The sequence below is a fragment of the Streptomyces sp. PsTaAH-124 genome, from assembly GCF_000373685.1.
GTDB classification, from domain to species: domain Bacteria; phylum Actinomycetota; class Actinomycetes; order Streptomycetales; family Streptomycetaceae; genus Streptomyces; species Streptomyces andamanensis.
In genome coordinates, this window is sequence record NZ_KB892179.1 from 1 (window position 1) to 55,108 (window position 55,108).

Genomic DNA, 55,108 nt, shown 5'->3' on the forward strand with positions numbered 1-55,108 from the left:
GACAGGTCCTAGCCGAGCAGACCGCCCACCAGTCCGGGCTGGCCCGTGGAGGACGAGCTGCCGCCGCCCGAGCCGGAGGGCTGGGTGTCGCCGCCGCCGGAGCCGCCGGATCCGGTGCCGCCGGAGGCCGAGCCGCCGGAGGTGGGGCCTGCGCTGGTGCTGGGCGCCTGCTGGACGGGGGCGGAGTGGCGCGGCGGGACGTGGCCGGTGGTGCCCTGGGTCTGGCTGGGCGCGCCGCCGGTGGTGGCTCCGCTGCCGCGGGTGGCGCCCGGGGTGGCCGCGGGGCCGCCGGTCGGCCCGGCGGACGTGCCGCGGTGGCTGGGCGAGGTGGAGGCCGACGGGGAGCCGCTGTGCCCGGTGCCCGCGCCGGTGCCGGGCCTGCTCGGCAGCGGCGAGCCGGGCAGTTCGTTGCGCGGGGACTCGCCGGGGCCGGGCACGACGACCCGGTCGGCGTCGCGGACCGCACCGCCGAGCAGCGCGCCCACGAGCAGGGTGAGCCCGGCGACGACCACGGTGATCAGGGCGCCACGGCGCAGTACGTACCGGCGCAGGTCCCACAGGTCGGCGCGGGGGCCGAGGCGGCGCCAGGCGGACGCGGCGAGCCGGCCGTCCACGGAGTAGACGGGGGCACCGGCGATGATCAGCGGGGACCAGGCGGCCAGGAAGATGATGTCCGGGGTGTCGTAGACGGCGACGGTGCGCCAGCTGACGGTGACGACGATCGCGGCGGAGAGCAGCGCGCCGACCACCCCGGCGACCCGCTGCCAGCAGCCCAGGACCGTCAGGACACCGACGATGACCTGGAGGAAGGCGATGGAGAGGCCGGAGCCCACCGGGTGCTGGAGGGCGAACTGGCGCAGCGGCTCGGCGACTTCCCAGGGGTGCAGGGAGGTGAGCCACTTGACCATGGAGCCGCGCTTGCCGCCGTCGAAGTAGAGCGGGTCGCACAGCTTGCCCATGCCGGCGTAGAGGGAGACGAACCCGAGGAAGATGCGCAGCGGCAGGAGGACCACGCCGAGGTTCATCCGGCGGCCCGGGTAGTAGGCGTGGCGGGCCGGGTCGTCGCCGTGCCGCCTACCGCGGCGGCGGGTGCCGGGCGCGGGGGCGTCGCGGGTGGCGTCCTCGTCGTAGCCGTAGCCGCCGGTGTCGGCGGCGAGGCCGCCGCCGGGGTGGCCGTAGGGCGGTCCGGCGGCGCCCGCGGCGGGGCGGGTGTCGTACGCGGGCTCGCCATACTGCTCCTCGTAGGCGCTGCCCGAGCTGCGCATCTGCGGGAGCAGCCGGGTCTCGCCGGGCTCCGGGGAGCGCTGGGCGCCGACGACGGGGGTCTCGACGGTGCGGTCGAGGTCGTCGTAGCCGCCGTAGCCGGGGGCGGCGTCGACGCGCGGGATGACCTGGGTGGCTCCGGCGTCGGCGGACGGGTCCTCGGTGTAGCGGACGCTGCCGCTGCGCACGGCCTGGAGCAGCCGGTGGGCGCCGGTGTCGTCGGGGGCGGAGCGGCCGCTCCACACGAGCGGCCGGCGCGGGGCGGCCCGGCCCGCCGCCCCGGCGGCGGGCACGCGCACGGCGGGGTCGGTGACGCTCGGGTGCCGGGCGAGGCGGGGGGACAGGGTGCGCCGCGACGCGGCGCCCAGCTGCACGCGGAAGCTCGCGTGAGTGACGATGACCTGCGCCGGATCGCTCGGCACCTTCACCATGCTCAGCGCGGGAGCGTCGTCGTAGCCCGACGAGCGGTCCCCCGTGGGTGTGCGGGGTGTTCTGGTGTCCACACTCATCTAACCGAGTGATGGGGTGTTAGGACACTGCCTTGACCCGTCGGATCTGTCCGGACCGCGTCAAGCTTGCCCCGAACGGACGGATATGCCCGGCCGGGTGAACACACGCACGCGCGTACGAGAACAGGCCGGGCCGGGTCCGCGTGCGGACCGCGTCCCGGCCGGGCCCCGCGCTCAGGCGCGCCTGCGGGCCGCCTCGTAGAGGACGATCCCGGCCGCGACGCCCGCGTTCAGCGACTCGGCGCCGCCCGGCATCGGGATCCGCACCCGGATGTCGCAGGTCTCGCCGACGAGCCGGGACAGGCCCTTGCCCTCGCTGCCGACGACGATGACGACGGGACCGCCCAGGGCCTCCAGGTCACCGAGTTCGGCCTCGCCGTCCGCGGCCAGGCCGACGACCGTGATGCCCGCCTTCTGGTACGCCTCCAGGGCGCGGGTGAGGTTGGTGGCGCGGGCCACCGGAGTCCGGGCGGCGGTGCCCGCGGACGTCTTCCAGGCACCGGCGGTCATCCCGGCCGCGCGCCGCTCGGGGACGACCACGCCGTGCCCGGCGAAGGCCGAGACGGAGCGGACGACCGCGCCGAGGTTGCGCGGGTCGGTGACGCCGTCGAGGGCGACGATCAGCGGGTCCTCGCCCGCGTCCGCCGCGGCCGCGGCCAGATCCTCGGGGTGGGCGTACTCGTACGGCGGGACCTGGAGGACCAGGCCCTGGTGGTTGAGCCCGTTGGTCATGCGGTCCAGCTCGGGGCGGGGCGCCTCCATGAGGTTGAGCCCGCCGCGCTCGGCCGCGAGCTGGAGCGCCTCGCGGACCCGCTCGTCGTTGTCGATGAACTGCTGGACGTACAGCGTGGTCGCGGGCACGCCCTCGCGCAGCGCCTCGACGACCGGGTTGCGGCCGACGACCAGCTCCGAGGCGGAACGGCCGCCGCGGCGCTGCGGCGGGCGGCCCTGGCTGCGGCGCACCTTCGCCTGGGCGGCGCGCTGCTTGGCGTGTCCCTTGCGCATCTCGGCGGGGGGCGTGGGGCCCTTGCCCTCCAGGCCGCGGCGCCGCTGGCCGCCGCTGCCGACCTGCGCGCCCTTCTTGCCGGACATGCGGCGGTTGTGAGCGGCCATGACCTACCTGTCTGTCGAAAGCGTCGTGCGTACGCCTGCCGCGTACGTCTCCTACGTCTATGAAGTGTGCCGCCCGGACGGCCGGACGGCACAACGGGGTCCCCGGCGGCCGGCGCGCGGCCGGGCGTACCGGGGCGCGGGTCAGCGCGGGCCGAGGCTCCAGCGCGGGCCCTGCGGGCTGTCCTCGATGACCAGTCCGGACTGGCCGAGCTGGTCGCGCAGGGCGTCGGCGGTGGCCCAGTCCTTGCGGGCGCGGGCCGCCTCGCGCTGGTCGAGGACCATCCGGACCAGGGTGTCGACGACGCCGTGCAGGTCCTCGCCGCTCTCGCCGTCACCGGCCGCCCAGTGCTCGTCCAGCGGGTCGAGGCCGAGGACGCCGAGCATGGCCCGCACCTCGGCGAGCCGGGCCACCGCGGCCTCCTTGTCGTCCGCGGCGAGCGCGCTGTTGCCCTGCCGGACCGTGGTGTGCACCACGGCCAGCGCCTGCGGGACGCCGAGGTCGTCGTCCATCGCCTCGGCGAAGGCGGGCGGCACCTCGGCGGACGGCTCCACCGGGCCCGTCTTCTCCACCACGCGCTGGATGAAGCCCTCGATCCGCGCGAACGCCGACTCGGCCTCGCGCAGGGCCTCCTCGCTGTACTCGATGGTCGAGCGGTAGTGCGGGGTGCCCAGGTAGTAGCGCAGGACGATCGGGCGCCACCGGCGGACCATCTCCGAGACCAGCACGGAGTTGCCCAGTGACTTGGACATCTTCTCGCCCGCCATGGTCACCCAGGCGTTGTGCACCCAGTACCGCGCGAATTCGTCGCCGTACGCCTTGGACTGGGCGATCTCGTTCTCGTGGTGCGGGAAGATCAGGTCCAGGCCGCCGCCGTGGATGTCGAAGGCGCTGCCCAGGTACTTGTGCGCCATGGCCGAGCACTCCAGGTGCCAGCCCGGACGGCCCTCGCCCCACGGCGTGGGCCAGGTCGGCTCGCCCGGCTTGGCCGCCTTCCAGAGCGCGAAGTCCCGCGGGTCGCGCTTGCCGGTCTCGCTGTCGGCGGCCGGCTGGCGCAGATTGTCCAGCTCCTGCCGGGACAGCTGGAGGTAGCCGGGGAAGGAGCGCACGTCGAAGTAGACGTTCCCGTCGGCCGCGTAGGCGTGGCCGCGGTCGATGAGCGTGCGCATCATCTCGGTCATCTCCGGCACATGGCCGGTGGCGCGGGGCTCGTAGGTGGGCGGCAGGCAGCCCAGCGCGGTGTAACCGTCGTTGAACGCGCGCTCGTTGGCGTACCCGATGGACCACCAGGGGCGGTCCTGCTCCCGCGCCTTGGCGATGATCTTGTCGTCGATGTCCGTGACGTTGCGGATGAACGTCACCTCGTAGCCGCGGTGGGCGAACCAGCGGCGCATGATGTCGAAGTTCAGACCCGACCGGATGTGCCCGATGTGCGGGGCCGCCTGCACGGTGGCACCACACAGGTAGATCGAGACACAACCCGGCTTGAGCGGGGTGAAGTCACGGATCTGCCGGGCGCTGGTGTCGTACAGGCGAATGGTCACCACTCCAGGGTAGTGGGCGAAGGGCAGTGCCTCGCGCCCGTTTCCCGCAAGGTCCGTGCTTTTGTGACCGAGGGGAGCGGTGACCCGGTCCGCGGGAGCGGCCCGTCAGATACCGCCGACGACCTTGCGGGGCCGGATCCGGACGACCAGGCGCTCGGCGTCCTGGGCCGCGGACGGATTGAACTCCGCGTACTTCTTGCCGGTGTACTTCACCGACAGCTCGTCGATGAGGTCCTGGCCGCCCTCGGTGCTGATCTCGGCGGTGCCGCGGATCTCGGCGTACTCGTACGGCGAGGCGGGGTCCTGGACGACGACGCTGACGCGGGCGTCGCGCCGCATGTTCCGCGCCTTGCGGCGGTCGGCGGTGGTGGAGATGACGACGTCGTCGCCGTCCCGCTTCGCCCAGACCGGCGACAGCTGCGGGCTGCCGTCGGGCTGGACGGTGCCGACGACGACGAAGACGGTGCCGTCGAGGAGGTTCTTGAGACGGGGGGACAGTTCGGCGGACATGGGGCACCCTCCGGGAGGCGGACCTTCGGTCACCGCCGGCGCCGCACGGCCGGGCGGTGACTCTCCGGATACCCTCGCACGCGCTCAGCTCACCCGCACCACGAGCGCCGTGGCCACCGCCGCCAGTCCCTCGCCGCGGCCCGGGAAGCCGAGCCCGTCGGTGGTGGCCCCGGAGACGGAGACCGGGGCTCCGGCCGCCTCAGAGAGGATCCGCTGCGCCTCCGCGCGCCGCTTGCCGATCTTCGGACGGGGGCCGACGACCTGCACGGCCACGTTCCCGATCCGGAAACCGGCGGCGCGGACGATGCGTGCCGCCTCCGTCAGCAGGGTGACACCGGACGCGCCCGACCATTCCGGCCGCCCGGTGCCGAAGTGCTGGCCGAGGTCGCCGAGCCCGGCGGCCGAGAACAGCGCGTTGCACGCGGCGTGCGCGACGACGTCCGCGTCGGAGTGCCCGGCCAGGCCCGGTCCCTCGCCCTCCCACTTCAGACCTGCGCACCACAGCTCGCGGCCGTCCTCGAAGGCGTGGATGTCGGTGCCGATGCCGACCTGGGGCAGCGGGGGGAGCGCGCCGTCCGCGGGGGCCGCGGGAGCGGCCGGGGCGGTTGCCTCCCGGGGGGCCGCGCCGGTGTCCGCGCCGGTGTCCGCGCCTGCGGCCGGGTCGGTGGCCGGGGCGGTGTCCGGGAAGCCCGGGGCGATCTCGGGGGTGGTCTCAGAAGCCATCGGTGAGCCTCCTGCGGGCCAGGACCGCCTCGGCGAGCACGAGGTCGAGCGGGCGGGTGACCTTGAAGGCCTCCTCGTGTCCCGGGACGGCCACGACCGGCTCGCCGAGCTGCTCGACCATGCTCGCGTCGTCGGTCACGTCGTCGGTGACGGTCTCATGGGCCCGCACCAGCGTCGCCCGGTCGAAGCCCTGCGGGGTCTGCACGGCCCGCAGCCGCGAGCGGTCCGGGGTCGCGAGGACCGGTTCGGGCGCGCCCGAACCGGCGGCCGGTTCGACCTCCTTGACGGTGTCCGCGAGCGGCAGGGCCGGTACGACGGCGGCGGCGCCCTCGCGTACGGCCTCGATCACCGCGTCCACCGTCTCCACGGGGACCAGCGGGCGGGCCGCGTCGTGCACGAGGACGACGTCGTGGCCGGGCGGCACCGCGTCGAGCCCGAGCCGGACGGACTCCTGGCGGGACTCGCCGCCGGGCACCACGAGGAAGCGGGTCCGCTCGGGGAGCGCATGGGCGTCGAGCAGCGAGGTGACCTCGCCCGCGCCGTCGGGCGGAGCGACCACGACGACGAGGGAGACGGCGCGGGAGGCCGCCATGGCGCGCACCGCGTGGACGAGCATCGGGGTGCCGTTCAGCGTGCGCAGCGCCTTGGGGGCGCCCGGACCGAGACGCACGCCCCGGCCGGCGGCCGGGATCACGACGGCGACGGGGGCCCCTGGCCGGGCGCCCGCGGGCGAAGGACGCGAATCGTCAGACATCGGTTCCTGTCAGGTTTGTGTTCCGGCTCGGCGTGGGTATGGCCTCACCGTGCCGGGCGCGGCACGGCGGCCGGACCCTTCCGTGACCCCGGCCGAGCCGACTGCATGGGCCCGGCACAGAGTATCGGGGGGATCTTCCTCTCGCAGGGCCGTCCGGGTTCCGGGCGGAGCGCGTCGCCCTGGGCGTCGGCGCAGGCCGGCACCGCGCGCCGTCGCCGTGGACGGGCGCGAGACGCGGGTGCGGATGCGCGCGGGACGCGGGTGCGGGTTCGGGTGCGGCGGGACGCGGACATGACGAAGCCGCAGCGCCCGGCGACCTCGGTCGCCTGATCGGACACTGCGGCATGTCATTGATGCCACTGCACTTCACTGTTGCCGCACACCGTGCTGAACTGCTGAACCGAACAGTCGCGCAGCTATGGGCGTCCGCCTGTGTCGGGGTGCCCCGCTCCGGTGATCCGGTTCCGGTCGTCGGTCGGGAAGCCCCGCGTCAGGACGCGAGAACCTCGTCGAGCAGAGCCTCTGCCTTGTCCTCGTTCGTGTTCTCCGCGAGCGCCAGCTCGCTCACCAGGATCTGGCGGGCCTTGGCGAGCATGCGCTTCTCACCGGCGGAGAGACCGCGCTCGCGCTCCCGGCGCCACAGGTCGCGCACGACCTCCGCGACCTTGATGACATCACCGGAGGCGAGCTTCTCCAGGTTTGCCTTGTAACGACGCGACCAGTTCGTGGGCTCCTCGGCGTACGGAGCGCGCAGCACCTCGAAGACCCGGTCCAGCCCGTCCTGACCGACCACATCACGCACGCCGACGAACTCCGCATTGTCCGCTGGCACACGTACCGTCAGGTCACCCTGGGCGACCTTCAGCACCAAGTAGGTCTTGTCCACGCCTTTGATCTGGCGAGTTTCGATAGCCTCGATCAGCGCGGCCCCGTGATGGGGATAGACCACGGTGTCGCCAACCTTGAACGTCATGTGACAGGTACCCCTTCCGTGGCTATCCAGGGTAACACGGATACGGCGTCTTCTGAATGGCGTTTTCGCAGGTCAGGGCATATCTCGGGGCTTGACAACAGCAACCGGAACGTGCTTCGGAAGGGGTGCGCGGGCCGGTGGCGGGCAGGTATGCGCAGGTCGGAGGGGCTCTCCGCACGGGGCGAAACGCGTACGTTACACACTTCCGACCGTCCGTCCGAACGGTCGAACGTCCCGTTTTGTCGGGTTCCAGATGCGCGACTTCCGCTACTCCGTTCGGTGCGGGCGGGGCGCGGGAGGCACGAATCCGGAATTGATCACGGCCGGTGGGCGACACCCGCGGCGGCCGGTGATCAATTTCGGCCGCGGCCGCGCATTACGGCACCGGAAAATCCAGGAAGATCGGGTACGGCGGATCGGCACCGCTAAGACCGCGCGTAAGACGACGCGTAAGAGAGGCGCTTAGAGGGCGCTAACCACGGTCTAAGCAGGCTCTAAGCAGGGGGTGTGCGCGAGGTATCGCGGGCGGGTAAGCGGGCGGGCGTATCGCGATGTGTATGACGGCCCGTATGACCGCGCCTATGGCTCTTTGGAGCCACGTATGGCGGTGCGCGTATGGCGGGCGGGTATGGCGGACGTCACTTATGTGAATGGCGGGCGGCGCTGCGGCCGACACGGAGGGCGAGGCCGGGGCCGACACGGAGGGCGGGGCCGGGGGCGGAGGGCGCGGCAGGGGCCCGGACGGGGTGTGACAAGGCTCCCTCCGGGCGCCCCCGGCGGCCGTGCGGGAGCGGTGTCCGGGTGCCTCGGGAGGCACAGGGGGCGGGTCGGGTGCGGGGCCGTGGGAACGGCTCGGTAACCTAAGGCCGCTGACAGACGCTTAGGACGGCTTTATAAGGAAGTCGCCCTGTACCGCCCACGTTCAAGGAGTTGCCGCCGCCGTGAGCAGCAGCCTTCGACGCGGCGCCCTCGCCGCCGCCGCCATCGCGTTCTCGATCGCCTCGCTCGCCGCCTGCGGCGCCGGCAACAACGCCCAGACACTTGAGGTCAAGCCGGACAACGCGGCCACCAAGGTCGGGGACATCGAGGTCCAGAACGCGGTGATCATCACGCAGCCCGGCTCCCAGTCCAAGGGTCCGGCCGTCGTCTCGATGACCCTCTTCAACAGCGGCACCACCCCGCAGACGCTGGACGCGATCCGCGTCGACGGCGGCGGCACCGCGCAGATCACCCCGGCCAAGGGCTCGGGCAAGCTGACCGTCCCGGCCCAGGGCTCGGTCGTCGTCGGCGGCAAGGGCAACGCCTCCGCCGCGCTGACCAACCCCGGCCCGGTGGTCAAGGACGGCAACGCGCAGAAGATCACCTTCACCTTCAGCAAGTCCGGTGACGTGAGCCTGCGCGCCTTCGTGGTCCCGGCCACGAGCTACTTCGACAAGTGGGGCCCGAGCAACATCCCGGCCGCGCCGGGCGCCCCGGCCACGGGCACCACGGGCAAGCCGTCGTCCTCGGGGTCCGCGAACTCCTCGAAGAACCCGAAGTCCTCCGAGTCCCCGAAGTCCTCGGGCTCCTCGGACTCCTCGGGCAAGGGCGACAAGACCACGGGCTCGGGCTCGGACTCGGCCGACGGGTCGGGCGTGGGCACGGGCGAGGCGGGCACGCCGGACGGCTCGGCCTCGTAGGCGGCAGTACGACGTACGCCGAAGGGCGGCACCCTCTCCGTGAGGGTGCCGCCCTTCGGCGTACCGGCCTGACTGCCGTCTGCGGCGCCGCGGCCTGCGAACCGCGGCCCACGGCTTTCGGACCGCGGCCTGCGGCCTGCGGCCTATGGCCTATGGCCTACGGCTCGAACTTGTAGCCGAGGCCGCGGACCGTCACCAGGTAGCGCGGGGCGCCCGGGTCCGGCTCGATCTTGGCGCGCAGCCGCTTGACGTGCACGTCGAGCGTCTTGGTGTCGCCCACGTAGTCGGCGCCCCAGACCCGGTCGATGAGCTGCATCCGGGTCAGCACCCGGCCGGCGTTGCGCAGCAGCATCTCCAGCAGGTCGAACTCCTTGAGCGGCAGGTCGACCTTGGAGCCGGAGACGGTGACGACGTGCCGGTCCACGTCCATGCGGACCGGGCCCGCCTCCAGGGCCGCCGGGGTGACCTCCTCCGGCTCGCCGCGCCGGCGCAGCACCGCGCGGATCCGGGCGACCAGCTCCCGGGAGGAGAAGGGCTTGGTCACGTAGTCGTCGGCCCCTATCTCCAGGCCGACGACCTTGTCGATCTCGCTGTCCTTGGCGGTCACCATGATCACCGGGACGTTGGAGCGGCCGCGCAGCTGGCGGCACACCTCCGTGCCGGGCAGCCCCGGCAGCATCAGGTCGAGGAGGACGAGGTCGGCGCCGTTGCGCTCGAACTCGTCGAGCCCGTCGGGCCCGGTGGCCGCCACGGCGACCTCGAAGCCCTCTTTGCGGAGCATGTACGACAGGGCGTCGGAGAAGGACTCCTCGTCCTCGACGACGAGCACTCGGGTCACGGAAGGACCTCCGGGGCGGGAAGCGGTTCGTACGGTGATGTCTGGGACGACGACGCCTGCGTCCGCGATGACGGAGGCGCCGGGGGTGAGGCCGGGGGTGAGGCCGGGGACGAGGCCCGGGACGAGGTGGTGTCGGTGCCGGTCCGGAACCCGGGACGGGGCTCGGACTCGGACGCGGCCGCGAGGTCGGTGCCGGGGCCGTCTTCGGGCCCGGTCTCCTCGTCGAGGTCGGGGTGCTGGTGCGCGCGGTCCCGGTCGCGGGCCTCACGGGCCGCTGCCGCCTCGGGCAGCCGCAGGGTGAAGGTGGAGCCCTGTCCCTCGGCGCTCCACACGGTGACCTCCCCGCCGTGCGAGGCGACCACGTGCTTCACGATGGCGAGGCCGAGTCCGGTACCGCCGGTGGCACGCGAGCGGGCCGGGTCCACGCGGTAGAAACGCTCGAAGATGCGCTCCTTGTCCTTGTCGGAGATGCCGATGCCCTGGTCGGTGACGGCGATCTCGATGAGGTCCCCGCCCGGCACGGTGATCCGGCGGGCGGCGATGCCCACGCGGGTGCGGGCCGGGGAGTAGTTGACGGCGTTCTCGACGAGGTTGCCGAGCGCCGCGGCGAGCTGGCCGCGGTTGCCCCAGACCCTGAGGTCGCCGGTCCCGCCGGTGGCCATGGTGATCTGCTTGGTGCCGGCCTGGTGGCGGCACCGGTCGATGGCCTCGGCGACGAGCTCGTCGACGCGCACCGGCTCGGCGTCCTCCAGCGGGTCGTCGTTCTGTACCCGGGAGAGGTCGATCAGCTCCTGCACCAGGTTGGTCAGCCGGGTCGCCTCGATCTGCATGCGTCCGGCGAAGCGCTCCACCGCCTCGGGGTCGTCCGAGGCGTCCATGACGGCCTCGGAGAGCAGGGAGAGAGCGCCGACGGGTGTCTTCAGCTCATGGCTGACGTTCGCCACGAAGTCACGCCGTACGGCTTCGATCCGGCGCGCCTCGGTGAGGTCCTCGACGAGCAGCAGCACCAGCCGCGAGCCCAGCGGCGCGACGCGCGCGGAGACCGCCAGGGCCTCGCCGCGTCCGGTGCCGCGTCGCGGCAGGTCCAGCTCGACCTGCCGTATCTCCCCGTCCCGGCGGGTGTCCCGGGCCATCTGGAGCATGGGCTCCACGGCGAGCTTGCCGCCGCGGACCAGCCCGAGGGCGTACGCGGCGGAGCTGGCCTTGACGACGGCGTCGGCCTCGTCGAGGACGACGGCGGAGGAGCGCAGCACGGAGAGGACCGTGTCCACACCGGGCGGCAGCACCGCGTCGGTGTGCAGCGAGGTACGCGTCGGACGCTTCTGCTCCCGTTCACTGAAGCGGAACGCCAGCACGGCGATGACGCCGGTGAGCACTCCGGCGATCGCTGATGCTGCGGCGACCGCCGCGTTCACGTCCATGCGACCAGGTTAGGCATGGCGGACGACGTGCCCCCACCCGTCCGGGTGCGACCTCGAACACTCGTCGCCCAGAGTTCACCTTGGAGCCAGCGACGGTTCACTTGAGGTGACGGAAACGGACGCGTACGGGCCGGACCGTGGGAGCGTGGGGTTCGCACCGCCGGTCGTCACACGGGACGGGCCGGGCGCCGTCGGCCGGACGCCGGCGGCGGACCGCCGCCCCTGCACCCCCTGCAAACCCCGACGAACACGCACGAGAGGGAACGAAGATGCGGGACGCGTACCACGAGGAACTGGACTCGATCGGCGACGGACTGGTGGAGATGGCCCGGCTGGTCGGGTCGGCCATCGGACGCGCCACGACCGCCATCCTCGACGCCGATCTGAAGCTGGCCGAGAGCGTGATCGAGGCCGACCAGAAGGTCGACGAGCTCCAGCACGACCTGGAGGCTCGGGCCATAGCCCTGCTGGCCCGGCAGCAGCCGGTGGCGACGGACCTGCGGATCGTCGTCACCTCGCTGCGGATGTCGGCGGACCTGGAGCGCTCGGGCGACCTGGCCCAGCACGTGGCCAAGCTGGCCCGGCTGCGCTTCCCGGAGCGCGGGGTCCCCCAGGACCTGCACGCCACCATCCTGGAGATGGGCCAGCTCGCCCAGCGCCTGATGGCGAAGGCCGCCGAGGTGATCGTCACCAAGGACGTCGACCTGGCCCTCCAGCTGGAGCAGGACGACGACGAGATGGACCTGCTGCACCGCACGCTCTTCCAGCACCTGATCGACGACCGCTGGAAGCACGGCATCGAGACGGCCGTGGACGTCACCCTGCTCGGCCGCTACTACGAGCGCTACGCCGACCACGCGGTGGCGGTGGCCAAGCGGGTGGTCTACCTGGTCACGGGCGAGCACGCCGACGAGCTCCAGCAGGACGTCACGTCGGTGCCGAAGGTCGACGGGGCCTGAGCGGCGACGGGGCCTGAGGGGCGACGGGGCCTGAGGGGCGGCGGGGACGGCCGGGACGGCGGCGGCACGCGGGACAGCGGGATGAGGTACCGCGGCGGGAACGAGCCACCGTGCGCCGTTGATGCGCCCAGCACAGCGGGCATGGAATGGGCGAAGGCACCAGCCTGAAGGAGGGACCCATGTCCGAATCCCCCAGCACCGCGCCCGACCCCACCGGCAGCCGCGAGACCGAGCAGCCCGTAGCCGAGCCACGGAGCCTCCCGCTCCTCGCCGCCTGCGGCTGCGGCTCGGGCTGCGGCTGCGGCTGCCAGTCGGGCGGCCCCTGCCAGTGCGGCTGACGGGACACCCGGCGCGGGGCCCCGGCGGAGGACGCCGGGGCCCCGCGCCATGGATCTGTTGACTTTGGATCTGTTACTCACTTTGGAGTGACGCCCTCCGGCGCGGACCGGCCGGAGGGGCCCGCGCCGCAGGCAGCCCACCGGCACGGGCCCTCCGCCACCTGCTTGGGCGCTACAGCCGAGAGTCACAGAAACATGGCCAATCGGTAACAGGGTGCGTGTATCACATCGATCTCCCCGCAAACCGGACAAGGGTGTGAGCCGCGCGGCCACCCGGCCGCCGTACCGCCCCACCTCGCACCAGCAGGGAGAACCTGTGTCCGTGTCCGTCTCCGCTCCCCTCTCCTCGACCGCCCGTCGGCTGACCGCGACCGCCGTGGCGGCCGGGGTCCTGCTCGCGGTGGCCGCGCTGCCCGCCGCCGCGGCCGACCACCCCGCGCACGCGCACCGCCAGGGCGTGGTGATCAGCGACGTCCACCTCGCCGACCAGCACCCGACCCGGGGCCACCGCTCCGAGCGGGTGCTGAACACGGAGTGGGTGGAGATCACCAACAACACCCGCCGCGACGTCAACCTCGACGGGTGGACCCTGTCCGACCAGCACGGGCACACCTACACGTTCCGCCACTACCGCCTCGACGGCCGCGCCACGGTCCGCGTCCACACCGGTTACGGCCACGACACCCACCGCGACCTCTACCAGGACCGCCGCACCTCGGTCTGGGACCGCCGCGACACCGCCACCCTCCGCAACGACCACCGGCGCTCCGTCGACTCCCTCAGCTGGGACGACACCCACCGCGCCCCGCACCCCGGTCACCACCACCACCGCTGACCGGCGGCCCGGCCCCCTGCTCGCGGCGTACCGCGGGCAGGGGCATTCGTATGTCCGGGGCCCGCGGCGGGGCGGCCTCCGGAACCGATCCGGAATCGAGAAGCGCGCCCGCCGGGGCCGCGGCTACGGTGACGAGGGAGCCGCGGCGAGGGACGCGGGTGCAGGCACGGCGCACAGAGAAGGAACAGAGGGAGACGCGATGAGCAGCACGGTCACGAGGACGGACGACGGCGGCACCGGTGACCGTGGGCCCGTGTCGCCCGCATCGCCCGTACCGCCTGCCTCCCCCTCATCCCCCGCATCTCCCTCACCCCCCGCACCGTCCGCACCGTCCGCATCGTCCGCACCGCACATCGCGGACCGGCACGATCTGATCCGGGTGCACGGCGCGCGCGAGAACAACCTCAAGGACGTGAGCGTAGAGATCCCCAAGCGACGGCTGACGGTGTTCACCGGGGTGTCCGGCTCGGGCAAGAGCAGCCTGGTGTTCGGCACGATCGCCGCCGAGTCGCAGCGGCTGATCAACGAGACGTACAGCACCTTCGTGCAGGGCTTCATGCCGTCCCTGGCCCGGCCCGAGGTCGACGTGCTCGACGGGTTGACCACCGCGATCGTCGTCGACCAGCAGCGGATGGGCGCCGACCCGCGCTCCACGGTCGGCACCGCCACCGACGCCAACGCGATGCTGCGCATCCTCTTCAGCAGGCTCGCGCGCCCGCACCTCGGCTCCCCGAAGGCGTACTCCTTCAACGTCGCCTCGATCAGCGGCGCGGGCGCGGTCACCGTCCAGCGCGGCGGACAGACCGTGAAGGAGCGCCGCAGCTTCAGCATCACCGGCGGGATGTGCCCGCGCTGCGAGGGCCGGGGCACGGTCTCCGACCTGGACCCCGCCCAGCTCTACGACGAGACGAAGTCGCTGGCCGAGGGCGCGCTCACCGTCCCCGGCTACAAGTCGGGCGGCTGGAACCACCGGCTCTACAGCGAGTCCGGCCTCTACGACCCCGCCAAGCCGATCCGCGAGTTCACCGCGGCCGAGCTGCACGACTTCCTGCACCGCGAGCCGACCAGAATGAAGATCGCGGGCATCAACATGACGTACGAGGGCCTGATCCCGCGGATCCGCAAGTCGATGCTGGCCAAGGACCGGGAGGGGATGCAGCCGCACATCCGGGAGTTCGTGGACCGCGCGGTCGCCTTCACCGCCTGCCCCGAGTGCGCGGGCACCCGGCTCAGCGAGGCGGCCCGCGCCTCGCGGATCGGGGAGGTGAGCATCGCGGACGCGTGCGCGATGCAGATCAGCGACCTCGCGGACTGGGTGCGGGGCCTGGACGAGCCGACGGTGGCGCCGCTGCTGACCGCGCTCCAGGGCACCCTGGACTCGTTCGTGGAGATCGGCCTCGGCTACCTCTCCCTGGACCGCCCGGCGGGCACGCTCTCCGGCGGCGAGGCGCAGCGCGTGAAGATGATCCGCCACCTGGGCTCCTCGCTCACCGACGTGACGTACGTCTTCGACGAGCCCACCACCGGTCTGCACCCGCACGACATCCAGCGCATGAACAAGCTGCTGCTGCGGCTGCGCGACAAGGGCAACACGGTGCTGGTCGTCGAGCACAAGCCGGAGGTCATCGCGATCGCCGACCATGTGGTGGACCTCGGTCCCGGCGCGGGCACGGCGGGCGGGGCGGTCTGCTTCGAGGGCACGGTGGAGGGGCTGCGCTCCGCCGGCACCGTCACCGGGCGCCACCTGGACGACCGGGCCGCCCTGAAGAAGAGCGTGCGCGAGCCCACCGGCACCCTCCCGGTCCGCGGCGCGAGCGCGCACAACCTGCGCGACGTCGACGTGGACGTGCCGCTCGGCGTGCTCTGCGTGGTCACCGGAGTCGCGGGATCCGGCAAGAGCTCACTGGTACACGGTTCGATCCCGGCCGGAGCAGGCGTGATCTCCGTCGACCAGAGCCCGATCCGCGGCTCCCGGCGCAGCAACCCGGCGACGTACACCGGACTCCTGGACCCGATCCGCAAGGCGTTCGCCAAGGCCAACGGCGTCAAGCCCGCCCTGTTCAGCGCGAATTCGGAGGGTGCCTGTCCCACCTGCAAGGGCGCCGGCGTCATCTACACCGACCTCGCCGTGATGGCCCAGGTCGCCACCGTCTGCGAGGAGTGCGAGGGCAAGCGGTTCGAGGCATCCGTCCTCGACCACCACCTCGGCGGCCGCGACATCAGCGAGGTGCTGGCGATGCCGGTCGAGGAGGCCGAGCGGTTCTTCGCCACGGGCGAGGCCCGCACCCCGGCCGCGCACCGCATCCTCCGGCGCATGTCCGACGTCGGCCTCGGCTACCTCACCCTCGGCCAGCCCCTCACCACCCTCTCCGGCGGCGAACGCCAGCGCCTCAAGCTCGCCACCCACATGGCCGACAAGGGCGGCGTCTACGTCCTCGACGAACCGACCGCCGGCCTCCACCTCGCCGACGTCACCCAGCTCCTCGCCCTCCTCGACCGCCTCGTCGACTCCGGCAAGTCCGTCATCGTCGTCGAACACCACCAGGCCGTCATGGCCCACGCCGACTGGCTCATCGACCTCGGCCCCGGCGCCGGCCACGACGGCGGCCGAGTGGTCTTCGAGGGAACCCCGGCGGAACTGGTGGCGGCGCGGTCGACGGTGACGGGGGAGCATCTGGCGGAGTATGTGGGGGCCTGAGCGGTCCGGAGGGGGCGGCTGGGGACGGGCGCGGGCGGACAGCCCGCCCTCCGCGACTTCGCCCAGGCGAACGAACCGACGCCGCTCCTGCGCAGGCTCTACTGCGAGGCGGCCAACCGCGGCTTCGGCGTCGACGGCAGCGTGGTCTCCCTCACCGACGTCGGCTGGTACTTCAGCGAAGAGGCGTCCCTCCTCGACATCTACCGCCTCCGTTCGACGCCGACGCCGACGTCCACGGACCATTTCCCCCTGCCCCTCCACATCGTCCCCCTTGCGACCCTGGGCTGCGCGATCTGGTGGTACGTCGATCTCCGCAGCCCCGAAGGCCAGATGTGGGGCTGGGACCCCCACCCCCTCTGCGAGCGGCACCGCCTGTTCAAGGAACGCTTCACCCTCGCCGAACGGCTGACCGACTGACTGTCGGGCAACCGCACCTTCCCCCGACCGTCCCGACTGCCCGGACTGCACCAGCCTCCGCAGCCACTGAACAAGCCCGTTGTCAGTGGCCGCGACCACTGCCGCCGCCGACCGGATCGTTTGGGGCAGCTCACCCTGAGGCTCACTGGTGTCGTGCGCTCGGAGGTCGGTCGCCCCATGTCGTCGGCCAGCGGAGAGACGGTGAGCGTCAAGCGGAACGTCATGCGCCCGCTTGCGGATACCAGGAAGGCGAATCCGCACTTTTCGCATGGTGCGCTTTCGTACGGTGCTCAGACACATAGCGGCGCCCTGGAACTGCTTGCCGACGTGGACGCCGACAGAGGAAGAACCTCGTACGTTCCGTGCGTACGAGCCCCGGAACGGTGATCTGTGCCGTGCGCGTGTCGACGGTCGCCCCTTGGAGCGCATGATCTACGAGCTGTACCGGGACGAGAACGCCTTCCGGGAATATGAGTCGAAGGACCACATCCGCCACTTCCTCGCTGAGCGGGACCAGTATCTCTCCGCCACGGAGCCCGACCCTGCCTGTCCAGGGCCGACAGGCGGACGATGCTGTATCAGCTCTGCTGCACGCGCAACTCGCGGCTGATCTGCTGCTCATGGGCCGACCGCCCTCCGAAGCGTTGCTACGGCTGGCTGAGGGAATGGGCGTGGACGGTCCGGCGAACGGTATCTGACGCCGGCCCGGGTCTCGTTCAGCCGGTCCCCTTCGGTTCCGTCCATGCTTCGGAATCATCGTCCGGTTCTGGACGGAGACGGCTCTTGGCTGCTTCGAGGCGGGTGTCGTAATCGCCCATGAAGATCTCGGTCAGCGTCTTGTCCAGCGCTCCCGATATCGCGTGGATCGGCGACCAGACGGCTGGGTCGTGGACGATCTCCGCTAGGTCGTCGGACACGAACATCCCTCGATAGAGCCAGTCCGACAGCACGAATGCCTGGTCTCTCGTGAGCCTGATGATGACCGTCTCGTCGTCCATGGGTTCAAATCCGCCTCTCAGCCGATGGGAGACCGGTGCCGCTCGCTGGCACAGCGCACTGAGCCTCCGGTCACGACAGGACCGAGAGCAGGGCCCAGACATCGGGACTCGCTGACACTTCATCTCGTTGAGGCCGGCGTACAGCCTGGCTCGGATTCAGGCGTGGCCCACCCCTTCGTCGAGCAGCGCGGTGAGTTCCTTGAGGTCGTTCGCGACCATCACTTGAGCGAGGCGGCCGGCCACGGCCACGACTTCCGGCCAGACGGATGCCTGCAGGTGCTGCGCGTCGGTGTCGTCGGGCGCCTCCGCTGCCGCGGCGTTGAGCACGGCGCCGAGTTCTCTCATCAGGGCGACCTCCTCGTCGGTCCGCAAGCTGACACCGAGGAACCGCTCCGGCTCGTCCGCGTCGCAGAAGTCGTCGAAGAGGGTGTGGAAGACATGGTCCAGATTCTCGAACGTCGACGGGTCGAGCCATACATTCCGCTGCCACGGCGGATTGGCCAGAGCCAAGACGACGGGGAGGACGTGGACTCGGTGGTTCGCCAGGATTCGGGCACTTTCGCTCACGAGCCGAGCGTAGCGAGGGCAGTTGGTCGGGTCGCTCGCGGTGTGCGGTGCGTTCTTCTGCCGCGGTAGCGCCTTCCCGAGCGGAGCCGGACATATTCAGTAGAAGATCCATGTCCCTCTCACGGGATGATCTGACCCGTGACAGAAGCGGCAGGCAAGGGCAGCGACGACGACCATAAGTGGGTCGAGGATCCGGCCTGGGCCCACAGGCTCGCATCGCCGGTCCCCGCTGAGCGCGCTGCCGCCCTTCAGCGTCATGCCCGAGCCTGTTCGGAGGCCGACGCAGTGTATGGCCGGTTGCACGAGGGCTGGTTTCCCAGGCTTCGGTTCAGGTCCAGTTGGCGGGCATAACGCGAGGCCGTCGGCCGGTGCTTTCCGGGAGCGCTGTGGAGCGGGAGCAGGTATGACCGCGGGGCGATCGGCGCATGGGCGGGGCTGCCCCTCGCGCTGCTCTTCCTGGAGTGGGAGGCACGCTATCCGCAGGAGTGGACGGAGCACGCCAAGGCGTGGGGCACGAAGCAGACTCTGCTCCGGGACCTGTCCGCCGCCACCGACCACGATCAGTACCTGAGAGGGAAACTCATAGATCTGGTCGTGCTGGCCGTCCAGCGGACCTACCGGTGCAAGGACCGTGAATACGTGCGCGTGGCCCGCGCGGTGGACGGAGACGAGCTGCGCGACAGGCTCCGCGAGGCGCAGCGCTCGGAGAGCCCTGCGGCACGGCGTCACGCGAGCTACGTACTGTGGCTGCTCGACCGTCCCGGGGCGCCCAACACCCGGCATGTCTGGCGCACGTGGCTCGCCGACACCGTCCCCTGACGAAAAGCCCTCTATCAGGCGGAAGAACCCGCAGGCAGGGGCCTTGAAGCGCCGGGCCTACTTCTTCTTGCCTTGGGTCTTGCCGGGGATCTTGGTGAGCTGCGTTTTTCCTGCTCAGGAGTAGTGGGTTCGTGCCTCCGGTGGTCGTCGTTTATCGTCCTTGGCCACTGTCGAGCGGCCTCGGACGGCCCAGAGACGGCCCAGTCCGGCCGGACCTGACTGACTGCCGGCGCCCTCACTGCGACCCGTCTGAACCTCAGCCGACGACAGTCAGCCACGACGGCGGGTGCGTCGACCGACCATGCGCGCGTATGCCTCGCTGCACCCCGACCGGCCTCAGCCACGCTGCTCCTCTTCGGCCAGAGCAGTCGCGACGGCCGACCACCGAGAGTTGCCGCGAATCTTGGTCCCCACCGTGAGAGCGAGCAGGGTGGGGTAGTTCGGGCGTTCTGCTTGCTGTGCTCCCTCGTGCCGTCTAGCGTCGTTACGACCTTGGTGTGACTTCGAGGTCTCTAGGGGCGGAACGCGAGCGGGGGCCTCCGCTCGCTCATTTTTGGGGGCGAAAAACTTGGACGGACTGTCAATTCGCAAGGTCATCGACCAGGCCACGTCAGGATCCATTCGGATTCCCGCTTTCCAGCGCGGATTCGTGTGGGATTCCGAGCGCGTCGCTTACTTGATGGATTCAATTTACAAAGGGTACCCGTTCGGTGCATTGATCTTGTGGCGAACCAAGGAACAGTTGCAATCAGAACGCCAACTCGGACCTTTCATCTTGCCCCAGAATGACCCCGACTACCCAATTGACTACGTTCTAGACGGACAGCAGCGCCTGACTTCAATTTTTGGCGTTTTTCAATCAGATATCACGCCGCAAGAGCCCGTCGAATGGAATAAGATCTATTTCGATTTTGAAGCCTCGCCTGACCTTCAGGAGAGTCAATTCCTTGCCCTGCCGGACGGGAAGGTTGACCCCGAAAAACACTTCCCCATCGGAACGTTTTTCAATGTCACCGCATACAGGAAAGCTACCGGGCACCTTGACGCTGAAAAGCTTGAATTGATCGACAAAGTTCAGGCAGAATTTAAGGAAGCTACGATTCCAGTTCAGTCCATCGCGACTGACAATCGAGCAAAGGTGGCTATTGTTTTCGAACGAGTCAACCGGATGGGTGTGGAACTGGACACTCTCCAGTTGCTCTCCGCGTGGACATGGAGCGAAGAATTCGATCTGCAAGAGCGCTTCAATGATCTAGCCGAGGATCTCCGCCCCTTTGGCTTTGAAGACGTAGGGGAGGACACCAACCTGCTACTGCGCTGCTGTGCCGCCATCATTGCGCACGACGCATCCCCGTCCGCCCTGATCGGCCTGAATGGGTCGGAGGTGCGCACTCGCTTCCAAGAGATTGAAAACGGAATCAAGGGAGCTGTTGACTTCCTCCGCAAGAACCTCAACGTTGAGTCTCTGAATAACCTGCCATACGCAACGCTCATTGTTGCCCTGAGCGTATTCTTTGCAACTCCCGGGACCATGGCTGTTAAGTACACAGAGGCGCAGCGCAAGCTGCTTCTCAGATGGTTCTGGCGGTCTTGTTTTTCGCGCCGGTACTCTGCTGGTGTTCTGCGCAACATGAATCGCGACATCGCCGAAGCGGTATCCTTGCGGACGGGCGGAAGCTCCAGCATCGATCAAATCTCGGCCTCGGTAGACTCCGAATACTTCCTCAATCAGAGCTTCTCGGTGGGAACCGTTAGCACCCGGACCTTCGTGCTCTTGCTTGCGCAACAAAAGCCTCTGTCCTTCGTCTCGGGCTCCCCTATCACGCTGGCGAAAGTACTGCAGAACTATAATCGAAATGAGTTCCATCATCTCTACCCGAGAGCTTATCTAAAGCAACAAGGAGTGAAGGCGGAAAATATTAACGCACTCGTGAACTTCGCTTTTATGTCATCTCAGGACAACAAGACACTCGGTGGAGTCGCACCAAGCGTCTATCGGCAGACTATGGACGTGAATGCCACCCCGAAGATTCTTGAGAAGTCCCTCTGTCCAGCGAGCTTGTTTGAGGATGACTTTGAGAAATTCTCAGATGAACGCGCTGCGCGACTCGTCAGCGCAGCCAAGGAATTGATTGCGACCCAATAAAACGTCCGTAGGGTGTCGCGCCAGCCCCTATGCTCCTGCTGGGCAAGGCACGATATGCGGTCGCATTCTTTGGTATCAGGTGGCTCGTATGCGCGGCACGGGCGCTGGCCGGGCTGGAGCGGGACGGAGGCAGGAGCGCAGGCCCGGCCGGGGGCCGGGCCGCGCGCGGGGAGCGGAGCGAGCCGCCTTGAACCAGTGGAGAAAGTTGCAACTCGGTCCGTGGCATGGATATGTCGTGCCTCGGTGAGGCCTGACGTTGTGGCTTCACCTGATGCTCGGCACCGCTCGCCTCGGCTTGGCTGCGCGTCTGATCGCCGAGTCAGTATGGCTCGAAGGACCCGTCGGACGGCCACTCGGCCAGTCGGGCGCGGGCCTCCTGTGCAATGACCGGCCACGGGTCGCCGGTCAGACACGCGATGGCTGAGCGCGGCGCGCGTGGATGGCCTGCAACGAGCCTCCGCGCAGAGTCATGTGGACCGTCTGCCAACCGTTCCAGCAGCTCAGGTGGGCAGTTGCGCTTGCTCGCCACACGGTCGCGGGCCCGCCAGTCCGGATCCGTGATCAGCTCATGTCGGGGTGGTTGCGCACCAGATCCCACCAGACGGGCAGTGGAAGAGCTGCCCGCGCCGAGCGGTCGTACTCCGCCGGGTCCTCGCTCTGCCCCAGCCGGACGAACTCCTCTGCGGAGGTGATCTCAGAGAAGCGGTCCGCCATCGCAGACAGCAGGTCACGGCGTCCAGCTCGGAACCCGCCGAGTTTCACGCGGGGTTCGGCATGTCACCCCCGGCGGTCCGCGGGGTTGCGTCGAAGTCGTACTCCAGGACGTACGAGGCGGCGTCCAGGGTCATTTCGTTGACCTCAACGGGGTCGCCCTCGGCCGTGAAGGCGGTGCGGCAGATCAGGATGACCGGGGTGCCCGCGGACATCCTCAGCTGTGCGGCCTCGTCCTTCGAGGGCATGCGGGAGCGGATCTCTTCGCGGAAGTGCACTGGCTGGTGGCCGAGTTCCGCGAGTCTGGCGTACGTCCCGCCGGGGCCGGTGTCCTCCTGAGTGATCGCGGAACCGGCCACCAGGGACGTGGGGAGGTAGCTCGTCGCCAGCAGGACCGGCTTGTCGTCCAGCACGAACCGCCGGCGTCTCACACACGTCGTTCCGTCGTCGGAGAGGTTCAGGACCGCCCTGATACGGTCAGGCGCCGCTTCCTCGGACACGGTGATCTGGTCGACCTCAAGGGCCCGGTTCTCGATCTCCGCCGACCAGACGGAACGGCCGTTGCCCCACTGGTCGCGGGTCAGCCGGTCGATGCCCCGGCGGCGGATCGGGCGGAAGGCCCGGACGAACACACCAGCGCCCTTGCGGGCTTCGGCCACGCCTTCCTCTCGCAGCACGCTCAGAGCCTGACGAGCGGTCATACGGGCCACGCCGTACGTGGCCATGAGGTCGTTCTCTCCCGGAAGCCGGTCACCGGGACCGTACTCGCCCGACCGGATCGCCTCGCGCAGAGTGTCCGCGATCCGCTGGTACTTGGGCCGACGGTCCTCGTCGGTAGTGGCCATTCCGGAGTCCTCCTCGCTTCTCTAGACACCCTAGGCCATAGGTCGAGGGGTCTCTTGCTGAACGTAGTTACAGCCGCTGGATCCCCGTGCCCGGGTTGCCGCCCAGGCGTTCGATTGACATCTCTAGAGAGATAACGCGACAAGGAGTGAGTACGCGTGACCTTCGTTGTCGACCGGTATCCCTGTGAGGAGTCACCGAGGCTGGGCATGATGGCCTTACCGCCGTCTCCAGAGTCCGTGCCCCGAGCCCGAAGCTGGTTCCGGAGGTTCATCGCGCCCTATCGCCCACTCTGCTCGATCGACGACTGTGTGCTGATGATCTCCGAGCTGGTGACCAACGCGATCGTCCACGGGCGGTCCGACAGCGAGGCGGGGCTCGTACGGATCGAGTGGTTCCGGGAGGGTTCCTCGCTGCGGGTGGTGGTGCACGATCCGGGGCTCCCGGCGCGCGTGCGCCTCCGCCGACCAGGCTTCGACGACCCGCACGGACGCGGTCTGCTCCTGGTCGACCACCTCGCCGCGTCCTGGCGTTCCGCCCCCAGCCATTTCGGTGGAACCGCCGTCTCCTTCGTCATGGCCGAAGCCTGGCCTTCCGGGGCGCCTGGCGCCGGGGCTGACGCTCCGTGCGCACACGCACCGGACGTCGTCCGGCAGGCAACGGACTCGTAAGGCGGCGGCCGGCCGCAGGGCCACGAGAACGACGCGGTCCGGTCATCCGGCCGACGGCCCAGCGACAGCCCCAGCACAGCAACAAGCCCCCCGCTCGCGGGGAAACCGCAGGCAGGGGGCTTATCAAGCGGGCGTTACTTCTTCATGCCCTGGTTCTTCACGGCCTCGATCGCCGCGGCGGCCGCGTCCGGGTCGAGGTAGGTGCCGCCCGGGTTGAGGGGGCGGAAGTCGGCGTCGAGGTCGTAGGCGAGGGGGATGCCGGTGGGGATGTTGAGGCCGGCGATGTCGGCGTCGGAGATCTGGTCGAGGTGCTTGACCAGGGCGCGCAGGCTGTTGCCGTGGGCGGCGACGAGGACCGTGCGGCCGGTGAGGAGGTCGGGGACGATGCTGTCGAACCAGTACGGCAGCATGCGGGTGACGACGTCCTTGAGGCACTCCGTCTGCGGGCGCAGCTCCGGCGGGAGGGTCGCGTAGCGCGCGTCGTCGAACTGCGAGAACTCCGCGTCGCGGGGCAGCGGCGGCGGCGGGGTGTCGTAGGAGCGGCGCCAGAGCATGAACTGCTCCTCGCCGAACTCCGCCAGCGTCTGGGCCTTGTCCTTGCCCTGGAGGGCGCCGTAGTGGCGCTCGTTCAGGCGCCAGGAGCGGTGGACGGGGATCCAGTGGCGGTCGGCGGCCTCCAGAGCGAGCTGGGCCGTGCGGATCGCGCGCTTCTGGAGGGACGTGTGGACCACGTCGGGCAGCAGGCCGGCGTCCTTGAGCAGCTCACCGCCGCGGACCGCCTCCTTCTCGCCCTTCTCGTTGAGGTTGACGTCCACCCAGCCGGTGAACAGGTTCTTCGCGTTCCACTCGCTCTCGCCGTGGCGGAGGAGGATCAGCTTGTACGGTGCGTCGGCCATGTCTCCGAGCCTAATCCACGCATTCGGCGCGCCGCCCGTGCGCCCGGCAGGCGGACAGGGGCCGGTCCCTGGGAGGCGGTCCGCCGGGGCGTGCCGCCGACAGTTGACGGCTTCTGTTAATTGACTGGTTGGGCGGCGGGCCCGGCTCGTAGGTTGTGCGTACGGCGGGCGCGTAAGTCGCGCTACGAGCAGCAGCCACTTACATCCGGGGGTCGTCCATGTCCGTCACCAGTCCCAGACGCGCCGCCGGTCTCCGGCGTGCCGCCCGCGAGACGGTCTCGGGGCTCCCCCGCGAGTTCTGGTGGCTGTGGACAAGCACCCTGGTCAACCGGCTCGGCGCCTTCGTCGCCACGTTCATGGCGCTCTACCTCACCCTCGACCGGGGGTACTCCGCCTCCTACGCCGGTCTGGTCGCCTCGCTGCACGGGCTGGGCGGGGTCGTCTCGTCGCTCGGCGGGGGCGTGATGGCCGACCGGCTGGGGCGGCGGCCCACCCTGCTGATCGCGCAGGCGTCGACGGCCCTCTCCGTCGCGCTGCTCGGCTTCGTGCGCGACCCGGTCTCCATCGCCGGTGTCGCCTTCCTGGTCGGCATGGCCTCCAACGCCTCCCGTCCGGCCGTGCAGGCGATGATGGCGGACATCGTGCGGCCCGAGGACCGGGTGCGCGCCTTCTCGCTCAACTACTGGGCGATCAACCTCGGCTTCGCCGTCTCCTCCATGGCCGCCGGTTTCATCGCCGAGTTCAGCTATCTGGCCGGGTTCCTGATCGAGGCCGCGATGACCCTGGCCTGCGCGATCGTCGTCTTCCTCAAGCTGCCCGAGTCCCGGCCCGGCAGCGACGGCGGCGAGTCCGGCCCGGAGGCGGGCGCGGAGGCGTCCGTGGGGCTGGTGGCCGTGCTGCGCGACCGCCGCTTCATGAGCGTCGTGGGGCTGTCCTTCCTGGTCGCGGTGGTCTTCCAGCAGGGGGCTGTCGGGCTGCCGGTGGCGATGGGCCGGGCCGGGTTCACGCCCGCCGACTACGGTCTGGCCATCGCCGTCAACGGCATCCTCATCGTCGCCCTCCAGATCCCGGTCACCCGGCTCATCGAGCACCGGGACCCCAAGCGGCTGCTCGTCGTCTCCTCCCTGCTGGCCGGGTACGGGTTCGGGCTCACCGCCTTCGCCGGGTCGGTCGGTGTCTTCGCCCTGACCGTGTGCGTCTGGACACTGGGCGAGATGATCAACGCACCGACCCAGACCGGGCTGGTCGTCCGCCTCTCCCCCGTCCACGGGCGCGGCCGCTACCAAGGCGTCTACACCCTGTCCTGGTCGCTGGCCGCCCTCGTCGCCCCGTTGATGTCCGGCGCGGTCATCGACCGGTTCGGCGCCCAGTGGCTGTGGGGGATGTGCGCGGTCGTGGGGACCGCCGCCGCCGTCGGGTACGGCGCCCTCATGCGGAGCCTGCCGCAGGAGGACGACCGTCCGTACCTCGACGGCCAGAGCGGCCAGGACGGCGAGAAGGGGCTCGCGGGTGCCGGTGCGGTGGATCGGGCGGTCGCCGACGCCCGCCCCTCCGCCGAGGCCCGCCCCTCCGCCGAGGCCGGTACCGCGTGACCTGTGGCCTGCGACCTGCGACCTGCGACCTGCGACCTGCGACCTGCGACCTGTGCCCCGACGGGCGTCTCCTCTCACGGGTGCATCCGCGCCCCCTTCATCACCTTGTCCACCGCGTTGCGCGGGCCGTACACCGCCAGGCCCGCCAGGTCCAGGTCGGCGGTCCGTGCGGCCCGTACCGCCGCGCGGTTGTCGCGGTCGTTGCCGGTGGCGAAGAGGTCGGTGGTGAACAGGGCGCGCGGGAGGGCGCGGGACAGGGCCCGGCCGTGGGCCGCCGCCAGGGTCTCCTTGGTGCCCTCGAAGACCAGCACCGGCTGGCGGAACATGGGCAGGTAGGACACGTCGTCGGCGTCCGCGTACGGCTCGCCGACCACCTCCGGGACCGTGGTGCCCAGGCCGCTGACCAGGAAGGCGGTCACGTTCAGGCGCTGCCAGGTCTCCAGGTCCTCGCGCAGCAGTACGGCGATCTTCGTGTCGAAGCGGACGGGCGCGGGGGCGGTGGCCCCGGGAGCGGTGGCTTCGGGGGCGGCGGGCTCGGGGCGGGCGGGCTCTTCGTTCATGGGACGAGGCTCCCGGGCCGCGTACGCCGTCGTCTTGTACGTTCTTTGCGCGGTACGTTCGACCCGTGGCCGACCAGCGACAGGCACCCCAGGAAGCCCCGGCGGCCCGCCGGGACGTCTCCGCCTGGCGCCCCGGTGTCCCGGGCGTCGTGGAGGTCCTGCACGCGCACTTCACCGGCTACGCCTACCCGATGCACGTGCACGAGGCGTGGACGCTGCTGGTCGTGGACGACGGCGCCGTACGGTACGACCTCGACCGGCACGAGCACGGCACCCCGCACGACACGGTGACGCTGCTGCCGCCGCACGTGCCGCACAACGGCTCACCGGCGGCGCCGGGCGGCTTCCGCAAGCGGGTCGTGTACCTGGACAGCAGCCGGCTGGGCGAGGAGCTGATCGGGGCGGCCGTGGACGGGCCCGAGCTGCGGGACCCGGTGCTGCGGCGGCGCGTCGGGCAGTTGCACTCCGCCCTCGGCCGACGCGGCGACGAACTGGAGGCGGAGAGCCGTCTGGCGCTCGTCGGCGGACGGCTGCGGGACCATCTGCGCCGCCACCGGACGGACGCCTCCGCGCGCCTGGAGCGGCGGGACCCGGTGCTCGCGCGGCGGCTGCGGGAGCTGCTCGACGCGCGGGTGGTGGCCGGTGTCCCGCTGGAGGAGGCAGCCCGGCTGCTGCACGCCCATCCGGCGCATCTGGTACGGGCGTTCAGCGGCGCGTACGGCATCGCCCCGCACCAGTACCTGATGTCCCGCCGGGTCGGGCGGGCGCGCCGGCTGCTGCTGGACGGGCTGGCGCCCGGTGAGGTCGCGTCGGTGACCGGCTTCTACGACCAGGCCCATCTGACCCGGCACTTCAAGCGGCTGGTCGGGGTCACTCCGGGGCGCTTCCGGGGGCCTGGCGTTCGATCAGGTGGGTGAACGCGTCCAGGTTCCGCGTGGACTCCCCGCGGGAGGTCCGCCAGGCGTACTCCTTGCGGATCGCGGAGGCGAAGCCCAGTTCGAGGAGGGTGTTGAAGGCGCCGTCGGCCGCCTCCAGGACCTGGCCGAGCAGCCGGTCGATCTCGTCGGCGGTGACGGAGGCGAGGGACAGCCGGGCGGTGACGTAGATGTCGCCGAGCCGGTCGACGGCGTAACTCACGCCGTACATCCGCAGGTTGCGTTCGAGGAGCCAGCGGTGGACGCCCGCCTCGTTCTCGTCGGGGTGGCGGATCACGAAGGCGTTCAGCGAGAGGGTGTGGCGGCCCGCCAGGAAGGAGACCGTGGTGGAGAGCTTGCGGGTGCCGGGGAGCTTGACCACATAGGTGCCGGGCCGCGGGCTCTCCCACTCCAGGCCGGTGTCCTCGAAGGCGGCTTCGAGGGTGCGCGCGGCGCGCTCCGCCTCGCCTCCGGCACCCGCACCTGCTCCGGCATCCGCGCCGGTGTGACCGTCCGTCCCGCCCGCCTCGTCCGTCTCAGCCATGGTGGGAGCGTACGCGACGCCGGTACGACTGGAGCGCGGCCGTGTACACCTCGGCCGTGGCCGCCGCCGAGGCGTCCCAGCCGAAGGAGCGGGCGTGCCGGGCGGCGGCGGCGCCCGTGCGGTCGACGAGCTCCGGATGGTCGGCGAACTCGCGCAGCACGCGCGCGTAGGCGGCCGGTTCGTGTCCCTGGACCAGGAAGCCGGTCTCGCCGTGCCGGACGGCCACCGGCAGGCCGCCGACCGCCGCCGCGAGCACCGGGGTACCGGTGGCCTGGGCCTCGATCGCGACCAGCCCGAAGGACTCGCTGTAGGAGGGCATGACCAGCACGGACGCGGCCCGGAACCAGTCGGCGAGCTGGTCCTGCCCGACCGGCGGCCGGAACCGTACGACATCGGCGATGCCCAGCCGGGCGGCCAGCTTCTGCAACCCCTCGGGCTTGGCGAGGCCGCTGCCGCTGGGGCCGCCGACCACCGGTACGACGATGCGTGAGCGCAGGTCGGGCCGCTCGTCGAGCAGCACGCCCACGGCCCTGAGCAGCACGTCGGGGGCCTTGAGCGGCTGGATGCGGCCGGCGAAGAGCGGGATCAGGGCGTCCTGGGGCAGGCCGAGGCGGGCGCGGGCGGCGGCGCGGCCGTCACCGGGGCGGAAGCGGTCGAGGTTGACGCCCGGGTGGACCACGGCGACCTTGGCCGGGTCGGCGGTGTAGTGGCGCACCAGTTCACCGGCCTCGTCCTCGGTGTTGGCGATCAGCCGGTCGGAGGCGGCGACGATCTGGGTCTCCCCGATGACGCGGGCGGCGGGCTCGGGGGTGTCGCCGTCGGCGAGGCTGGCGTTCTTGACCTTGGCCATGGTGTGCATGGCGTGCACCAGGGGGACGCCCCAGCGCTGGGCGGCGAGCCAGCCGACGTGCCCGGAGAGCCAGTAGTGCGAGTGGACGAGGTCGTAGTGGCCGGGGCGGTGCCCCGCCCAGGCCTGCATCACGCCGTGCGTGAAGGCGCACAGCTGGGCGGGCAGTTCCTCCTTGGCGAGTCCCTCGTACGGACCGGCGTCCACATGGCGGACCAGGACGCCGGGCGCGAGGTCGACGCGGGGCGGCAGGCCGCCCGTGGTGGCCCGGGTGAATATCTCCACCTCGATGCCCTGGGCGGCCAGGCGCTGGGCCAGCTCGACGATGTAGACGTTCATGCCGCCGGCGTCGCCGGTGCCGGGCTGGTGGAGCGGTGAGGTGTGCACGGAGAGCATGGCGACGCGCCGGGGCCTGCGGTAGAGCCGCAGCCGCGCGGGAGCCGACGACGAGCGGCGCCCGAGCCTGCCGACGTACTGGCTCACGTGGCGTTCCTCCTTGCTGCGGGCATGCCGGACCCGGGGCGCGGTGCGCCCTTCAGGGGGCAACGCCGTCGGGGGCGGCTCCCTTCCCGATGCCCGGGTCTTTGCACAATCATTACCAATCTCGATCAACCGTTCGATGGTGAGGTGCGTACGGCTGTTCGACGGTCGGCATGTACGGCGGTGTGTACGGGGGCATGCACGCGGTGTACGTGGTGTACGACGTGCGTCCCGGGCCGAGTGCCCCCATACCCTCGTATCCATGACATCCCGTGCAGCCTCCGCCCCCCGCGCCCAGCTCCGTGCGAGCCGTGCGGGCGCTCCGGACGCGCGGAGCGGCTCGGGCGGGCGAAGCGGCTCGGGCGGTCCGGGCGGGCGGGCTCCCGTCGTCGGGACGGTGACGCGCGGCACGACCAACCCCAACCGGCTGCGCCGCATGGACCGCTGGATCGCGGCCGTGCACGGCGCCGAGCTGCGGCGCGCCGACGAGCCGGTGGCCGTCGACCTCGGCTACGGCGCCGCGCCCTGGACGGCGGTCGAACTCCTCCAGCGGCTGCGCACCGTGGCTCCACGCGCGCGCGTGGTGGGCGTCGAGATCGAACCGGCGCGGGTCGCCGCCGCGCTCCCCTACGAGCGCGACGGGCTCGTCTTCCGGCACGGCGGCTTCGAGGTGCCCCTCGCGCGGCGCCCGCAGCTCATCCGCGCGGCGAACGTGCTGCGGCAGTACGACGAGGACCAGGTCGCCGCCGTGTGGGAACGGCTGTGCGCGCGGCTCGCCCCGGCGGACGGGCACGCGCGCGGGGGACTGCTCGTGGAGGGCACCTGCGACGAGATCGGGCGTCGGCACGTCTGGGTGGCGCTCGGCCCGGAGGGGCCGCGCACCGTGACCTTCGCCACTCGGCTCGGCTCCCTGCACCGCCCGTCCGACCTCGCCGAGCGGCTCCCCAAGGCACTGATCCACCGCAATGTGCCGGGCGAGCCGGTGCACGCCTTCCTGCGCGACTTCGACCGTGCCTGGGCCGCCGCCGCGCCCTATGCCTCCTACGGCGCGCGGCAGCGCTGGATTCGCGCGGTGCGCGACCTCAGGGCCGACTGGCCGGTGACGGACGGGCCGGGGCGCTGGCGGCAGGGGGAAGTGACGGTGGAGTGGGGGGCGTTGGCGCCGCGCCGCTGAGCCGGGAGCGCCGGACTCCAGCCGCCCCCGGTGCGTTTTCCGTGGCCCGCCCCGAGGCACACCGCCGGATCCCGCATGCCTCGCGCGCCCCCTCCCGTGCTCCCTTCACCTCCGCCCGTCGCGCCTGTGGCGGCCTGCGGGGAACGATCTTCGGGGGCCGCGCGTCACACAGGCGGAGGACCGGCGCGGGCGGGCATCGGCGACCGGCCTCTGTCGTTTTGGGCGCCGTCGTGGCACTATCCCCCGGACGGCACATGTTACTGACGGTAAATCAGTTGGGGGCGGGGTATGGGACGGGGCAGGCGCAATGTGCTCGCGGTGGCCGTGACCGTGGTCTGCGCGGTCACCGTACTGGGGGCGTCGGGCACGGCGTTCGCGAGCGCGGGACCGGACCCCGCGCCCACCTCGACGGCCACGGCGCCCGCCGCCACCACACCTTCCACGCCCTCCGCCCCGCCCGTCACGGCCCCGCCGGACCAGGACCTGGAGGCCGTCCGCACCAAGCTGGACGAGCTGTACCACGACGCCGCCGTCGCCACGGACGCGTACAACGCCGCCGAGGAGAAGTCGAAGCGGCAGTCCGCCGAGGTCGTCGGCCTGTCCCAGAAGATCGTCGAGCAGCAGCGGAAGCTGGACGAGCTGAAGGACCGGGCCGGTGCCGCCGCCCGCGCCCAGTACCGCACGGGCGGGCTGCCGCCCCAGGCCCAGCTGCTGCTGAGCAACGACCCGCAGCACTTCCTCGACGGGGCCGGCCGCGTCCTGGAGGGCGAGCGGGCCACCAGCGGCCTGCTCCAGGAGATGACCCGCACCCAGCAGGACCTCCAGCAGTACGCCGCCGACGCCGCCGACCAGCTGCACAAGCTGGAGGACAACCGCAAGGCCAAGGCCACCGCGCAGAAGCGGATCCAGGCGCGGGTCAAGGAGGCGGAGCAGCTGGAGGCCCGGCTGGAGAAGCGGCAGCAGGAGCGGCTGGCGCAGCTGGAGCGGGAGGCGGCCCAGCAGGCGCAGGCGGCCTGGCTGGGCACCGGCATCCTCAAGGAGATCGGCGGCAGCGCGACCGAGGCCGGCAAGAAGGCGGTGCAGTACGCCACGGCCCAGATCGGCAAGCCGTACGAGTGGGGCGCCGAGGGCCCGAAGACGTACGACTGCTCCGGGCTGACCTCGCAGGCCTGGGCGGCGGCCGGTCATCCGGTGCCGCGCACCTCGCAGGAGCAGTGGAAGCAGCTGAAGCACGTGTCCGTGAAGGACATGCGGCCCGGTGACCTGATCATCTACTTCGGCGACGCCAGCCATGTCGCGATGTACGTCGGCAAGGGCCTGATCGTCCACGCCCCGCGCCCCGGCCGCACGGTGACCCTCGCGGGCGCGGGCACGATGCCGATCCTGGGGGTCGTACGCCCGGACGCGTCCTGAGAGGACGGACGACTCGTACAGGGGGTCCGGCAGCCCGGCGCACGCCCCGGCCGGGACCGGGAATCCAGCAGCACCAGGAACCCGGCACCAGGAATTCTGGCCCTGAAGCCCTGAAGCCCTGAAGCCCGGGACCGGGAAGCCGGAACCGGCCAAACAGCACCCGAACGACACCCGAGCGACACTCGGCCGGGCGGACCGGCGCACCCCTCCCCGTCCCCGGCCGCCCCCTGCCCCGCTCCTGTCCCGCCCCGGCGGACACCGCACCGCGCCCCGCGTCCTCCGCCACGCGTTTCCCCAGTACGCCGCCCGCCTCCCGGCCCGCCGCGCCGCGCGCGGTGCCGCACCGGTGACCTGGGCCATGTGATCCACCGCACCCCCGGCCGCCGCCAAACCCCCCTGGACGTGACCTTCGTCATTCCGGGGCGGCCGACGCGCTGACCAACTCCGGTACGGATCGCGGCATATGCCAGCGGCCGAAGCGCGAGCGACGCGCCTCACACCATTCCCCCGCGGCGCCGACTACCGCTATGGTCCCCGTCGGTGGAACGAGGTCCCTCGTGCCCGCCATGCCCTCGGGGGGAGGGAAGGAACCGAAACGATGCCCGTGCCCGTACCGCGGCAGAGAGAGATCCCGGCCGCGGAGAGCGGCCAGGCGCAGAACGTGTCCCACGGCGGCGGCCCCTCCGGCGCGCAGCTGACGCTGCTGCTGATCGAGGACGACCCCGGCGGCTCGCCGATCGTGCCCGAACTGCTCGACGCGTCCGGCAAGCCGATCCGCGTCCGCACGGCCCGCAACCTCACCGAGGCCGAGCGGCTGCTCACCGACGACGTGCACTGCATCCTGCTGGACCTGACGCTGCCCGCCCCGGGCCGCTCGGGCGCGGACGACGACGAGCTGGCCGTGCTGCGGCATGTGCTGGAGCTGGCGCCCCGGCACGCCGTGCTCGCGCTCACCGCGTCCGGGGACGCCGAGCGCGGCGCCGAGGCGGTGCGCGTCGGCGCCCAGGACTATCTGCTCCGCGACGAGCTGGACGGACCGCTGCTGAGCCGGGCCATCCGGTACGCGGTGGAGCGCAAGCGCTCGGACACGGCCGAGCGGCGGCTCGCCGAGGGCCGGCTGCGCGCGCAGGAGAACCGGCGCCTGGAGCGCGGTCTGCTGCCGACGCCCCTGCTGGACGGTTCGATGCTGCGGTTCGCCGCCCGCTACCGCCCCGGCCGCTCGCGCGCGCTGCTCGGCGGTGACTTCTACGACGCCGTCCGCACCCCCGACGGCACCGTGCACGCCATGATCGGCGACGTCTGCGGGCACGGCCCCGACGAGGCGGCGCTCGGCGTGGAGCTGCGTATCGCCTGGCGGGCGCTGACGCTGGCCGGGCTGTGCGGCGACGATCTGCTGAACACGTTGCAGCAGGTGCTGGAGCACGAGCGCCCGGACGACGAGATCTTCGCGACGCTGTGCACGGTGGACATCGCGCCGGACGGGCGCCGCGCGGGCCTGTGTCTGGCCGGGCATCCGTCACCGCTGGTCATGACACCGGACCGGCCCGCAAGACTGCTGCCCTACGACAACAACGGCCCCGCGCTCGGTGTGCTGTCCGGCGCGCGCTGGCCGCGGCTCCAGGTGGAGCTGGGCCCCCGCTGGAGCCTGATGCTCTATACGGACGGTCTGATCGAGGGCCGGACCGGTCGGGGCGGCGAGCGGCTCGGCCAGGACGGCATGCTGGAGGTGGTCCGCCGCCAGCTGGCCGAGGGCCTGCGCGGCGAGGATCTGCTGCGGGAGGCGGTCCACGAGGTCCGCACCCTCAACGGCGGGGAGCTGACGGACGACGTGGCGGTGGTCCTGCTGGACCGGGAGCCGTAGGAAGCCGCACCACCGCGGGGGACCGCGGCGCGGCTCCCCGCGGTCGGCGGTCCTACCGGCCGCCGTTGTACGGCCCGTACGGACCGTCGCTGCTGCTGCCGCCGCGTCGGCGGCCCCAGCCGCCGCCACCGCCGCCGGAGACCTGCTTGACCGCGGGCCGTACGTCGACGATGTAGACGATGCTCGCGATCACGCCGATGATCGGCAGGAACGACAGGATCGAGAACAGATAGCTGACGACGAGCGCCAGGGCGAGGATGATCAGCCAGAACGCCTTGTTCTGCTTGTCGGCCGCGCGGAACGCGTCCTCGCGCCGGATCGCGGCGTCGCACAGCCCGAACGCGGCCAGGACCATGAGCAGGATCTTCAGGATCCCCAGGAACCCCGCGAAGCCCAACATCAGCATGCCGTCCACCGCCCGTCTCTCCGATTCCTGTGCGGCCACCGTACCCGGAGAACGGGCCGGACACCCCAAGGGTGCCCGGCCCGCCGGTCCGGGCGGTCCGCTGCTTCTACTTCGCGGACGGCGGGGTGGTTCTACTTCGCGGGCGGCGGGGTGGTCTTGCGGGCGTTGGCGCCGGTGGTCCGGCGCACGGCCGGGGCCTTCTTCGCGGGCGCCTTCTTCGCGGCGGCGGGCTTGGCGGCCGGTCCGGCCGCGGCGGCGGGCTTCTCGTCCTTGACCACGACCGGCTCGGGCCGGGTCCGCCGGGGCTCGGGCTCGACCGCGACGGCCAGTTCCTCGACCTCCTCGGCGATGTCCTCGATGCCCTCGGCGGCCTGGCCGCGCCAGGTGCGGACGGTCTTCTCGCCATGCTCGGCGACCTTCTCGTAGGTCTCCCGGGCCCGTACGGCGTACTCGGCGGCGACGCCGACCCCGCGCAGGGCGAGGTCCTGGGCGTTCTCGCCGAGCCGCTTGAGGTCGGCGTCGAAGTTGGTGCTGAGCTTCTTCAGGTCGGTGTCCAGCGAGTTCAGGAACTCGGTGACCCGGCTCTGGACGGTCGTCTGCGTCTCCTTGACGCGGGCGCCGGCCTCCTTCGCGCGGGCGGTCGCCCGCTCCTGCACGGCCTTCGGGTCGGTGTTGCGCACGGCGTCGATCCTGGCCGGGGCCTCGGCGGCCAGCTGCTCCACCAGGGCAGGCACCTTGCGGGCCTGGCGCAGGGCGAGGTCGGCGGTGCCGGCGGCGAAGTAGAGGGGGGTGGGGTCGCTGAGGGTCTTGCGCAGGTCGTCGGCGATGGCCATGGTGATGATCCTCCCGGATCGCTTTCGGATGAGGGTGGTCTGTCCCGCGGTCGGCCGCCGGGCCCGTACGGTACGGGCCCCGGGGTCAGCCGGCCGTCTCCCGCGGTTCGTCGTCACTGCCGCCGGACGTACGGTCGTGGCGCTCGGCGGACGCGGGGCGGCCGGGCGGTATGACACCGCCGTCGGCGCCGGGGCCGTCCGGGCGGGCGCCCCCGAACCCGTTCTCCTTGCGGAAGGACTCGTAGATCTGGAGCAGTACCTGCTTCTGCCGTTCGTCGAGCGTGGGGTCCGCCAGGATGACGGCGCGTGTCTCCACCTCGTCGCGGTCGCGCTCGGCATCGAGGATGCCGGCCCGCACGTACAGCGTCTCGGCGGAGATCCGCAGCGCCTTGGCGACCTGCTGCAACACCTCCGCACTCGGCTTGCGCAGCCCGCGCTCGATCTGGCTCAGATACGGATTGGACACCCCGGCGGCATCGGCGAGCTGCCTGAGCGACAACTGCGCGTTGCGCCGCTGCTCGCGCAGGTACTCACCGAGATTGCCGACGTTGAGCGATGCCATGCCTCCACCATGCACCACCCTTGCTAACAATTGCAAGCACAGCGCTTGCAAGAGTGTTCCGGGGCGCGCAGGGCAGCGCCGGGAGGCGGGTGGCGGGCCGGCCGCGGCCTACTCGAAGCTCTCCTGGAAACCCTGTGCGGCGAGGATCGTGTCGATGCGGGTGCGGTGGTCCTTCTCCCAGGCGTCCAGGGATTGGGCGGCCTCCTTGGCGAGGCGGGCGCGGGCCGCGGTGAGGATCTCGGTGGTGCGGGCGGCGGGGACCGTCACGATGCCCTCCTCGTCGGCGACGACGACGTCGCCCGCCGCGACGAGGACGCCGCCGCAGCGCACGGGCTCGTTGAGGGGGCGTACCGCCGACTTGGCGCCGGGGATCGGGACGGTGCCGCGGGCGAAGACCGGGAAGCCCAGCTCGCGCACCTCGGCGAGGTCGCGGACGAGGCCGTCGGCGACGAACGCGGCGATGCCCCGCCGCTGCGCCACGGCGCACACGTTGCCGCCGGCGAGGGCGTACTCGCGGTCGCCGGACTCCACGACGATCACCGAGCCGGGCGCGGCGCGGTGGATGGCGGCGTGCAGCATGAGGTTGTCCCCGGGCGGGCACCGCACGGTGAACGCCGGTCCCGCCACCCGCGGCACCGGCTGCCACAGCGGGTGGATCCCCGGGTCGATGACGTGCTCGCGGCCCAGCAGGTCGGCGAGGGTGGTGGTGGGGACGTCCCGGAAGTCCGCTGCGGTGGTCGTCTCTGCGTCGGTCATGCGGGTGACCCTAGTCCGCCGGGGCCCCAAGAGGCGTCCGGCAAAAGTACGTTGCCCGCGCCCGGCCGGCCCGCTACGGTCAGCGGTATGACTGCCGGGTCGGCCTTGCGCCGTGAGCGAGTCGGGTACCCGGCCTCCGAGTGAGGCCGAGGCGGGCGAGGAGCCCGCCGTTTTCTCCGTGCCTTCCGCACAGCACAGCAGGGCGCGCACAGCGCACCGCGTTCCACCGCGGCGCAGCGCGCCGGAAGCCCACGACGGAGAAAGCAGACACCGCACCGCATGCCCAACGACTTCAACCAGCACGTCATCGACGAGTTCCGCGCCCACCGCGGACGCCTCACCGGCCCCTTCGAACATGCCCGGCTGCTCCTGCTGACCACCACCGGCGCCCGCAGCGGCGCCCCGCACACCACCCCCGTCGGCTACCTCCCGGACGGCGGTGACCGCGTCCTGGTCATCGCCTCGGCGGGCGGTTCGCCCCGGCACCCGGACTGGTACCGCAACCTCCTCGCCCGTCCGCACGCGACCGTGGAGAGCGGCGCGTTCACCTACGAGGCGCGGGCGGTGGTGCTGGCCGGCGAGGAGCGCGACCGCGCCTTCGCGCGGGCGGTGGAGGCCGATCCCGGCTGGGCCGCCTACCAGGAGAAGACCGAGCGGGTCATTCCCGTGGTCGCCCTGTACGAGGCCGGGCGCGGCGGGCCGCCGCCCGTCAACGCCTCCTCGCCCGGCGAGGCGATCAAGGTGGTGCACGACGCGTTCCGTCGCGAACTCGCCCTGATACGACGGGAGATGACCACCGGCGGCAGCGCGCTCGGCGCCCAGCTGCGCGTCAACTGCCTCACCTTCTGCCGGGGACTGCACCACCATCACACCGGGGAGGACACCATGCTGTTCCCGTTCCTCGGCGAGCGGTACCCGGAGCACGGCCCGGTGCTCGACCGGCTGCGCGCGGAGCACGTGCGGATCGCCGAGCTGGTGGAGCGGCTGCGGCGGGCGGTCTCGGGCGCCGGGTCCGGCGACGGCGGCGCGGCGGCCGCCCGTGCCGAGGTGGTCCTGCTGACCGAGGAGCTGGAGGCGCATCTCACCTACGAGGAGGAGCAGTTGCTGCCCCTGCTCGATGCCGGTCCTGGTGCGTCCGGCCCTCCGGCCTGACCTCGGAACGGCAGTGGGCGCGCGTGCGCCACGCCCACCGCGCCCTCCCGGGCCGGTGCACCGCGGACGGGCCACGGGCCACGGGGTGCGGACGGGCCACGGGGTGCGGACGGGTCACGGGGCGCGGTGCCCCTGCCGTGCGCCGTGCGGCGCGTGCGGTCCGTGCGGTCCGTGCGTACGGTGCCAGCGTGCGAGGGCGGCCGCGACGCGGGCGGGTGAGGGCACCGACTCCAGCGCCAGCGGGAGGGCGGCCGCCGCCAGGATCCGGTGCAGCCTGCCGCCCAGCGCGGCGAGGCCGCGCCGGTCGGGCTCCGCTCCGGAGCCGAGCGACAGCGCCGTACGGATCACGTCGGTGAAGACCGACTGGGCCCGCTTGAAGTCCACGAGGAGGCCGAGGTCGTGCTCCCAGCCGCGTGAGCTGCCGGGGCGCACGGCCTCGGCGGTGCGGCACCACGCCTGCGTCATCCGGCGCGCCTGCCAGCGCGGATAGCGCATCAGGTACAGATGGGTGGCGAGGTCGTACAGCGGATCGCCGAGCATGGCCAGTTCCCAGTCGATGGTCCACAGCCGGCGCTCCGCGTCGACGATGAAGTTCTCCCGGTGCAGATCGGCGTGGAGCAGGCAGAACGGGCGCTCGCGCAGCCCCTTGAGGTGCTTGCGCAGCCGCTCGAACACCTCCGCGTCGATCCGCAGATCGGTGAAGAGGCCGCCGAACTCCGCGAGGTTGCGGGCGTAGACCCGCTCCTCGGCGAAGAGGACCAGCCGCTCCAGGAAGGCGGCGGTGTCCCCGTCGGCCGGGCGGTCCTCGGCCGCGCAGCGGCGCTCCACGGCGAGCATGCCCGGGGTCACCGCGATCAGTTCGCCGAACAGGGCGGCGGTCTGCCGGAACAGATCGCCCGGTACGGCGTTGCCGGACGGGCACAGCGCGCCGAGCGTGCGGCCCTCGATGAACCGCTGGAGCCGGGTGCCGCCGACCTCGATCAGCTCCGGGATCCGGCCGATCCGCCCCCGCAGGGCGGACAGCAGCTGCTCCTCGGAGGCGAAGCAGCGGCGGTCGAACCAGAGCAGGTCGCCGCGCGGCTCCCGGCACTTCCACCGGCCGGGGCGCAGCGCGCCCGCCTCGCCCGCCAGCGGGAACACATAGGTCTCGTGGTGGTAGCCCCGCAGCGGTCCCTCGACCCTGCTCTCGTCACCACTCGCCTCGACCGCGTGCAGCCGGGCGCTGGAAGCCAGTTCGAGCGGCATCGCCCGTTCTCTCTCGCCGTGGACCCTCTGCGTGGATCCTCTGGAGGAACGAGCCCTGCCGAAGGGGCGAACCCCGCCGAAGGGTGCAGAAGTGGGAACACGCTACCCCCACCCGGTACGCGGCGCGCAGCGAACCTCTCGCGTCTCACTCGTGTCCCGTATCCGGGTCCCGGCGCGCCCCCCGTACGCCCCCGTCGCGCGCCCCGCACGAGGTCACGCGGGGCGCAGCGCCGTCAGCAGGGTGTCCAAGGAGTGGACGATCATCCGCGCGCCCGCCTCCGCGAGGATCCTGCCCTTGCGCGGGGTGCCGGCGTAGCCGAGGAAGGGGACGCCCGCCCGCTCGGCGGCCCGGAGGTCGGTGGGGGTGTCGCCGATCATCAGGGCGGCGGCGGGGGCCGCGCCCATGGCGTTCAGCGCGCGCTGGAGGCAGTGCGGGTGGGGCTTGAGGTGGCGCAGCTCGGCGGTGCGGCCGTACAGGTGCGGGGCGAAGCAGGGCAGCAGCCCGCGGCCCTGGAGGTAGGCGCGCACCACGGCCGGGGAGTTGTTGCTGGTGACGGCGAGCCGGGCGCCGACGGCGGTCCAGGTGCGGATCAGCGGATCGGCGTACGGGGTCGGCATGGCGCTGGCGGCGGCCTTCAGCTCCTCCTGGGTGAGGCGCTCCTCCAGCTCCGTCACCAGGTCGCTGCGCGGGCGGCGGCGGTCCACCGCGCGCAGCAGGGCGTGCGGGTCCAGCGGCTCGCGTTCGGCCTCGCTCAGCAGTCCGTGCAGGCCCTGCTCGCCGAGCCAGTCCAGCAGGCCGTGCGCCACCCGCTCCGCGGAGTGCCCCGCGAAGAGCCGGCAGACCGGGCCGTCGAAGTCCCAGAGGACCACCTGCGCCCGGGAGACCAGTTCCCGCAGCGCCCTGCTCTCCGTCTGCTTCGTGTCAGAAGTCACTAGGAGAGTGTCAGGTCCGTGGTGATGGTTTCCCAGAGGGCGTCGAACCACTTCTGGGACTCCTCGACGAACGCGGCGTCGCGGTGCCCGGCCCGTCGGGTGAACGAGAACAGCAGGGACTTGGAGCCGAGGGCGTCGTACATGTCGAGGGTCTGCTCGCCCCAGTCCTCCGCGCGCCGAGTGAGGGTGTAGTAGCCCATCAGGGCCTCCTCGCCGCCCAGCAGGTAGAGCTTGACGGGCGGGGTGAAGGGCAGCGCGCGGAAGGTGACGCGCACGTCGATGTCGTGGGTGGCGCGCAGGGACAGCAGATTGTGCCGCAGCACCTGGCCCTGGGCGTTGCGCATCTCCAGCCAGCGCCGGTGGACCGCGTCGTCCTCGCCCGGTCCGTCCACGGACACGGGGAAGGCCAGCGCGATGTTCCGGGAGGGCACCAGTACGCGTACGTCGATCGAGTCGGGGCGCATACGGCCCTCGTGGATCAGCCGCAGCGGCTCGCCCATCGCCACCATCAGGGTCTCCGCCGTGTGGCAGACGACGTCGATGCGCACCCGGCGGCCGGCGAACACCTCGGTCAGCCGGGGGGCGAGGCCGACCATGGTCGGCTGCGGCTCCTCGCGTACGGGGGCGGCGTCGGCGATCCTCGGCGGGCTGCCCTTGCTGACGTTGCTGAGCAGGCCGTCGCTCTGCAATGCCCGCAGGGCCTGGCGCACGGCGCCGCGCTCCACGCCGAACTCCTCGGCGAGTTCGGCCTGGGTGGGCAGGCGGTCGCCCGGCCTCAGCTCGCCCGCCCGGATCCGTTCGCGCAGGGTGTCGGCGATCTCCTGCGGAGAGCGTCTCCGACTGCCGTCCACGGCCAGGTCCTCATGGGTCACGACCAAACGGTACAACTTTGATCCACCTGGCGGGAGTTGCCCGAAACTTGTTTATCGATATCGACCAAGTGGGGACAACTAGAAGTGAGTTGGTTGCCAACTCGGGGGAGTTGGTCGGAGTTTTCCGGCCAGCCAGGTAGGTTAAGGGGGAACCACCGTGCCCGTCCTCGCTCTTGTCTCCGCCGTCCTCGCCGTCGGCTTCGAGCAGTTCGTCCAGTGGCGGTACGGCGCCGCGGGCATGGTCGGCCTCGTGCTGCTCACCGTCGGCATCAAGGCGAAGAACCACAAGGTCAGTTCGGCCGGCGCGGTGCTCCTGGCACTGCTGCTCGCCGGGCCCGCCCTGTGAGCCGGGCGCCGGGCGCGGTCAGCCCGTGAGCGCCGCCTCCGAGCTGATCGTGCCCCACAGCGCGTCGAACCACAGCCGCGACTGCTCGACGAACGCCGTCTCGCGCGGGCCCGCGCCCGCCGTGAAGGAGAACAGCACCGACCGGGTGCCCTGCGCGTCGTACAGCGGCCGGGGCGCGTGGTCGATCTCCTCCTCGCGGCGTCCCACGGTGTAGTACGCGAACAGCGCCTCCTCGCCGCCCAGCAGGTAGAGCTTGACGGGCGGGGTGAAGGGCAGCGCGCGGAAGGTGACGCGCACGTCGATGCCGTGGGTGGCGCGCAGGGACAGCAGACTGTGCCGCAGCACCCGGCCCTGGGCGTTGCGCATCTCCAGCCAGCGCCGGTGGACCGCGTCGTCCGGCCCGCCCCTCCCCCGGCCCTCCACGGGCACCGGGAAGGCCAGCGGGATGCTCCGCGAGGGCACCAGCACCCGTACGTCGATCGTGGCCGGTTTCAGCCGTCCGGCGTGGATCTGGCGCAGCGGCTCACCGAGGGCGAGGGTCAGCGAGACGGCGGTCAGGCAGAGCGCGTCGACCCGCACATGGGGGGCGGCGAAGGCGGCGGTGATCCGGGGCGCGAGCGCGGCGGTGGTGGGCAGCGGGGGCGCGGGGACACCGGCCCCGGCGCGCTCCGGATGGCCGGTGACGAACGCCGGTCTGCCCCGGGTGACCTGGGAGAGCAGGTGCTCCGCCGCCAGGGTGCGCAGGGCCTGCCGCACGGTGGCGCGCTCGACGCCGAACTCCGCGGCCAGCACCGCCTGCGCGGGCAGGCGCGTACCCAGGGGCAGCGCGCCGCTCCTGATCCGCTGCCGCAGCTCGTCGGCCACCTCGCGCGGCGGTCTCCGCGGCCGCGGGGTGCTCTCCCGCCCCGGGCCGAAGGCGTGTTCGGGGTCCACCTCCGCACCGTACAACTTCTCGCCATCTTGGGGCAGTTCCCCGGAAGGTGGTTATAAGTCGCGCCCAAGCGGAGATAAGAAAAGTAGAGTTGGCAGCCAACTCGGCCGACCTGGTCGGAGCTTCGACTGGTTGGCTCCACGGTGACATGAGAACGACGCCGGACCGCGTTTCCCTCCGGAGGGGAGCCGGGAGCACGGTCGCGACGCCGCACAGCCACAACTGAACAGCCGCGCCGAGGGCGCAGGCAGCACAGCCACAACTGAAGAAGGTCCACCCGCACAACCACAACAGAACAGCACGCTACGGATGCGCCACCCCTGCCTCGGTCACCGGCGGGAAGGAGCGTTCAGAACAGGTCCGGGCACCACGGTCGCCGGGATGTGCGGAGCAGGGCGTCGGCCAGCCGGGCGGCGCCCGCTCGTTCTTCCCGGACCCGGCCCAGCGCCACGAGCCGCACCGCCGATTCGTCACCGAGCCACAGCGGCGCCAGCTCCCGGACGTCCAGCGCCAGATCGGCGGAGCGCGCGGTCGGCGTGCAGGACGCGCCCTCGGGCGACGCCTCCAGCAGCCAGCGGCCCCGCGCCCGGCCGCCCGCCTCGTCCGCGATCTCCAGCACCAGCGAGCCCCGCCCCGCGTAGGTGCGCGCCTCCAGCGCCCGTACGACGTCCAGGATCCGCACCCACAGCCAGTCGGCCTGGGTGGTGATCACGGCGGCGCGCGGGTCGGGCAGGAGGGAGGGGAGCAGGTCGTCCGGGGCGCGCCGGCCGCTCTTGACCTTCACCACCCAGTCCGTCGCGCACACATGCAGCCAGAGCGCGCGCTCGGCGGCCGGGGAGACGGCGATCAGGTCCTTCACCGTCGCGGTGCCCAGCGGCTGCTGGGCATCCGACCACGCGCGGTCGCAGACATAGGCGGCCAGGCCCTCGACCGTGCCGTCCGCCGCGCGGTACACGGCGTGGAACGGCTCCGTCCACGGGCTGTGGTCCAGGCGCACCGCTCCGGTGTCGACCTGCCACCAGCGCTCCGTGCGGTCGATCGCGCCGGGCTGGAGGCGGCGCAGCCGCTCGTGCAGTTCGGGACCGAGCTTGCGTACGTCGTCGGCGTCCACGAGGTCGACCCGGCCGCCGCCGTCCGGGGCCGGGCGGCGCGCGTCAAGGCCGGCCCGGGGCACGTCGATGGTCCACTCGGTGGCCCAGGTGGCGGGGCCGAAGCCGTAGCGGCCGTAGATCTGGTACTCGGCGGCGATCAGCGTGGCGACGACGTCACCGCGCTCCCGGGCCGCCGACAGGTCCCGCGCCATCATGCGGGTCAGCAGGCCGCGGCGGCGGTGTGTCGAGGTCACGGTGACGCTCGTGACGGCGTCGGCGGGGACGGTGGCGCCGCCGACCACGGTCAGTTCCTGCGCGAAGGACCGGAAGGTCGCCACGCACCGGCCCCGGTCGAAGGCGCCCAGCGTCCGGGCCGGTTCGATGTACGAACGGCGGTCGGCGATCTCCGCGTCGGAGACCTCCGGACTGCGCAGGAACCCGGTGTTCAGCGCGCGGATCCAGTCGGGGATCTCCGCCTCGGTGACGGGGCGGACGTCGAGGGGGAACTGCTCGCCGGTGGTCATGGTCCGACCGTAGGCCGTACGGACAGGAGGTGTCGCGGGCTTTTCCGGCGGCCGGGGCGGACGCACGCCCCGGCCCGCGCGTCCCCTGCGATCACAGCAGCAGGTCGTCGACCTGGGCCTCGCCGTCGCGGTATCTGCGGGCGATCTCCGCGCTGCATCCGTCGGCGGTGCGCTGGAGCCGGTGGCGGCGGCCGGACACCCGCTGCTCGTAGCGCACGAGCCGGGCCATCCCGGCGCCCAGCTCCAGGTCGGTGCGCGCGTCCAGGTCGGACAGCTCGACCTCGGCGAGCATCTCGGCGGACAGCCGCCGGTACTCCTCGCCGTGCGGGGTGCCGACGGTGACGTGCCGGGCCGAGGAGCGCTGCCGGGCGGGCGCGTCCCGCAGGATCTCCGCCAGCCGCTCGACGACGGACGCCCCGGCGCCCTCCACGGCCGACACGAACCCGGCCTCGCCCTCCGAGAGCCGGTCCCGGCAGCCGCGCCGCGCCAGCTCCGCGCGCAGGATGTCGATCCGCCCCTGGAGCAGCCGCCGTACATAGCTCAGGTCGGCCTCGTCCCGCTGCGCCGCCCGGCGCAGCGCGCGCAGCTCCGGCAGGCTCAGCACGGTCAGGTCGCAGTCCGCCGGATCCTCCTCCTCCCGCGCCGGACGCGGGTCCACCACGGGCGGGCTGTCGGTACGCTGCACCGGCGGCCGGTGAGCGGTGGGCTCCGCGACCGCCGCGCACAGCGGCGGCACCGCCCCGGACTGCGGTTGTTGCTCGGTACTCGATGTGCTCATGCGCCTCAACCGTCCCCTCGACCGGCGCGTACGGAAGCATCGTGCCACCCCGAGTGGCCAGTATGTGACCGAGTGCCCCCGATCCGCCCCAGATGGGGGGTTACGAAGCATAAAGAAGCACGATATGGACGTCGGGCATCATGGTCGGCATGCGTGCAGTGGTGCAGAGGGTGGACGGCGCGAGTGTCGTCGTGGACGGCGAGACGGTGGGGGCGATCGAGGGCGAGGGGCTGTGCGTCCTCGTCGGCGTCACCCACGAGGACACCGAGGAGAAGGCGGCGCAGCTCGCCCGCAAGCTGTGGTCGGTCCGGATGCTGCACGACGAGAGGTCGTGCAGCGACACCGGCGCGCCGCTGCTGGTGATCAGCCAGTTCACGCTCTACGGCGACGCCCGCAAGGGCCGCCGCCCCACCTGGAACGCGGCGGCACCCGGCGAGGCGGCCGAGCCGCTGGTCGACGAGGTGGTCGCGCGGCTCCGCGCGCTGGGCGCGACGGTGGCGACGGGCCGGTTCGGCGCCCGGATGCGGGTGTCGCTGACGAACGACGGCCCGTTCACCGTCCTGCTGGAGATCTGAGCCGCGCGGCGCGGGAGCCTACGGCTCGACGACGGTCTCCTGGGCCGCCGCCGTGTCCCCCGCCATCAGCCGGGCGTCCACCGGGACGTTCCGCTTGACCAGGGCGAGGGCGACCGGGCCCAGCTCGTGATGGCGCGCCGAGGTGGTGATCACACCGATGCGGCGCCCGTCCGGGCCCTCGTCGGCGAGCCGGATCTCGGTGCCGTGCGCGGGCAGGCGCACCTCGCTGCCGTCGAGGTGGAGGAAGACCAGGCGGCGCGGCGGCTTGCCCAGGTTCTGCACCCGGGCGACGGTCTCCTGCCCCCGGTAGCAGCCCTTCTGGAGGTGCACGGCCGTGCCGATCCAGCCCAGCTCGTGCGGGATGGTGCGGTGGTCGGTCTCGAAGCCGACGCGCGGGCGGTGCTGCTCGACGCGCAGCGCCTCGTGGGCGAGGATCCCGGCGGGCGGCCCGGCCTCGGCCGCGTAGGATTCCAGGTCCTCGCGGGGCAGGAACAGGTCACGGCCGTACGGCGTCTCCCGGACGACGGCGCCCTCGGGGACCCCGGCGATCGAACCGGCCGGCAGGTGCACCACGGCGAAGTCGGCGGTGCGGTCGGCGACTTCGACGCGGTAGAAGAACTTCATCGACTCCAGGTAGGCGATCAGCGCCTCCTGGGTGCCGGGCTCCACATGCGCCCAGACGGTCTCGCCGTCGTCGACCAGATAGAGCGCGTGTTCGATGTGGCCGTGGGCGGAGAGGATCAGCGCCTCGGTGGCCCGGCCGGCGGGCAGATCGCTGACGTGCTGGGTGAGCAGCAGGTGCAGCCAGCTCAGCCGGTCCGCGCCGGAGACGGCGAGCACACCGCGGTGCGAGAGGTCCACGAAACCGGCGCCGTCCGCGAGAGAGCGCTGTTCGCGGAACAGGTCGCCGTAGTGCGCGGCGACGCCTTCGTCCACACCTTCGGCGGGGACGGCGCCGGGCAGCGACAGCAGGGGGCTCTTCATACGGGCAAGCCTACGACGCCGGGTCCGCGCCCTTCCGGGAGCAGTCCGCGCAGCGGCCGAAGATCGCGAAATGCTTCATGTCGGTGTCGAACCCGAACTGCCGGCGCAGTTTCGCGGTGAACTCCGCGGCCACCTCGACATCGGCCTCGATCACGTTGTCGCAGTCGCGGCAGACCAGGTGGAGGTGGTGGTGGCGGTCGGCCAGGTGGTAGGTCGGCGCCCCGTGCCCGAGGTGGGCGTGGCTGACCAGGCCCAGCTCCTCCAGCAGCTCCAGGGTGCGGTAGACGGTGGAGATGTTGACCCCCGACGCCGTCTTGCGCACTTCGCACAGGATGTCGTCGGGGGTCGCGTGTTCGAGGGTGTCCACGGCTTCGAGCACGAGTTGCCGCTGCGGCGTCAGCCGGTAGCCGCGCTGCCTGAGGTCGCTCTTCCAGTCGGTGCTCACCACACCACGAGTCTAGGGCCTCTCGTCCGGGCCATGCCGGGCCCGCGGGCCCTGGGGCGCCTACTTGAAGAAGGCGACGCCGTCGTCCGGGAGGTCGTCGGGGAGGGCCTTGGCCCAGCGCTCGACGTCCTCCGGGGTGACGACCTTCTTGAGGTGGGCCGACATGTAGGGGCGCAGCTCGACCTCGGGGGTCTGCTTCTCGCCGACCCACATCAGGTCGCTCTTGACGTAGCCGTACAGCCGCTTGCCGCCGGTGTAGGGGGCGGAGGCGGCGGTGCGGGCCACGGCGTCCGTGACCAGGTCGATCTGCGGCTTCTTGTCGGCCATCTCGCCGTACCAGATCTCGATGACGCCGTCGTCGCGGGTCATCGTGACCTCGACCTTGCGCTCGGCGTCGATCCGCCAGAAGCCGGACTCGGACTCCAGCGGGCGCACCTTGTTGCCCTCGTCGTCCAGCACCCAGGTGTGGGAGCGGTACTCCAGGAAGTCCCGCCCGTCATGGGTGAAGGACACTTCCTGGCCGAAGTTGCACTTCTGGGACCCGGGGAAGTCGTGCACACCGGCGCCGGCCCAGTCGCCGAGCAGGAACGCGAGGGGGACCAGGTCCTTGTGGAGGTCGGACGGGATCTCGATCATGAGCGGGGACTCCCGGACGTCGTCAGCGCTGGCCCTGGTACAGCTTCTTCACGGTCAGGTAGGCGAAGGCGAGGACGCCGACGCAGACCAGGACCAGCAGGGTTTCGAAGAAGATCTCCACGGGGTGCTCCTTGTCGAGCGCGGTGCGGTACGTACGTACTCAGGGCCGGACCCCAGCTTAGTAGGCGTGGGCCCGGCCCTCTCGGCGAGGTGCTCCCCCGGTGGCTCAGCCGAGCAGTTCGCTCTGGAGCGTCACCGTCTGCTGGAAGGGGACGGTGGCCGCGGAGCCCTTGCGGGACTGCACGACCAGGGCGAGGACGTCACCCGCGCGGAGGTACGCCTGGCGGGTCTGCTCGGCGCCGTAGGGCTTGGCCTCGGCGTAGGCGACGCGTTCGACGCCGTCCACCCGGGCCCCGGTCGGGAACCCGTCGTCGAAGACGGACCGCTCGACGCCCGCCAGCTCGTACCCGGGGCCGCCGGACTGCGAGAGCCCGTCGTCGTACAGGTGCTGCACGACGGCCGCGGTGTCGAACTGAAGCAGGTAGATCCGCGTCCGTGTGCCGTCCGCCGTGGTCCAGCCGCGGGCGGCGATGTGCCGCAGCCCGTGGTCGGTGAGCTGCTGCCCGAACTTCTCCCGGTCCTGCGGGCGGGCGTACGCGGTCAGGAAGTCCTTCGTCGCCAGCCAGCCGCCGGTGCCCCGCAGGGCCGTGTCCTCGTGGGCGCCGTGCGGCGCGGGCAGCAGCAGGGCGCGCAGGTCGGTGTAGTGCGCCCCGGTGATGTTGTCGGCGTCGTCCACCGCGGGACGGCCGGGCAGCAAGGGCGGCTTGACGACCGACGGGTAGTCCCAGCGGCCGTCGGAGGCGGTGGCGAGACCGGGGACATCCGTGCGGTCCATGCGGGTGACGCCGTACGCCGTCCCGGCACCGGCCGCCGCGAACACGGCGACGGCGGCGGTCCACCGCAGCAGGGCCCGCAGCCGCGGGCGGTCCTTGCGGACGGGCGGGGGCGGTCCGGCGGGGGCGGGCGCGATCTCGGGCGCGCTTCCGGCCTCGGTGCCGGACACGGCTTCCGGGCCGGTCACGGTGGCGGCCGGTTCGGTGGCGGCCGCCGGGGCGGGGGTGCTCCGGGCGTTCTGGTCCGTGCTCTGTTCGGTCATACCGCCTGCCCCGGTTCCTTGATGCGGTCGAGCTGGTCGCGGAGCATCTCGGCCGCGCCCTTCGTGTCGAGCGGCTTGGCCGCCTGCATGGTCGCGCTGACCATGACGTCGCCCTCGTACGCGGAGCAGGTCATCGCGTCGAGCTTCTCCTTGGAGTCCGTGGGCATCAGGAAGCACCGCGCGTTCTTGTGCCCCTCGATCCTCGGACCGGCCCGGAAGACCTTCAGGGCCTCGAAGAACTGCTGCTGGAACCCGGCGACGGAGCGCACGGTCCGGCTGCTGCCCATCCGGGCGAGCACGATCTCGACGGTGAAGGCGTGGTCGGCGTAGTAGGCGTCGTGGGCCGCGTCGCCGTTGCTGAGGTAGCTGCGCATCACCATGCCCTTGACCTGCTGTTTGTCGATCTCCTTCGCCAGTTGGCGACGCTGGGACAGGGGCAGGTTCCGCAACGCCTGCTTGCGCAGTTCGGTGGCCTGCGCCCCGCTCAGCTCGGCGTCGGTCCCGAACTCACCGATGTCCGGGCCGCGCACGAACTCCTGGGTGCCGTACGGCAGCAGCATCCCCTTCAGGCCGGTCGCCGCGTCCTGCCGCTGCCCGGCGGCCGCGGGTTCCGGCATGCGCCAGACCGGCGCCCCCGGGGAACGGTCGGCGTCGCGCACGACAGCGACGGTGTAGCCGGTGCCGCCGACGAGCGCCAGGAGCAGCACCGCGCATCCGGTGATGAGGCCCGCCCGGCGACGGCGCGGCGCGGGGGCGGCCGCCGGGTCCCGGTGGTCCGGACGTTCCGGCTGGTCCGGACGGTCCGGGGAGGGCGAGGGTGCGGGCTGGTCCGGGTGGTTCTCGTTCACAGCCGCCCCATCTGCCGCTCGGCCAGACTCATGATCTCCTTCTTGGTGATCGGCTTGGTGTCGTAGACGTAGATCTCCATCACGATGTCGCCGCGCCAGGCGTGCGCCTCGGCCCCGTACACCGGGACGTAGCCCGGCTTACGGTCCGGTTCGGTGTCCGCGAACGCCATGCCCGCGCCGGTGCCCGGGATCGGCCAGCGGTGGCCGCGGGTCTCCCGATCAGCCCAGTAGATGTCCCCTTCCGCGCTGTCCTCGGCGGTCAGTTCCTCTTCCTGGCGGTACTGCACGAGACGGACCTCGACCTGATGCGTGCCGTCGGTCTCCCACCGGACGACGGCCGCCCGCCGGAACTGCTGCGCGATGTTGTTGCTGAACGCCTTCTTCGGGCTGGTGAACTCGTCCGCGTACTCCAGCAGGCCCAGCCAGCCGTCCCCGGTCGGGGCGAGCCGGCCGTCCTTGGCCCCCTTCGGGCGGTCGACCAGCAGCTTGCGCAGGTCGCCGTCCGTCTTCACGCGGCGGTCCTGGGCGCCAGGCAGGGGTTCCGCCTCGCCCTTGGCCCGCTCGACCACCGGCTGGGACAGCGGCGGGAGCGGGGTGGGCGGGCGGTGGGCCTGGACGGCGTAGCCCGTGCAGGTGCCGGCGACCACGCCGAGGACGGCCGCGGCGGCGACGAGCAGCAGGGTGCGCCGGAGCCGGCGCGGTGGTCGGTCCGGCGCCCTCTCGGGTGCGGAACTCGGTCTTTCCGGTACTTCCACGACGTGCCCCCACAGAATGAAGCGCGCCTTCCGTGTGCGCGCTGCACAGGAGACACATGGGTCATGCATGGAGTTGTAAGGGAGTTGATTACGATTCAGTCATGGCGAAGAAGCTCGTGATCAAGGTGACGGCCGGGGCGGACGCCCCCGAGCGGTGCTCGCAGGCGTTCACGGTCGCGTCGGTGGCCGTGGCCAGCGGGGTGGACGTGTCGCTGTGGCTGACCGGGGAGTCCTCGTGGTTCGCGCTGCCGGGGCGGGCGGCCGAGTTCGAGCTGCCGCACGCGGCGCCGCTGCCCGATCTGCTCGACGCGATCCTCGCGGCGGGGCGGATCACGCTGTGCACGCAGTGCGCGGCCCGCCGGGACATCACCGAGCGGGACGTGATCGAGGGCGTGCGGATCGCCGGGGCGCAGGTCTTCGTGCAGGAGGCGCTGGGGGACGGGACGCAGGCGCTCGTCTACTGAGCAGCCCCGCGCACCCCGCGCCTTGAAGGCACCGCCGGTCAGTGGCGTTTCTTGCCGTCCAGCTCGTCCCACCACTCGTCGGACTTCGGGTCGCCGGACGGGTCGTCCCACCAGCGGTCCTCGGGGCCGCGCCGGTTGGCGACCATGGCGGCGACCGGCGGGATGACCATGGCGAACAGGCACATGCCGACGGCGGCCGGGACGGACCAGATGCGTACGACTCCCCAGGCCAGGACGAACAGCCCGATGCAGGTGCCCATCATGGCGAAATACGCGTGACGACGGCGTGCGTACATGTGTCCAGGGTAGGTCCGCGGGGCCCGCGCGGGCAGGCCGAAGGGCCGCACCCCCGGCGTCCAACCCCGGGTGCGGCCCTTCGCGTGCTCGGCGGTCTCAGACCGCGATCGCGACCTCCGCGAGGCCGCCCTGCTGCGCCACGACCGTACGGTCGGCGGTGCCGCCGGGAACGAGGGCGCGCACGGTCCAGGTGCCCTCGGCCGCGTAGAACCGGAACTGGCCGGTGGCGGAGGTCGGCACCTCCGCGGTGAACTCACCGGTCGAGTCGAGCAGGCGCACGTAACCCGTCACCGGCTCGCCGTCGCGGGTCACCTGCCCCTGGATCGTCGTCTCACCGGGCTTGATCGTCGAGGCGTCGGGGCCGCCGGCCTTCGCTCCACACATGGCGTACTCCTGAAGAGAGGTCTTGAGAGGTCGGTCGGGCGGTTACTTGCCGGAGCCCAGCTCGATCGGCACGCCCACCAGGGAGCCGTACTCGGTCCAGGAGCCGTCGTAGTTCTTGACGTTCTCCACGCCCAGCAGCTCGTGCAGCACGAACCAGGTCAGCGCGGAGCGCTCGCCGATGCGGCAGTAGGCGATGGTGTCCTTGCCCAGGTCGACGTCCTCGTCGGCGTAGAGGGCCTTCAGCTCCTCGTCCGAGCGGAAGGTGCCGTCGTCGTTGGCGTTCTTGGACCACGGGATGTTCTTGGCGGACGGGACGTGGCCCGGACGCTGGGACTGCTCCTGCGGCAGGTGGGCCGGGGCGAGCAGCTTGCCGGAGAACTCGTCGGGCGAGCGGACGTCGACCAGGTTCTGCGCGCCGATGGCCTTGACCACGTCGTCGCGGAAGGCGCGGATCGCGGTGTTCTGCGGCTTCGCCTGGTACGCGGTCTTCGCGCGCTCGGGCACATCGGTGCCGTCGACCAGCTCGCGGGCGTCCAGCTCCCACTTCTTGCGGCCGCCGTCGAGCAGCTTGACGTTCTCGTGGCCGTAGAGCTTGAAGTACCAGTACGCGTAGGAGGCGAACCAGTTGTTGTTGCCGCCGTAGAGGATCACCAGGGTGTCGTTGGCGATGCCCTTCTCCGACAGGAGCTTCTCGAAGCCCTCCTGGTCGACGAAGTCACGGCGGACCGGGTCCTGGAGGTCCTTGGTCCAGTCGATGCGGATCGCGTTCTTGATGTGGTTCTTCTCGTAGGCGGACGTGTCTTCGTCCACCTCGACGAGGGCGATGTTCGGGTCGTCCAGGTGTTCCTGGACCCAGTCGGCATCGACCAGGACGTCGCTGCGGCTCATGTTCCATCTCCTCCGGGGCAGTCGCGGGGGCGTGAGAGTGCGTGGCTGCGCGCTCGCGGGGCGAGCGGCGCATGAGGGGGCCCGGCCGGCAGGGCGGGCGGGAGACGCGGAGCCTCGCGGGGCGTCCGCTCAGAAGGGGCGACAGAGCATGGCGGCAACGCGGCACAGGTCCACTGCCCGCCGCTTGGTGAGATCCGCCTGTCGCTTCATGGCCTCGATCGTAGGGAGGGACAGGCGGCCATGTCACCGGCATGTCGCATGATGAGACGGGATCGTCCGCAATGCGGGATGGAGGGGTGGGAACGGAACGGCGGGTACGGGGTCGGGGCGGGCGGTTCCCCGGTCGGCGCCGGGTGTCCATCTGCGGTGCGGACGGGCGTGTCTCGCCAGTCGGACGCTATCCGGCCAGCCTGACCTTCGAGCCCTTCACCGTGATCTCGACGCCGTTCTTCGCGGCCCGCACCGAGGCGAGCCGGATGCCGCCGGGGAGCTGGTCGATGGCCTGCTGGAAGTCGGTGACCGACCGCATCCGGCCCTCGGCGAGCGCGAGACCGGCCAGGTCCGGCAGGCCGTCGGCCTTGACGCGCACCTTGTTGTTCTCGACGCTGACGGAGCTGAGCACCTGGATCGGGGCGGGCAGCGCGGACACCTTCACCGTCACCTTGATCTTGCCGTTGCCGCCGTCGGCGAGGCCGACCACCCGGGTGGTCACCCCCGGCAGGACCTGGGTGGACTCGGCCCCGGCGGTCTTCAGCAGCTCGTCGTAGGCGATGGTCGCGGTGCCGGTCGCGTCGGCGGCCGTGGCGGAGCTGTAGTCCCCGGAGAACTCGACGCCCTTCATGTCGGCCTTCAGGTCGTCGATCCGGATCTTCTGCCCCCGCTCGCCGCCGTCCGCCTCGTAGTGCTCGATGCCGACCTCGACGTCGTCCAGCTTCCCGCCCGCCACCTGGGTCAGGAACGGGAAGCCCTTGATGGACACGTCCGGGCTGCTCGGCAGGTGCTCCGTCTCCCGCAGCTTGTCCGCGACCTGCTGCTCGGCGAAGTGCACGGCCACCCGGTCGGCCACCGTGAAGAGCACGCCGAGGACCACGACGACGATCAGCAGTATTCGCAGCGCGCGCATCCCGTGCTTCCCCCACTCGGCGGTTCCCGACGGCCCCGGACGGCCGTCAGGCGCGAGCGTAACCCGCCGGACGGGCCCGGCCCGGACTTTGTCGACCAGCTGTTACCAGCTGTTACGAGGCGCGCCCAGCCCGAGCACCCAGCGCTGCGCCCGGCCCGAGCACCCGGCCCGAGCGCCCGCCCCGTGCGCTCAGCCCAGCGCGCGCCCCAGCAGCCACACCACCGGCGCCGCCGCCGACAGGGGCAGCGCCACCCCGGCGGTGAAGTGCACGAAACGCGAGGGGTAGTCGTAGGCGGCCACCCGGTGCCCGACCAGCGCGCACACGCCCGCGCCCGCGCCGAGCAGCGCGCCCTGGGCGCCGATCCCGGTCAGCCCGCCCACCGCGATGCCCGCACCGGCCGCCGCGAGCAGCGCGACCACCACCGAGGCGGCACCGGGCAGCGGCAGCGCCCGCGCCACCACGGCCGCCGCGACCGCCACCGCGCCCACCGCGACCGCGTCCGCGCCGACTCCCAGATAGCCGGTCGCCAGGATCGCCAGTGCCGCCGAGGCGACGGTCGCCATCAGCCCGTACATCCGCTCGTCCGGCTCGGCGTGCGAGCGCAGTTGCAGGACCAGGGAGAGCAGCACCCACACGCCGAGCGTGCCGAGGATCGCCGCGGGGGCGTGCGCCCGGCCCGCGCCGAGCACGGCCGCGTCCGAGACGAGGGCGCCCGCGAAGGCGAGGGCGATGCCCTGGCGGGCCGGCCACATGCCGTTCAGCCGGAACCAGCCGGCCGCCGTCACGGCCTGGAGCACCACCAGCGGCACGAGCAGCGCGTACGTACCGGCCTCCGCAGCGCCGGCCAGCAGCAGGCCCAGCAGCGCGGTCAGCCCGGCGGGCTGCATCCCCGGGTCGATGATCGGCGAGCGGCCCTCGGCACGGGCCCGCTGGGCGTCGGTGACCCGGGTGTTGCCGCCGAGGGTGGCGGGGCCGTAGCCGCCGGGGTCGGCGTCGGGTCCTTCATCCGCCGGGGCGGGGGCCGGAGCGACGGGCCGGGGCTGGGGCTGAAGCTGGGGTTCCGGGTGGGCCAGCGGGGGCAGGTAGGCCGTCCGCGCGGCGGCGGGCTCCGGCGCGGGGGCCGGTTCCCGCCCGGTGACGACGGGCTGCCCGTGCGTCTGGGTGTCCCAGGTCTGGCCCTGCCACTGCTGCGTGTGGTCCAGGTCCTGGCCATGGCCGTAGCCCTGGCTCTGGGCCTGGGCCTGCCCCTGGGCCTGGCTCTGGGAAGCGGCGTACGGATCGGCGTACGGCTGCTGCTCCTGGCCGGGCCAGACCTGCTGCGGGTGGGCGGCCTGCTGTCCGTACTGGTCGTACTGCTGGTGCTGGCCGTACTGCTGGTTGTGCTGCTGCCCGTACTGGTCGTACCGGCCGTCGGGCTGCTGCTGGTACCGCTGCCCGTGCTGCTGGTGCGCGTAGGGGTCGTGGCCCTCGGGGGCGCCCTGGCGGGGGTCGCCGTACCCGGCGCCCTCATACGGCTGGTCGGTCATCGCTCACCCTCCTGCGAACGGCGGGAGCACCTCGACCGTGCCGCCCTCGGTCAGCCGTACCGTCTCATGGTCGCGCGTCCCCACGGGGTCACCGTCGATGAGGAACGAGCAGCGCCGCAGGACGCGGGAGAGCTCGCCGGGGTGCCGCTCGCGCACCGCGTCGAGCGCACCGGCGAGCGTCTTCGCCTCGTACGGCTCCTCGGCGACCCCGGCTGCGGACTTCGCCGCGGCCCAGTAGCGCACCGTGACCTTTGCCATGCGTTCCTCGATACTCGGTGTCGGACCGGCAATGAACACGGTCAGGCTAGCCCGCCCGTGCGACGGCCCAGCGCGCGATGCGGTGCAGCAGGGGCCCGGGGGCGGCGTTCTCGGCGTGGCCCATGCCCGGCTCGACCCAGAGTTCGCCGTGGTCACCGGCCGCCGCGGCCAGCATCCGGGGGTGGTCGAGGGGGAAGTAGGCGTCCTGGTCGCCGTGCACGATCAGCAGCGGTACGGGCGTGATGCGCGCCGCCGCCTCCACCGGGGAGAGCGGGACGGGGTCCCAGGCGCGGTGGTGGATCCGGGTGCGGAAGCCGTAGCGGCCCACCAGGCGGCCCTCGGGGCGCATGACCAGCCAGTGCAGCCGGCGCATGGGAGCCGTGCCCCGGTAGTACCAGCGCGCCGGGGCGCTCACCGAGACCACGGCGTCGGTGTGCTCCGCCGCGCGCCCCCGGGCGCCGCCGCCCTCCGGGCCGTACAGCGCCGCGTGCCGCAGCACCACCGAGCCGCCCATGGAGAAGCCGACGGTGACCACGCGCGCGTGCCCGAGGCCGCGTGCCCAGGCCACCGCGGCGGCGAGGTCCAGCACCTCCCGGTCGCCGACCGTCGAACGGCCGCCGGAGGCGCCGTGGCCGCGGAAGGAGAAGGTGACCACGGCCCCGTACTGACCGAACGCCTGTGCGATACGACGCACGTGCGGGCGATCCAGGTCACCGGTGAAACCATGTGCG

58 protein-coding genes and 1 pseudogene (1 of these 59 cut by a window edge) are annotated in these 55,108 nt (G+C 71.9%); 18 read left to right on the forward strand and 41 right to left on the reverse strand.

The features are described 5' to 3' along the window. Positions 1–8: 8 nt before the first annotated feature. The 7 genes from B086_RS0122745 to B086_RS0122775 all read right to left on the reverse strand — a co-directional run bounded on the left by B086_RS0122745 (position 9) and on the right by B086_RS0122775 (position 7,387). Positions 9–1,772: a DoxX family protein gene (locus tag B086_RS0122745; RefSeq protein ID WP_106436136.1), complete on the reverse strand. Its 1,764-nt coding sequence runs from the start codon at positions 1,770–1,772 to the stop codon at positions 9–11. A gap of 174 nt (positions 1,773–1,946) precedes the next feature. Next, complete coding sequence (gene rlmB, locus B086_RS0122750) at positions 1,947–2,885, reverse strand: 23S rRNA (guanosine(2251)-2'-O)-methyltransferase RlmB (RefSeq protein WP_018568737.1); 939 nt, start codon at positions 2,883–2,885, stop codon at positions 1,947–1,949. Positions 2,886–3,026: 141 nt separating this feature from the next. Next, the gene (gene cysS, locus B086_RS0122755) at positions 3,027–4,427 is read right to left on the reverse strand and encodes a cysteine--tRNA ligase (RefSeq protein ID WP_018568738.1); all 1,401 of its coding nucleotides are present in this window, start codon (positions 4,425–4,427) and stop codon (positions 3,027–3,029) included. Between the two features lie 105 nt (positions 4,428–4,532). Next, positions 4,533–4,937, reverse strand: a complete 405-nt coding sequence (locus tag B086_RS0122760) for a PPOX class F420-dependent oxidoreductase (protein ID WP_018568739.1) — start codon at positions 4,935–4,937, stop codon at positions 4,533–4,535. Positions 4,938–5,021: 84 nt separating this feature from the next. After that, positions 5,022–5,495, reverse strand: a complete 474-nt coding sequence (gene ispF / locus B086_RS0122765; protein ID WP_026252673.1) for a 2-C-methyl-D-erythritol 2,4-cyclodiphosphate synthase — start codon at positions 5,493–5,495, stop codon at positions 5,022–5,024. Between the two features lie 154 nt (positions 5,496–5,649). After that, positions 5,650–6,414, reverse strand: coding sequence for a 2-C-methyl-D-erythritol 4-phosphate cytidylyltransferase (gene ispD, locus B086_RS0122770; protein WP_026252674.1), 765 nt, complete (start codon positions 6,412–6,414; stop codon positions 5,650–5,652). Positions 6,415–6,904: 490 nt separating this feature from the next. Continuing rightward, a complete protein-coding gene (locus B086_RS0122775; RefSeq protein ID WP_003953493.1) occupies positions 6,905–7,387 on the reverse strand; it encodes a CarD family transcriptional regulator in 483 nt (160 codons plus the stop codon). A 941-nt stretch (positions 7,388–8,328) separates the two neighbouring features. Here B086_RS0122775 and B086_RS0122785 point away from each other — a divergent pair. Further along, on the forward strand, positions 8,329–9,066 hold the full coding sequence (locus B086_RS0122785) for a hypothetical protein (RefSeq protein ID WP_018568743.1): 738 nt from the start codon (positions 8,329–8,331) through the stop codon (positions 9,064–9,066). 157 nt (positions 9,067–9,223) lie between these two features. Here B086_RS0122785 and B086_RS0122790 read toward each other — a convergent pair whose 3' ends face one another. Both B086_RS0122790 and B086_RS0122795 read right to left on the reverse strand, forming a co-directional pair. Then, positions 9,224–9,904, reverse strand: coding sequence for a response regulator transcription factor (locus B086_RS0122790; RefSeq protein WP_010358452.1), 681 nt, complete (start codon positions 9,902–9,904; stop codon positions 9,224–9,226). Further along, entirely contained in the window at positions 9,901–11,325 is a 1,425-nt protein-coding gene (locus tag B086_RS0122795) for a sensor histidine kinase (protein WP_018568745.1), read from the reverse strand. The genes B086_RS0122790 and B086_RS0122795 overlap by 4 nt, the downstream gene beginning before the upstream one ends. Positions 11,326–11,594: 269 nt before the next feature. Between B086_RS0122795 and phoU the strand changes: the two genes are divergently transcribed. The 5 genes from phoU to B086_RS40560 all read left to right on the forward strand — a co-directional run bounded on the left by phoU (position 11,595) and on the right by B086_RS40560 (position 16,572). Continuing rightward, the gene (gene phoU / locus B086_RS0122800) at positions 11,595–12,284 is read left to right on the forward strand and encodes a phosphate signaling complex protein PhoU (RefSeq protein WP_018568746.1); all 690 of its coding nucleotides are present in this window, start codon (positions 11,595–11,597) and stop codon (positions 12,282–12,284) included. 179 nt (positions 12,285–12,463) lie between these two features. Next, entirely contained in the window at positions 12,464–12,622 is a 159-nt protein-coding gene (locus tag B086_RS45065; protein ID WP_018568747.1) for a hypothetical protein, read from the forward strand. A 316-nt stretch (positions 12,623–12,938) separates the two neighbouring features. Beyond that, complete coding sequence (locus B086_RS40555) at positions 12,939–13,457, forward strand: lamin tail domain-containing protein (protein WP_018568748.1); 519 nt, start codon at positions 12,939–12,941, stop codon at positions 13,455–13,457. A gap of 352 nt (positions 13,458–13,809) precedes the next feature. Then, a complete protein-coding gene (locus B086_RS0122815; protein ID WP_026252675.1) occupies positions 13,810–16,155 on the forward strand; it encodes an ATP-binding cassette domain-containing protein in 2,346 nt (781 codons plus the stop codon). A gap of 141 nt (positions 16,156–16,296) precedes the next feature. Further along, on the forward strand, positions 16,297–16,572 hold the full coding sequence (locus tag B086_RS40560) for a hypothetical protein (RefSeq protein WP_018568750.1): 276 nt from the start codon (positions 16,297–16,299) through the stop codon (positions 16,570–16,572). A gap of 716 nt (positions 16,573–17,288) precedes the next feature. Here the strand turns inward: B086_RS40560 and B086_RS0122825 are convergent. Then, entirely contained in the window at positions 17,289–17,570 is a 282-nt protein-coding gene (locus B086_RS0122825; protein ID WP_018568751.1) for a hypothetical protein, read from the reverse strand. A 156-nt stretch (positions 17,571–17,726) separates the two neighbouring features. Further along, the gene (locus B086_RS0122830; protein ID WP_026252676.1) at positions 17,727–18,137 is read right to left on the reverse strand and encodes an SCO4402 family protein; all 411 of its coding nucleotides are present in this window, start codon (positions 18,135–18,137) and stop codon (positions 17,727–17,729) included. 594 nt (positions 18,138–18,731) lie between these two features. Between B086_RS0122830 and B086_RS45585 the strand changes: the two genes are divergently transcribed. Next, positions 18,732–18,956, forward strand: a complete 225-nt coding sequence (locus B086_RS45585; protein WP_018568753.1) for a hypothetical protein — start codon at positions 18,732–18,734, stop codon at positions 18,954–18,956. A 568-nt stretch (positions 18,957–19,524) separates the two neighbouring features. Further along, positions 19,525–21,102 carry a GmrSD restriction endonuclease domain-containing protein gene (locus B086_RS43025; protein ID WP_086024259.1) on the forward strand — a complete coding sequence of 526 codons (1,578 nt, stop codon included), beginning with the start codon at positions 19,525–19,527 and terminating at the stop codon, positions 21,100–21,102. A 561-nt stretch (positions 21,103–21,663) separates the two neighbouring features. On the opposite strand, the gene B086_RS44655 is transcribed toward B086_RS43025, so the two are convergent. Further along, entirely contained in the window at positions 21,664–21,816 is a 153-nt protein-coding gene (locus tag B086_RS44655) for a hypothetical protein (RefSeq protein ID WP_018568754.1), read from the reverse strand. 44 nt (positions 21,817–21,860) lie between these two features. Continuing rightward, on the reverse strand, positions 21,861–22,658 hold the full coding sequence (locus B086_RS0122845; protein ID WP_018568755.1) for a GntR family transcriptional regulator: 798 nt from the start codon (positions 22,656–22,658) through the stop codon (positions 21,861–21,863). A 210-nt stretch (positions 22,659–22,868) separates the two neighbouring features. Here B086_RS0122845 and B086_RS0122850 point away from each other — a divergent pair. After that, positions 22,869–23,252: pseudogene (locus B086_RS0122850) on the forward strand (ATP-binding protein); the annotation flags it as partial. A 209-nt stretch (positions 23,253–23,461) separates the two neighbouring features. Here the strand turns inward: B086_RS0122850 and B086_RS0122855 are convergent. Further along, positions 23,462–24,223, reverse strand: coding sequence for a phosphoglyceromutase (locus B086_RS0122855; protein WP_018568757.1), 762 nt, complete (start codon positions 24,221–24,223; stop codon positions 23,462–23,464). Between the two features lie 218 nt (positions 24,224–24,441). Between B086_RS0122855 and B086_RS0122860 the strand changes: the two genes are divergently transcribed. After that, positions 24,442–25,815 carry an MDR family MFS transporter gene (locus B086_RS0122860; protein ID WP_018568758.1) on the forward strand — a complete coding sequence of 458 codons (1,374 nt, stop codon included), beginning with the start codon at positions 24,442–24,444 and terminating at the stop codon, positions 25,813–25,815. 74 nt (positions 25,816–25,889) lie between these two features. Here the strand turns inward: B086_RS0122860 and B086_RS0122865 are convergent, their stop codons facing one another. After that, positions 25,890–26,375, reverse strand: a complete 486-nt coding sequence (locus B086_RS0122865) for a DUF2000 domain-containing protein (RefSeq protein WP_018568759.1) — start codon at positions 26,373–26,375, stop codon at positions 25,890–25,892. Between the two features lie 65 nt (positions 26,376–26,440). Between B086_RS0122865 and B086_RS0122870 the strand changes: the two genes are divergently transcribed. Next, a complete protein-coding gene (locus B086_RS0122870; protein WP_018568760.1) occupies positions 26,441–27,292 on the forward strand; it encodes a helix-turn-helix domain-containing protein in 852 nt (283 codons plus the stop codon). Here B086_RS0122870 and B086_RS0122875 read toward each other — a convergent pair. Together B086_RS0122875 and mshA are read right to left on the reverse strand one after the other, a co-directional pair. Continuing rightward, on the reverse strand, positions 27,246–27,833 hold the full coding sequence (locus B086_RS0122875; RefSeq protein ID WP_018568761.1) for a YbjN domain-containing protein: 588 nt from the start codon (positions 27,831–27,833) through the stop codon (positions 27,246–27,248). The genes B086_RS0122870 and B086_RS0122875 overlap by 47 nt on opposite strands. Then, positions 27,826–29,163: a D-inositol-3-phosphate glycosyltransferase gene (gene mshA, locus B086_RS0122880; RefSeq protein ID WP_018568762.1), complete on the reverse strand. Its 1,338-nt coding sequence runs from the start codon at positions 29,161–29,163 to the stop codon at positions 27,826–27,828. Before mshA ends, B086_RS0122875 begins: the two co-directional genes overlap by 8 nt. A gap of 433 nt (positions 29,164–29,596) precedes the next feature. Between mshA and B086_RS0122885 the strand changes: the two genes are divergently transcribed. From B086_RS0122885 to B086_RS0122895, 3 genes are all read left to right on the forward strand, one after another. Next, positions 29,597–30,334: a hypothetical protein gene (locus tag B086_RS0122885; RefSeq protein ID WP_051115898.1), complete on the forward strand. Its 738-nt coding sequence runs from the start codon at positions 29,597–29,599 to the stop codon at positions 30,332–30,334. A gap of 288 nt (positions 30,335–30,622) precedes the next feature. Further along, positions 30,623–31,747: a C40 family peptidase gene (locus B086_RS0122890; RefSeq protein WP_026252677.1), complete on the forward strand. Its 1,125-nt coding sequence runs from the start codon at positions 30,623–30,625 to the stop codon at positions 31,745–31,747. Positions 31,748–32,345: 598 nt separating this feature from the next. Next, a complete protein-coding gene (locus B086_RS0122895) occupies positions 32,346–33,608 on the forward strand; it encodes a PP2C family protein-serine/threonine phosphatase (RefSeq protein WP_018568765.1) in 1,263 nt (420 codons plus the stop codon). A gap of 52 nt (positions 33,609–33,660) precedes the next feature. Here the strand turns inward: B086_RS0122895 and B086_RS0122900 are convergent, their stop codons facing one another. From B086_RS0122900 to B086_RS0122915, 4 genes are all read right to left on the reverse strand, one after another. After that, positions 33,661–34,014, reverse strand: coding sequence for a DUF2516 family protein (locus B086_RS0122900; RefSeq protein WP_037873825.1), 354 nt, complete (start codon positions 34,012–34,014; stop codon positions 33,661–33,663). Positions 34,015–34,145: 131 nt separating this feature from the next. Then, positions 34,146–34,847, reverse strand: a complete 702-nt coding sequence (locus B086_RS0122905; protein ID WP_018568767.1) for a hypothetical protein — start codon at positions 34,845–34,847, stop codon at positions 34,146–34,148. Positions 34,848–34,932: 85 nt separating this feature from the next. After that, positions 34,933–35,409, reverse strand: coding sequence for a helix-turn-helix domain-containing protein (locus tag B086_RS0122910; protein ID WP_018568768.1), 477 nt, complete (start codon positions 35,407–35,409; stop codon positions 34,933–34,935). A 108-nt stretch (positions 35,410–35,517) separates the two neighbouring features. Next, positions 35,518–36,165: an RraA family protein gene (locus B086_RS0122915; protein WP_018568769.1), complete on the reverse strand. Its 648-nt coding sequence runs from the start codon at positions 36,163–36,165 to the stop codon at positions 35,518–35,520. Positions 36,166–36,444: 279 nt separating this feature from the next. Between B086_RS0122915 and B086_RS0122920 the strand changes: the two genes are divergently transcribed. Next, positions 36,445–37,317, forward strand: coding sequence for a nitroreductase/quinone reductase family protein (locus tag B086_RS0122920; RefSeq protein ID WP_018568770.1), 873 nt, complete (start codon positions 36,445–36,447; stop codon positions 37,315–37,317). Positions 37,318–37,431: 114 nt separating this feature from the next. Here B086_RS0122920 and B086_RS0122925 read toward each other — a convergent pair whose 3' ends face one another. From B086_RS0122925 to B086_RS0122935, 3 genes are all read right to left on the reverse strand, one after another. After that, entirely contained in the window at positions 37,432–38,562 is a 1,131-nt protein-coding gene (locus B086_RS0122925; RefSeq protein WP_018568771.1) for a phosphotransferase, read from the reverse strand. A 213-nt stretch (positions 38,563–38,775) separates the two neighbouring features. After that, complete coding sequence (locus B086_RS0122930) at positions 38,776–39,495, reverse strand: HAD family hydrolase (protein ID WP_018568772.1); 720 nt, start codon at positions 39,493–39,495, stop codon at positions 38,776–38,778. Then, complete coding sequence (locus B086_RS0122935; protein WP_018568773.1) at positions 39,495–40,373, reverse strand: winged helix-turn-helix domain-containing protein; 879 nt, start codon at positions 40,371–40,373, stop codon at positions 39,495–39,497. The genes B086_RS0122930 and B086_RS0122935 overlap by 1 nt, the downstream gene beginning before the upstream one ends. 151 nt (positions 40,374–40,524) lie before the next feature. Between B086_RS0122935 and B086_RS0122940 the strand changes: the two genes are divergently transcribed. After that, positions 40,525–40,713 carry a hypothetical protein gene (locus tag B086_RS0122940; RefSeq protein ID WP_018568774.1) on the forward strand — a complete coding sequence of 63 codons (189 nt, stop codon included), beginning with the start codon at positions 40,525–40,527 and terminating at the stop codon, positions 40,711–40,713. Between the two features lie 18 nt (positions 40,714–40,731). On the opposite strand, the gene B086_RS0122945 is transcribed toward B086_RS0122940, so the two are convergent. The 3 genes from B086_RS0122945 to B086_RS0122955 all read right to left on the reverse strand — a co-directional run bounded on the left by B086_RS0122945 (position 40,732) and on the right by B086_RS0122955 (position 44,037). Continuing rightward, positions 40,732–41,646 carry a winged helix-turn-helix domain-containing protein gene (locus B086_RS0122945; RefSeq protein ID WP_234021273.1) on the reverse strand — a complete coding sequence of 305 codons (915 nt, stop codon included), beginning with the start codon at positions 41,644–41,646 and terminating at the stop codon, positions 40,732–40,734. Positions 41,647–41,993: 347 nt separating this feature from the next. Beyond that, the gene (locus B086_RS0122950; protein ID WP_018568776.1) at positions 41,994–43,259 is read right to left on the reverse strand and encodes a GNAT family N-acetyltransferase; all 1,266 of its coding nucleotides are present in this window, start codon (positions 43,257–43,259) and stop codon (positions 41,994–41,996) included. A 91-nt stretch (positions 43,260–43,350) separates the two neighbouring features. Continuing rightward, positions 43,351–44,037, reverse strand: coding sequence for a hypothetical protein (locus B086_RS0122955; protein ID WP_026252678.1), 687 nt, complete (start codon positions 44,035–44,037; stop codon positions 43,351–43,353). Positions 44,038–44,186: 149 nt separating this feature from the next. On the opposite strand from B086_RS0122955, the gene dtd reads away from it, so the two are divergent. Beyond that, the gene (gene dtd, locus B086_RS0122960) at positions 44,187–44,612 is read left to right on the forward strand and encodes a D-aminoacyl-tRNA deacylase (protein ID WP_026252679.1); all 426 of its coding nucleotides are present in this window, start codon (positions 44,187–44,189) and stop codon (positions 44,610–44,612) included. An 18-nt stretch (positions 44,613–44,630) separates the two neighbouring features. Here dtd and B086_RS0122965 read toward each other — a convergent pair whose 3' ends face one another. The 6 genes from B086_RS0122965 to B086_RS0122995 form a co-directional block, all read right to left on the reverse strand. Continuing rightward, positions 44,631–45,596 (reverse strand): YgfZ/GcvT domain-containing protein, encoded by a 966-nt coding sequence (locus tag B086_RS0122965; RefSeq protein ID WP_018568779.1) that lies wholly within the window; start codon positions 45,594–45,596, stop codon positions 44,631–44,633. A 10-nt stretch (positions 45,597–45,606) separates the two neighbouring features. Next, positions 45,607–46,044 (reverse strand): Fur family transcriptional regulator, encoded by a 438-nt coding sequence (locus tag B086_RS0122970; RefSeq protein ID WP_018568780.1) that lies wholly within the window; start codon positions 46,042–46,044, stop codon positions 45,607–45,609. 57 nt (positions 46,045–46,101) lie between these two features. Further along, positions 46,102–46,677 carry an FABP family protein gene (locus B086_RS0122975; RefSeq protein ID WP_018568781.1) on the reverse strand — a complete coding sequence of 192 codons (576 nt, stop codon included), beginning with the start codon at positions 46,675–46,677 and terminating at the stop codon, positions 46,102–46,104. Positions 46,678–46,903: 226 nt separating this feature from the next. Then, entirely contained in the window at positions 46,904–47,833 is a 930-nt protein-coding gene (locus B086_RS0122985) for a hypothetical protein (RefSeq protein WP_018568783.1), read from the reverse strand. Beyond that, complete coding sequence (locus tag B086_RS0122990; protein ID WP_018568784.1) at positions 47,830–48,681, reverse strand: hypothetical protein; 852 nt, start codon at positions 48,679–48,681, stop codon at positions 47,830–47,832. The genes B086_RS0122985 and B086_RS0122990 overlap by 4 nt, the downstream gene beginning before the upstream one ends. After that, the gene (locus B086_RS0122995; protein WP_018568785.1) at positions 48,678–49,436 is read right to left on the reverse strand and encodes a hypothetical protein; all 759 of its coding nucleotides are present in this window, start codon (positions 49,434–49,436) and stop codon (positions 48,678–48,680) included. The genes B086_RS0122990 and B086_RS0122995 overlap by 4 nt, the downstream gene beginning before the upstream one ends. 101 nt (positions 49,437–49,537) lie before the next feature. Here B086_RS0122995 and B086_RS0123000 point away from each other — a divergent pair, with 101 nt between their 5' ends. Continuing rightward, positions 49,538–49,900, forward strand: a complete 363-nt coding sequence (locus B086_RS0123000) for a DsrE family protein (protein WP_018568786.1) — start codon at positions 49,538–49,540, stop codon at positions 49,898–49,900. 38 nt (positions 49,901–49,938) lie between these two features. Here B086_RS0123000 and B086_RS0123005 read toward each other — a convergent pair whose 3' ends face one another. The 8 genes from B086_RS0123005 to B086_RS0123035 form a co-directional block, all read right to left on the reverse strand. Next, positions 49,939–50,196 (reverse strand): DUF3099 domain-containing protein, encoded by a 258-nt coding sequence (locus B086_RS0123005; protein ID WP_026252680.1) that lies wholly within the window; start codon positions 50,194–50,196, stop codon positions 49,939–49,941. A gap of 97 nt (positions 50,197–50,293) precedes the next feature. Further along, positions 50,294–50,581, reverse strand: coding sequence for a DUF1416 domain-containing protein (locus B086_RS0123010; protein ID WP_004986406.1), 288 nt, complete (start codon positions 50,579–50,581; stop codon positions 50,294–50,296). A gap of 42 nt (positions 50,582–50,623) precedes the next feature. Continuing rightward, positions 50,624–51,469: a sulfurtransferase gene (locus B086_RS0123015; protein WP_018568788.1), complete on the reverse strand. Its 846-nt coding sequence runs from the start codon at positions 51,467–51,469 to the stop codon at positions 50,624–50,626. A gap of 129 nt (positions 51,470–51,598) precedes the next feature. Next, positions 51,599–51,679 carry an Ms5788A family Cys-rich leader peptide gene (locus tag B086_RS46275; protein WP_350751515.1) on the reverse strand — a complete coding sequence of 27 codons (81 nt, stop codon included), beginning with the start codon at positions 51,677–51,679 and terminating at the stop codon, positions 51,599–51,601. 187 nt (positions 51,680–51,866) lie between these two features. Further along, positions 51,867–52,592 carry a DUF2993 domain-containing protein gene (locus B086_RS0123020; protein ID WP_018568789.1) on the reverse strand — a complete coding sequence of 242 codons (726 nt, stop codon included), beginning with the start codon at positions 52,590–52,592 and terminating at the stop codon, positions 51,867–51,869. Positions 52,593–52,781: 189 nt separating this feature from the next. Then, complete coding sequence (locus tag B086_RS0123025; protein ID WP_018568790.1) at positions 52,782–54,119, reverse strand: hypothetical protein; 1,338 nt, start codon at positions 54,117–54,119, stop codon at positions 52,782–52,784. A gap of 3 nt (positions 54,120–54,122) precedes the next feature. Beyond that, positions 54,123–54,377 carry a MoaD/ThiS family protein gene (locus tag B086_RS0123030; RefSeq protein ID WP_018568791.1) on the reverse strand — a complete coding sequence of 85 codons (255 nt, stop codon included), beginning with the start codon at positions 54,375–54,377 and terminating at the stop codon, positions 54,123–54,125. Positions 54,378–54,423: 46 nt separating this feature from the next. Next, a protein-coding gene (locus B086_RS0123035) for an alpha/beta hydrolase (RefSeq protein WP_026252681.1) crosses the window boundary here: on the reverse strand, positions 54,424–55,108 show its 3' portion. 260 nt of this gene lie beyond the right edge of the window; the window shows 685 of its 945 coding nt (coding positions 261–945); its start codon lies off the right edge, out of view; it ends in the stop codon at positions 54,424–54,426.

Coding starts and splice junctions, on each gene's coding strand:
- B086_RS0122745 (WP_106436136.1), bottom strand. CDS start 1,772: ATGAGTGTGGACACCAGAACACCCCGCACACCCACGGGGGACCGCTCG.
- rlmB (WP_018568737.1), bottom strand. CDS start 2,885: ATGGCCGCTCACAACCGCCGCATGTCCGGCAAGAAGGGCGCGCAGGTC.
- B086_RS0122760 (WP_018568739.1), bottom strand. CDS start 4,937: ATGTCCGCCGAACTGTCCCCCCGTCTCAAGAACCTCCTCGACGGCACC.
- ispD (WP_026252674.1), bottom strand. CDS start 6,414: ATGTCTGACGATTCGCGTCCTTCGCCCGCGGGCGCCCGGCCAGGGGCC.
- B086_RS0122775 (WP_003953493.1), bottom strand. CDS start 7,387: ATGACGTTCAAGGTTGGCGACACCGTGGTCTATCCCCATCACGGGGCC.
- B086_RS0122795 (WP_018568745.1), bottom strand. CDS start 11,325: ATGGACGTGAACGCGGCGGTCGCCGCAGCATCAGCGATCGCCGGAGTG.
- phoU (WP_018568746.1), top strand. CDS start 11,595: ATGCGGGACGCGTACCACGAGGAACTGGACTCGATCGGCGACGGACTG.
- B086_RS45065 (WP_018568747.1), top strand. CDS start 12,464: ATGTCCGAATCCCCCAGCACCGCGCCCGACCCCACCGGCAGCCGCGAG.
- B086_RS0122825 (WP_018568751.1), bottom strand. CDS start 17,570: ATGGACGACGAGACGGTCATCATCAGGCTCACGAGAGACCAGGCATTC.
- B086_RS44655 (WP_018568754.1), bottom strand. CDS start 21,816: ATGGCGGACCGCTTCTCTGAGATCACCTCCGCAGAGGAGTTCGTCCGG.
- B086_RS0122845 (WP_018568755.1), bottom strand. CDS start 22,658: ATGGCCACTACCGACGAGGACCGTCGGCCCAAGTACCAGCGGATCGCG.
- B086_RS0122855 (WP_018568757.1), bottom strand. CDS start 24,223: ATGGCCGACGCACCGTACAAGCTGATCCTCCTCCGCCACGGCGAGAGC.
- B086_RS0122860 (WP_018568758.1), top strand. CDS start 24,442: ATGTCCGTCACCAGTCCCAGACGCGCCGCCGGTCTCCGGCGTGCCGCC.
- B086_RS0122865 (WP_018568759.1), bottom strand. CDS start 26,375: ATGAACGAAGAGCCCGCCCGCCCCGAGCCCGCCGCCCCCGAAGCCACC.
- B086_RS0122875 (WP_018568761.1), bottom strand. CDS start 27,833: ATGGCTGAGACGGACGAGGCGGGCGGGACGGACGGTCACACCGGCGCG.
- B086_RS0122885 (WP_051115898.1), top strand. CDS start 29,597: ATGGACCGCTGGATCGCGGCCGTGCACGGCGCCGAGCTGCGGCGCGCC.
- B086_RS0122890 (WP_026252677.1), top strand. CDS start 30,623: ATGGGACGGGGCAGGCGCAATGTGCTCGCGGTGGCCGTGACCGTGGTC.
- B086_RS0122895 (WP_018568765.1), top strand. CDS start 32,346: ATGCCCGTGCCCGTACCGCGGCAGAGAGAGATCCCGGCCGCGGAGAGC.
- B086_RS0122900 (WP_037873825.1), bottom strand. CDS start 34,014: ATGCTGATGTTGGGCTTCGCGGGGTTCCTGGGGATCCTGAAGATCCTG.
- B086_RS0122905 (WP_018568767.1), bottom strand. CDS start 34,847: ATGGCCATCGCCGACGACCTGCGCAAGACCCTCAGCGACCCCACCCCC.
- B086_RS0122910 (WP_018568768.1), bottom strand. CDS start 35,409: ATGGCATCGCTCAACGTCGGCAATCTCGGTGAGTACCTGCGCGAGCAG.
- B086_RS0122915 (WP_018568769.1), bottom strand. CDS start 36,165: ATGACCGACGCAGAGACGACCACCGCAGCGGACTTCCGGGACGTCCCC.
- B086_RS0122920 (WP_018568770.1), top strand. CDS start 36,445: ATGCCCAACGACTTCAACCAGCACGTCATCGACGAGTTCCGCGCCCAC.
- B086_RS0122925 (WP_018568771.1), bottom strand. CDS start 38,562: ATGCCGCTCGAACTGGCTTCCAGCGCCCGGCTGCACGCGGTCGAGGCG.
- B086_RS0122950 (WP_018568776.1), bottom strand. CDS start 43,259: ATGACCACCGGCGAGCAGTTCCCCCTCGACGTCCGCCCCGTCACCGAG.
- B086_RS0122955 (WP_026252678.1), bottom strand. CDS start 44,037: ATGAGCACATCGAGTACCGAGCAACAACCGCAGTCCGGGGCGGTGCCG.
- dtd (WP_026252679.1), top strand. CDS start 44,187: ATGCGTGCAGTGGTGCAGAGGGTGGACGGCGCGAGTGTCGTCGTGGAC.
- B086_RS0122965 (WP_018568779.1), bottom strand. CDS start 45,596: ATGAAGAGCCCCCTGCTGTCGCTGCCCGGCGCCGTCCCCGCCGAAGGT.
- B086_RS0122975 (WP_018568781.1), bottom strand. CDS start 46,677: ATGATCGAGATCCCGTCCGACCTCCACAAGGACCTGGTCCCCCTCGCG.
- B086_RS0122985 (WP_018568783.1), bottom strand. CDS start 47,833: ATGACCGAACAGAGCACGGACCAGAACGCCCGGAGCACCCCCGCCCCG.
- B086_RS0123000 (WP_018568786.1), top strand. CDS start 49,538: ATGGCGAAGAAGCTCGTGATCAAGGTGACGGCCGGGGCGGACGCCCCC.
- B086_RS0123005 (WP_026252680.1), bottom strand. CDS start 50,196: ATGTACGCACGCCGTCGTCACGCGTATTTCGCCATGATGGGCACCTGC.
- B086_RS0123010 (WP_004986406.1), bottom strand. CDS start 50,581: ATGTGTGGAGCGAAGGCCGGCGGCCCCGACGCCTCGACGATCAAGCCC.
- B086_RS0123015 (WP_018568788.1), bottom strand. CDS start 51,469: ATGAGCCGCAGCGACGTCCTGGTCGATGCCGACTGGGTCCAGGAACAC.
- B086_RS46275 (WP_350751515.1), bottom strand. CDS start 51,679: ATGAAGCGACAGGCGGATCTCACCAAGCGGCGGGCAGTGGACCTGTGC.
- B086_RS0123020 (WP_018568789.1), bottom strand. CDS start 52,592: ATGCGCGCGCTGCGAATACTGCTGATCGTCGTCGTGGTCCTCGGCGTG.
- B086_RS0123025 (WP_018568790.1), bottom strand. CDS start 54,119: ATGACCGACCAGCCGTATGAGGGCGCCGGGTACGGCGACCCCCGCCAG.
- B086_RS0123030 (WP_018568791.1), bottom strand. CDS start 54,377: ATGGCAAAGGTCACGGTGCGCTACTGGGCCGCGGCGAAGTCCGCAGCC.